Origin of the sequence: Rhodanobacter ginsengiterrae, from assembly GCF_050026815.1 — a bacterium.
GTDB classification, from domain to species: domain Bacteria; phylum Pseudomonadota; class Gammaproteobacteria; order Xanthomonadales; family Rhodanobacteraceae; genus Rhodanobacter; species Rhodanobacter ginsengiterrae.
Map to the genome: position 1 here is coordinate 1 of NZ_JALBWO010000047.1, position 54,319 is coordinate 54,319.

The following is a 54,319-nucleotide window of genomic DNA, read 5'->3' on the forward strand; positions in this document are numbered from 1 at the left end:
CGTGAGGCACTTGTGCGACGATGGTCGAGCACGCGCTTGAGCGAACTCATCGATCATCTACGACACCCCAGCGCACAACTGCTGGATCAACTGGGAGTGCCGGCATGAATTCGTGGGGAAACCTCAGGCTCTGACCCCTGTTTCCGGATCACCGGTTCCCGATCCCTGTTTCCGTTTATACGAAGCAGTGTCAAGTTCATTTAAAGTGTTGTCGGCCATCTTTCTTCAAGGGGAATGCGAATGTCTCTTTCGACTGAGCAGTTGCTCAGGCCAGAGCTTGCACGGGATGAACGTCTGCTATGGAGCGGTATGCCGCGGCAGGGCCTTTGTTTTCGCTCCAGTGACTGGCTGGCGGTGCCTTTCAGTCTGATGTGGGGAGGCTTCGCAATCTTCTGGGAGTACTCGGTGAGCACGACTCAGAAGGCGCCGGTCTTCATGACGCTGTGGGGTATTCCCTTCGTGCTGATCGGTCTATACATGATCGTGGGCCGATTTTTCGGGGACGCGTTCATGCGCAGCCGCACCTTCTACGGCGTGACTGATCAGCGTGTGATCATCATCGATGGACTGTTCAATCGACAGGTGAAGAGCCTGCTCTTGTCGTCGCTGAGCGACATCTCGCTGAGTGAACGATCCAACCGAAGCGGCGCGATCACCTTCGGCCCGAACATCTCGCCGTACGGTTCGTTCGGACGAGCCTGGCCCGGAATGGGGCGCAAGATGGCGCCGGCCTTTGACCCGATCGACGAGGTGCGGCGGGTCTACACCCTGATCCGTGAAGCGCAGCAGTCGGCTCGGCGGCCCATCGCCGTCTAGCGGAAAAATGGTGTCGGAGACAGTTCAAGGGCGCGAATCCGGTAAGGCCAGGAGCGATGGCATGACGATGGGATGGACTTTGCTCGGCACGTTCGGTCAGCTGGTGCTGGGGTATCTGCTGTTCATGCTGGTGGCCTTTTCCGCCGGCGGATTGGTGAGCGGCAATCGGTTTCGCCCGGCGCAGGTGAAGATGCTGGACTTGTCTATGTACGCGTTGCCGGGGACTTGTGCGCTGAGCGCCGTGATCGTGCTTTGCCTGCACTGGGTCGGCGGCACCGCTTCGTCGTACGGCTGGTACGTGCTGCCGCTGATTGCGACTACGTTGTACGTTGCCTATTTCAACGCACTGGTTCGTCAGGCACGTCGAGGTCAGTAGCCCGGAAAACGGGCACGGGTGCACCTTCGAAAAGGCCGGAAGAGTGGGCACGATCGCGGCATGAGCTTTCAGTGGTCCGGATGCGGCAGTGTCCTTGGCCCTCTTGGTATTAGTATGGACAGGTCTGTTTGGCAGGGTCTTGGAAAGATCGAGGAAGTCCATTCGCCGGCCGTGCCGGCCAGTGCCAGGAGGAGGTCGCAATGAACAGGAATTTTCTTTTTGCCATGGGGCTGACGTTGCTTGCGCCGGCGGCCGTGGCGCAGATGGCCGCAAAGCTGGATCCGGGTTCCGCGGGGCAAGTCGTGCAGAATCAGGAGGCGGTGGACAGGGCAATGCAGAACGCGGCACGTGAGATGGAAACGGCGCAGCGCCGCTCCTGGCTCAACGCGATGGCCAATCTTGCCAAGCTTCGCGTCAAGCTGGCCGAGGCCTGGCAAGCCATGGGCATGTCGCCGCAGGTGGCCAAGGTGGTCGCCGACGCGTACGACCCGAACCTGGCCGCGCGCATGCACCCTGAATCGCTTCGCGGGAAGAGCGACGCGCAGGTCGCGGAAATGCTCCAGTCCGCGATCAGGGAAAAGCACTACCTGAGCGCCAACCAGCTGCTGATCGATTACGAGCGGAACAGGCTCAGGATGGATCAAAGGGGACGGGGGTAATTAAAAGTTCCACCCCGCGCGCAACACACCACGCCCGCGACCTCGCGGCGACAGGCGTCACCGCCCCACGTGCCATGACTGGCAGCCTGAGCGCGAAGGTAGGGGAATGGCGCGCGAGGGTTTGCGCCTCGCCACCGACGCCGACGAGCTTGGCGATCCCATGCTTTGAACCTTGGGTTCCGGAATCTTTGCCGGCGTACAGGGCTGACGTCGTGGCGCGCGGAGGCCGCAGGCTTGGGTGCAAGGTACAAGCCTTTGTGCACGGATCGGGTTCATCCGGGCGCGGGGCGGGGTTGGCGTCGGCTTGCCGATGGTCGGACTGATCCGGCACCTGCGAAGGGGACTAGACTGACCCTGGTAAACGTCCCCGCCCTGCGGCGTGGAGGGTTTCGGCATGGTGACCTGGGCGTACGCAGCCATCCTGGCATGGTCAGTGGCCATGCCCGTGCCTCCTGCATCGGTCACGCCGGCGGTGTCGCCGATGCCGCGCCCGGAGCAGGTCATGGCGGTGCCGGCCGAGTTGCGTGCGCAACTGCAGCAACAGGTCATCGATGCCGGCGGTTCCGGAAGATCGCGACTGGAGCGGCTGGCGGCCTTCCTGTTCAAGAAGCCAGGCCTCGGCATGGAGTATTCAGCCGACGCCACCTTGACCGTCGAACAGGCCTACCGCACCCGCAAGGCCAACTGCCTGACCTTCACCCTGCTGACCGTGGCGCTGGCACGCGAGGCGGGCTTGCAGGCCTACGGGCAGGAGCTTGACAACATCGCGACCTGGCGCGTGGACGACGGCATCGTCTTCCGTTTCAACCACGTCAACGCGGGAATCGCTGTGGGTGGCTCGCGCTTCACGGTGGATGTGGCGCGGGATCAGGTGGTGGCGCGCAACCCACCCGAGCCGATTTCCGACCAGCGTCTGCTGGCGCTCTACTACAACAACCGTGCTGCCGAGTTGCTGGTCGGCGCCGCGCCCGCGGCGGCCACTCCGTACATGACCATGGCGTTGCAACTGGCCCCACGCTATGCCAACGCCTGGGCCAATGCCGGCGTGTTGCAGCTGCGCCAGGGCGACCCGCCCGCGGCCGAACGCGATTACCTGAGGGCGCTGGCGCTCGACCCGGCCAATGCGAGTGCGCTGGTCAACCTGGTGACGCTGTACCGAAACAACGGCGACGAGGCGCGCCACGCCATTTATGCGCGTCGTCTCGAGCAGGTCCAGGTGAAAGACCCCTACTTTCAATTCCTGCAGGCCGAGGACGATGAGAAGCAGGGCGATTACGCCGGTGCCGTGCAGCACTATCGGCAGGCCATCCGCCTTTATGACGGCGACTCGCGTTTCTACTTCGGACTGGCCCACGCCTATCAGCAACTGGGCAAGGATCGCTACGCGCGGCGAGCCATGAACCGTGCCGCCGAGCTCGATCGCAACGGCGTCAAGAACAGAAACTAGGGCCAAATCCGGGCCATCTCCATAGTGGGATAACTACCCCTGTCCCTTTTTCGGCCTGGGATCGGTCATGGTTGCGAGTCTCTGTGGCCGCTGGTGATACGCGCAGCGAGTTCACTTTCATAGGTGGAAAAGCTGAGCGGAGTTAACCGGCTTGGCGCGATGGCCGGGTTTGCCACGTGGCTCGTGGGCATGGGGTGCCAACTGGCTAACTGGGGCATAGCTACCTGAACAGATAATCGATGAAATACAAAATTAAATTGCCATAGAACCTATCCCAGTGTAATTTAAATTTATATGGCAAAGCGAACGCCCCCGACGCACCCTGCTGCCCGACGAGCCATTCAAGCGCTCGGCGGGCGCCTGCGCGCCGCGCGGCTGCGGCGGCGGATGACGCAGGCGATCATGGCTGAGCGCGTAGGTGTCAGCGTCCCCACCCTGTCGAAGCTTGAGGAAGGTGACCCTTCCACCAGCCTTGCCACGATGATCCGTGTTTTGACCGTCCTGGGATTGGTGGGCGACATCGACAAGATCGGGGCCGAGGACAAACTCGGAAGGGAGCTGCAGGACAGCGAGCTTGCGCCGCCGCGCCCCTCTCGCCGGCGCGCCGGCGCGTCAGCGACGCGTTCGTCCACAACCAAGGGAACGGACACGCCATGACCGAATTCGATGTGCGGCTCGACGACCAGAGCTTGGGCGGCAGCGCTCTTGTCGGTCACCTGCAGCGTTCAGGCAACCGCGGTCGCGAAGCGATCGGTTTTGAATACGCTGAGGACTGGGTTGCGGGAAGGACACCCATCGCGCCTTTCGAACTGGATCACCAACTGCTTCTCGGCCCGGGCCGTCAGTACGCGCGAGGCGGCGCCACCAGGCTCTCGCCGGCGTTCCAGGATGCCTCGCCCGATCGCTGGGGCTGCATGCTGATCGAGCGACGCGAGCGCATTCGGTCCAGGCAACGGGGCGAGGCGCCACGGCGCCTGACGGAGTGGGACTACCTGGCGGGTGTCAGCGATGAGACACGCATGGGCGCCTTGCGCTTGTTCAGTCCGAACACGCAGCACTTCGTGGACGGCGACCGTCTCCAGGCTCCGCCTCTGGCGGATCTCCGCGAGCTGGAGGCCATCACGGCCGAAGTGGAGCGCGACGACGCCGATGACACGCCCGAGCGCATCGAATGGCTTCTTCATCTGGCCGCACCGGGTTCCGCGCTCGGCGGAGCACGCCCCAAAGCCGCCATCCGCGACGTCGACCAGTCGCACTGGCTCGCGAAATTTCCGTCCAACGACGATCGGCACGACATCGGGCTATGGGAATACATCACCTACCAGCTCGCGCGGATGGCCGGCATCGAGATGCCAGAAGCAAGAATCCTGCGACTATCCGAGCGCGGCCATACTTACCTGGCGCGCCGCTTCGACCGCCAGGAAAACTCGCGCCGCGTCTATGCGTCGGCGCTCACGCTGACGGACCGCGACCATAGCGAGGGCGCTTCGTACCTGGATATCGTGCAGATCATCGAGAACGACGGTGTCGCGAAGCGTATTGGCGCCGACCTTGAGCAGATGTGTCGGCGCGTCCTGTTCACCCTCCTGGTGGGAAATCGCGACGATCATCTGCGCAACCACGGATTCCTGCGTGAGGGCAACGGCTGGCGCCTGTCGCCCGCCTTCGATATCAATCCCAATCCCGAAAAGGACGTTCACGTGTTGGCGATCGATGACGTCGAACCGACCCCGGATAGCAGCTTGTGGCGGAATACGGCCGAGTTCTATCGGGTCAAGGGGAAGGCGCGGGACCGGATCGAGTCGGAAGTGCGTCAGGCTGTTGCACAGTGGCGGGGGGTGGCCCGTGCCCAGGGGGCGTCACGTGGCGAAATCAATCGCATGGCAACGGTGATTGATCCGCAGCGCTGACCGAGGCGCTCGGCGAGCGCGAGGCGTGCCAGGGTTGAGCTTCTGTTCGCTGGATTCGCGCGGGCATGAAGAATTCTGGCAGGAGAGCGCCTTGTTCCGCTGCGGGATTCTCCCTGAATCGTCCCACGGGCAGACCGGCGATCCGGCCCGGTTGCCGAGCACGAGCCAGCCAACACGGAAAAACAGGTGGCATCGACGGGGTGGAGGGAAGGGACTTGGAGAACGGAATGCCGTCGGTCACCGGCCGATCCGCCTGGATTGCCCGATCCCAATTGACCACCTCACCTTCCTGGTCGATGCCATCCATCCCTGCACGGAAGACGCGGGACTGCTTCGCCCGCCGGTACGCCTGGCGGCGACGGGTCACCGGCCATGTGCGGCAATCGGCAGCGGTGAGATTTTGTTACAGCGGCCAGACACCTTACCTTTGCCAGCCGCGGATGCGTTGCTGATGCCACTGGCACGAGCAGGCATGCGGCGGTTGAGCGGTGCGGCGACGTATCGATGACTACGTATCTGGAGAGTAGATCGGCAATGGCACACGATCACGCGCATGCGCCGGGTCACGGCGATACGCCCAAGGACTTCGGCATGGCCTTTGCGGTTGGCATCGGCCTCAATCTGGCCTTTGTCGCCGCGGAGGCGGTCTACGGCATGCTGGCCAACTCGCTGGCCCTGCTTGCCGATGCCGGCCACAACCTGAGCGATGTACTGGGGCTGGCGCTGGCGTGGGGTGCAACGGTGCTGGTCAAGCGCCTGCCCACCAGGCGCCGCACGTACGGCCTGCGCCGGTCGTCGATCATGGCCTCCCTGATCAACGCGGTGCTGCTGCTGGTGGCGGTGGCGGTGATCGCCTGGGAGGCTATCGTTCGGTTCCAGCATCCGCAGCCGATCGCCAGCGGCATCGTGATGGCGGTCGCCGGCGTCGGCGTGGTGATCAACGGCATCACGGCGTGGCTGTTCGCTTCAGGCTCCCGCGCGGACGTCAACATCCGCGGTGCGTTCCTGCACATGGCAGCCGACGCCGCCGTCTCGGTCGGCGTGGTGCTCGCCGCACTGGCGATGCGCGCCACCGGTTGGCTGTGGCTCGATCCGACGGTCAGCCTGCTGATCGTGGTGGTGATCACGATCGGCACCTGGGGGCTGCTGCGCCAGTCGCTGGATCTGGTCATGGACGCGGTGCCTGGGCACATTCATCCGGATGAAGTGGAGCGTTACTTCGAAGGCCTGCCCGGCGTGGTCGCCGTCCATGATTTGCACATCTGGGGCATGAGCACGACCGAAGTCGCCCTGACCGTGCACCTGGTCAAACCGGATGCGCAGATCGAGGATGCGCTGCTGGCCAAGATCCAGCACGAGTTGCACGAGCGCTTCGGCATCGATCACACCACCGTGCAGTTTGAACTCGGCGACGCCGCCCACCCCTGCGGCCAGGCCCCGGTCACGGCGGTATAGCGGGGCAGGGAAACCGGGGTCAGGTTCACTCGATTCCACCAGGGAAGTGAACCGGCCAGGCGGGTCAAGATCACCGCCATGCGTGCCGAGGTTCTCGCGCGGAATTGACGGGGACGTCGCAGCGTTCCCCTGAATGTCGGTGTCGCGCCATCTGCGCCTTGCCTCGTTTCGCGCTGTTGCGCGGACATCTCGAATGATAGGCTGCGGCAGATCTGTCTACACCCGCGTCAGCCCTTATGAAGAATGCGCCACCGGGATACGCGTGTCCGTTCTGCGGTATCGCCGAGACGCTTCCGTCGCCGGCTCCCGAATCGGCTGTTGTCCTGGTGGATGCCAACGTGTTCGCCCTGGTTCCGACGCACCACTACGCTGGCATAAAGGGCAACTGCCTGGTGGTGCCTCGGTGCCACTACGAGAACGTGCTGGACATCCCCGACGACCTCGGCCGCGACGTCTTTCATGCCACGCGTCGCCTGGCGCACGCCATGCGAACTGCCTTCCAGTGCGAAGGCATCTCCACTCGCCAACACAACGGACCCGCCGGCGATCAAGACGTGTGGCACTACCATCTTCATGTGTTTCCCCGCTATCCAAACGACGGCCTGTATGCGGGGCAGAAGGTGCGCTACAGCGCCGAGGAGCGCATGGAGCTGGCAGCCAACCTGCGGGCTGCCTTGCGGTAAACGAAGAGACACCTTCGGACCCTCTCTCTCCCTTGTCCGCTACCAGAGCGGGCCGGGAAGGCGGTGGCTGGGCTCATTCGCGGCGCACGGAAAAATCGGCGGCGGCGGAGATAGTTGGGCTGGGCTGATGCCCTCGATCAGCTGCGGCATGCTTTGCGCTGCGTGCCTGGCCGGCGCTGTCGGCGGCAATAAACCCCACAAGGCGATGTCGAATGCCGACAGCTACCGTTTCTTCGTCGAGGCGGCGTTCGGGTAGGCGAACGGGAACGGGGCCAGGTTCGCTTGATTCAGCTGGCGAAGTGAACCCGATGCTGTCGGTCGACTGGTTGTTGGCCCTGACCTGCGTCGACGGGAACCCGGCGGCCCAGCGCCTGTCTCGACTGCGCCGAACAGCCGCCGTGGCTGTCCTTGTTGCTGCCAAGCACGCTCTCATTCCATCGATTTGCCGGCTAGATGTTCGCCTCGTAGGGCTTTCCGGCAACGCAATTCTCGACGGCTTGCGGGGTGATCTTCGCGTAGGGCTGCAGCGTCACCACCGAGTTCACCATGCGCTGCTGGCTCTGTTCCACCTTGCCCAGCAGGCGACAGAACTGCGGCGAATGGACCATGGCTTCGGCCTGCTTGCCGATCTTGTCGCCCGCCTGGTCTGCGCGGCCGATCATGGCGGCGAACAGCACGCGACTCATCGCGTGATCGGTGATGCGGGCGGTGTCTGACAAGGTGAGGTCGACCAGCTGGATCACCGCGGCACGATAGTCACGCGTGAGCAGCCGTTGCTCGCCGGTCAACGGCAGGCTGTCCTTGCCGATCTTCACCATGCCCGACGCGTCGATGTTTGCCTCAGGCAGCCCCTTGGCATTCATGCTGAGCGGTTCGTTGTGCAGCGAAACACGCTCGGCTTCGATCTCCCTCGTGGCAACACCGGAGCAGCCAGCGAGCAGCAAGCTGACAAGCACGGCGGGGGCAATGCCCATGCGGAATCGTTTCGATCGGTTCATCGGAGCATCCCTGTTCGGTGATTCAGTCGGTGTCGGCGCAGGCGTCGCACTGGCAACGACGCCAGGCCGAAGGCGGCGATCCGATGCACGCGCCCCCGACGGTCTTTACTCTACTGTCCGCGGCGGCACGTTCCCACCCGACTTCCGGCACACGAAGGGCTGAGCCGATCAGGGCCCTTGCTGACAGCCCCTCCGCTCATCTTGACTGAGCCGGTGCCAGTGCATCGGCGCCTGCGGGAAACCGCAGTTGTCCCGACGTATCGTGCGTGGTGCGCGACACCGCCTCGGCCACGTCAATCGAAGGGCGCGGAGATAATTGACTTTGGATAATCACCTCCGTCGTGGGTCCCCTATTCCGGGCCACTAACGGGCGCGCTCGAACACCATGTTCTCGAACTCGATGGCGGCGACCGCACCGTCCTTCACGGCGAAGCCGAGGAAGTTCCCCGTGCCGGGCGCGAACTCCACGCGGACCTGATCCGGCTTGACGCCCGCCGTCGCCGTCGATGCGACGCGGCCCCAGCGGATCAGCATCGACTGCCGGTCGCCGAGCGTTACGCTCATGTCACCCAGCAGGGGGGTGCTGTAGGTGCCGGCATAGGCCGTGCGCGGCAGGGACAGCTTCCAGGGTCTGGACGCGATCGCCGCCCGTTGCCTGGCCACCATCGCAGGCACCGTGCGTGCCTTGGCCTGCAGTTGCTCGAAGCGCCGTGTCACCTCGGCCGTGATGCCGGGTTGATGCAGCAGGGTGCCGTAGACGTAGTCGGCGATCAGGTTGCCGAGCTGCGCGCCAAGGAAATCTTCGTTGCTCAGCACAACCAGCCCGATGTGCGCATCGGGCATGAAGGAGAGCTGGGTATGGAAGCCGGCAAAGCTGCCGAAATGGTGCAGCAGGGTGTGGCCTTTGTAGATGCCGGTGTACCAACCCCAGGCGTAACCGCTGCGCGGAAAGTCCATGTAGCGCGCGTCCAGCTTCACCTGCGGTTGCTGTGAGCGTTCGATCACCGCGTGGGCGAAGGAGTCGTCGCGCACGGCCAGCTGCGCCAGCAGGAACCTGGCCAGATCGGGCGCGGTGGAGACCAGGCCGCCGGCGGCCTGCATGGTGTCGTCGAACTTGCGCAGGTACAGCGGCTCGCGCGGCTGCGTGCTGATGAATGAATACGGCTTGGCCAGCGGCCACCCCGCCGCCTCGGCCTGACTGATGAACGCCGAGGTGTGGCGCATGCCCAGTGGCTGGAAGATCGCGCGCTGCAATTGCGTCTGCCACGGCATCGCGAACCGGCGATCCAGCCAGACGCTGGCGATGTTGTAGCCGACGTTGGTGTATTTGAACTCGCCCCGCGCAGCCTCGGGGTCGGCGCGGGAAGTCGCGACCAGGCCGGTCAGCGACTGCTCGTCGTGAATGCCGCTGAACGCCGTGGCCCATGCCAGCGGCTGGTTGTCGATGCCGGAGTCATGCACCAGCAGGTCGCGCAGCGTCACCACCTGCGCATCGATGCCGCTGAAACGGGTGGCGGGGAACATCTGCTGCAGGGACATGTGGGTGTCCAACTGCCCGGCCGCTTCCTTCATCAGCACGTTCAACGCGAAGAAGGGCTTGGTGTCCGAGGCGATGTAGAACACGGTGTCACGCGTGACCGGCGTGCGCGCCTGCATGTCGGCGAATCCGAAGTAGCCCTGGTAGATGACTTCGCCGTCCTTCACCACGGCTACCGCGGTGCCTGAAGGGTATGCAGTGGCGTCCTTGGTCTGCTGGATGAGTTTCGTCAGCGCATGGAAATCAGGCGTGGAGGCGCCGCGGGCTGGCGAGGCAAGGGCGACGAGGAGTGCGGCACAGGCCGCTGCGACATGGTTCATGGAGATCCCTGGCGGAGGTGGAAGGCCGGACCCGGGCGGCGATCGTTGGCATGCGCAGGCGGCGACCTGGCGAGGGAGCCGGCGTGGACAGGGAGACCACGATGGCGTGGTCGGTTGCAAACCCCTGCGACAGACCTGGCTGGCCCCGATGGACGGCAATTGCCGGCGCGGCCGCAACCCTTTTCCGCGCCCTTGCATCCCAGAGGCTGATTCCTTGGTGGAGCAGTGCATGGACAGGCGGATATCGCGCGTGGTGGATCGGGATTGCCTGCGTTGGCGTTGGCTGCTGGCCTTCGTGCCGTTGATCGTGCTGGCGCATGAAGTCCATGAACTGGCGCATACGGTGAGCGGGCGCATCGTCTGTGGCCGCTGGGCGCTGCGCGATTTCAGTCGCTGGTCGATCGAGCACTGCACGAGCTGGCTGCCCACCGCGATGGGGCCGGCGTTCTCGTTCGCGTTGATGGCGGCGGGTGTGCTGCTGGCGCGTGGCTCGCGTGGCTCGCGGCGCTGGCTGGCGCTGGCGCTGATCTTCGCGGCCAATCCGTTGGCGCGGATCATTACCGTGGCTGCCGGACACGGCGACGAGCTGCTGGTGGCGCACATGCTCAGCGGTATCGATGGCCCTTCCCTGGCGCTCTACCTGCTCACCCTGGCATGCGTGCTGCTGCTGGCCGGCGGCGCCATCGTCGCGGGTTGGCATGCCACCGACGGGCTGCGGGCACGGGTGGTGACGTTCGCGTTGCTGCTGCTGGCCGCCATCGCGGTGACCGGCCCGGGCACCGTGGCGTTCAATCACCTGCTGCAGTCCGGCGTGCTCGACCAGCCGGTCGCCGGGGCGCCCGTGCTGGTGCATCTGGTCACGCTGGTGGCGCTGCTGTGCCTGCTTGCCAGCGCGCGCTGGCTGGGCAACCCTTCCGTGCGCAGCGGAAGGGCGACGAATCCAGATGGACGAATTCCAGGGGACGCAGGCAACTGAGTCGGACCCGTTCCCCCGCCCCGCAGCATGACCCTTTGGCTTTTCTCAGTCCCGTTCGGCGGGCGGCATCGACGCCGGATCCATCCACAACGCCGCCCACATGTGCCCGTCGGGATCGGCAAGGTCGCGGGTGTACATGAAGCCCAGATCGTCGACCGGGTTCACGTCGGCCTGGCCACCGTGGGCCGCCGCGGCAAGGTTCATCGCGTCGACGGCGTCGCGGCTGTCCAGCGCCAGCGAGAGCATCGAGCCGCAGCTGCCGGCCGGCGGGAACGGTCGCTGCGTGAAGGTGCGCCACTTGGGGTGGGTCACCACCATCACGTAAATCGCCTCGCTCCACACCATGCAGGCGGCGGTGTCGTCGCTGAACTGCGGGTTCTGCTCGAATCCCAGCGCCCTGTAGAAGGCGATCGAGGCGTTGAGGTCGGTGACCGGCAAGCTGACGAAAATCATCTTTGTCATGGAGTTTTCCCGTGGGTTGTCTGAAGGCCTGAAGTCTCTACGCGGGTGGAGCTTCACCCGTACGACGATCGGCCCGGGCCCGGATCGACAACGGCCAGGGCTGAGTGCGCGGCGATCCCTTGCCGATCCGGTCCTTGCCGGGAACGGGCGCCGAAGAAGCGGGCTCGGGCCTGTCTGGGGTTCACTGATCCTTGCGTGGCGCGCGATGGTCCTTGCCACCCTGGTGCAGCACCAGCGCGGTGATCCTGCCGCCGGCATCACGCAGGAAGGTGAGCTGCGCATCGACCACCTTGTAGAAGAACTGGTCCGGCGCACTGGCAAACACCGGAAAAGCGGGCTGGCCGGTCAGTTGCACCATCAACTGCCCTGCCTGCAGCGTCACCTCGAACATCGCGCCGGGCGCAAGCTGGTAATGGCCGACGTACTGCGCGAGTTTGGCGGGTGTCAATGTGACGGCGTGTTGGCCACTGGCGGCCTCGGCCTCGCTCATGCGTGGTGCCGGCCGATCGCCATTTTGATGAAGGATCATGCCGACAACCTTGCCCGACGCATCGCGCTGGAAACTGGCGCTGGCGTCGACGGCCTCGGCAAAGAATTCATCGCGCGCGCTGGGAAAAATCGGCAGGGCGGCCTGACCGGTGCCCTGTGCATGGAGTTGATCCGCCACCCGGAAAATCCTCAGCACAAACTGCGGCGTCAGTTGGTAGCTGCCGACGTAGGCATCGAGCTGCCCGGGCGACATGGCAATGCGCACGCGCGGCGGCGGCAGCCGGGCGTCCGCCAACAGGGTTGCAAAGCCGAGGTCGTCCACCGAGCGGGAGATATTGGTGAGGATCACCACGCCGTGCTTTCCGTCGGCGGTGAAGCCCAGAAAACTGGCATAGCCGCCGGTGGCGCCGTTGTGCCAGATCACCGCGCCCGCGGGGTCGGGGCGGGTCATCCAGGCCAGCCCGATGCGCTCGCCGGGGCCATCGGCGCGCGCTGCGTGCGCCAACTGCATGGCCGGATAAAGCGCGGATTTCAGCTGACCCATGTTGGCCTTCAGGTAACGCAGCATGTCGCCGGCGCTGCTCTTGATGGCGCCCGCGCCCGCCAGTGCCTGGAAGTTCCAGTTGCCGACCGGCGTGCCGGCGCCATCGTGCCCGCTGGCCAGATGGGCGCGCATCGCGCCGGTCAGCGCGGTGGCACTGGAGGTCATCTGCAGCGGGCCGAAGATGCGCTTCTGCAAAAGCGCGTCGTAGGGCAGGCCGGCGTGCTGCGCCAGCGCGTAGCCGAGCAAGCCGACGCCCAGGTTGGAGTATTCATAGGCGCTGCCGGGATCGCGCGTCAGCGTGTAGCCGGCCAGGAACGCCTTCAGCTTCGCGCCATCGTAGTTGGCGTACGGGTCCTTGATCTGGCTCAGGTCGAGGTTGTCGGGCAGGCGCGGCAAGCCGGAGCGCTGCGTGGCCAGGTGCTCCAGCGTGATCGCCTTGCCGTCGCGCGAGGGCATGCTGAAACCCGGCAGCAGCTTGGCCACCGGCGTATCCAGTGTCAGCTTGCCGTTCTGTACGTCCTGGGCCAGCACGGTGGTGGTGAAGGTCTTGCTCACCGAGCCGATCTCGAACACCGTGTCGGCATCGGGCCGCTTGCCATCAGCCAGCGTGCCGAAGGCGTACACCTCGGCGTGCCCGCCATCGACCACGGCCACCACCAGGGCCGGATAGCGGCCGCTGTCGATGCGTTCGTGGATGGCCTTGTCCACGCGCGGCGGCAACAGCGCGGGGGACGCAGCCATGGAGGCCAGCGGCAGTGCAGCGATCAGGCCAGCCAGGAATTTCATGCAACTTCTCCATCAGGGAAAGAAGACCGGCGTCAGCGTGCACTTTAACGGGACCAGGTCGGTCGAACGCCGGCTCTGGCACCGATTCCTGGCGATGGCTTCAGCCGGGCAGCGACCGGGTGCGTGCGGAGCGCGGGCAACCGGGCTATCGTGCCGTCCTGATCACGAAGAAACACCATGACCAAAAGCTACGACCCACCGCTGACCACCAACCCGCACGCTCCGCTCTACCGTGTCGACAAGGCCATCCGCGCCGCGCAGCAGCGGCTGGATGCCGCGATCGATGCGAAGCGCCATCACACCAGCCAGAATCTGGCCCATGAAGTGATCAGGGAAGCGCGCGAAGGGCTCAAGAAGTCGGAGCAGCTGCGGCTGCTCAAGCTCAGGGAAGTCGCGCAGAAGGCGGCCGAGGCCGCGGCCGATCGCGCCTGAGTCCGGATCGGCGGCCAGGGATCGGTCGTCCGCGCTCCGACCATGAAAGAACCGGTTGGAAGATGTCTTCCTTGCGCAAACGGATCGTGAGCATGCTGATGAATGGTTTTGGCCGGACAAGGTTCCTTCGCTTTCGCCCGGCGCTGACAATGGTCGTGCTGGCCATGTTCTGGACCACCGCATACGCCGATGAGGCGCGCGTGGTCTATTACGACGTTGTCGGCAACAGCGCCACGACGTTGCGTGACGCCATGGACCGGCAAGGCCCGCTGGACCGGGCCGGCAAGCGATTCGACGGGCACACCACATGGCAGCTGAAGTGGAGCTATCGCTACGCGCCTGTCGGCAGTGAGTGCAAGTTCACCAGCATGAGCACCTCGCTGGAGGCAACCATCGTGCTGCCTCGCTGGGTGCACGATGAGCGGGCGTCACGTTCCCTGATAAAAAAGTGGGACAGCTACGTGGTGGCGCTGCGTGGCCATGAGGATGGTCACTATGCTCACGGGCTTGCTGCGGAAAAGGAGCTGGACGCACTGGGTCAGTCGTTTCGCGTAGCCGGTGCCTGCTCGACCATCGCCAAGGCGTTCAATGACCAAGCCAGTGCGATAGTGGCCAGGTATCAGGCCCTGGACGTGACCTACGATCGCGACACCGATCACGGGAAAAATCAGGGGGCGACATTTCCCTAGGCAAAGCGGGTGTCGGCCTGCGACGGCCGGCGCACACTCCGGGCAAACCGATGAGGGCGACACCATGGCAACGCACGGTAGTGAGGATATCGATCCCGCGGTGGCGCCCTCGGGCGCCGGTTGCGTGGAATGTCTGCAGGCTGGCCTGTGGTGGCTGCATCTTCGCCGCTGCGCCTTGTGCGGACATATCGGCTGTTGCGACACCTCACCGCATCAGCATGCCACCGCGCATTTCCATGAGACAGGCCATCCGGTCATCACCAGCTTCGAGCCCGGCGAAGACTGGTTCTACGATTACCGCACTGACGCCGCCTTCGAGGGGCCGACCCTCCGCGGACCGCACATGCATCCACTCGATCAGCCGGTGCCCGGTCCGGCAGGACGGGTGCCGCACAACTGGCAGGATTTGCTCAACGACTGACGCCACTGACCGGTGGCAGCGCCGTTTTCGCTGCCGTAGCGGAACCGGCCCAGGTTCGCGCGTGGTCCGTGCGGAGGCGCCCCGCCGGGAACCCTGATCAGGATGGACGCCGAGCCGTTGTCGCGGCCCATCCGGGCACGCCGATCGAGGCCTTCCCGGCGATGCGCGCCAGGTCGTGAAGGCTTGAGTGCATCTGCGCGCGCGGCGTTATGATCAGCCGGATGTGATCCCCTCAAGAGCCGCCCGCCGGATGGCCAAACCGGGGGGAGCGCAACGCAAGGACCGGACCCCATGGAATCGATCGGCGCCAATTTGAGCGAGATGCAGCGCACGCCTCTGGCGTCCGCGCACGTTGTCGCGTTGCGCGAGGCAGGTACGCAGGTGAACTACACCGCTGGCACCTACCTGGCGCGGCCGGGCCAGTTGGCCGACCGCTTTGTCTATGTCCTCGATGGCGAGATCGAGGTTGTCAACGCCTATACCGAAGAGCGTCATGTGCCGTCGACACTGGGGCCGACCCAGTTCATGGGCGAGATATCGTTCCTCAACGGCGGCAACGTCTCGATGGCGATGCGCGCCGTGCGCGATACGTCGGTGATCGAGGTGCCGCGCGCCACGATGCTGACGCTGATGTCGCAGATTCCCGAGATGTCGGACATCATCATCACCGTTTTCTCCGCGCGCCGCCGCCGGCAGATCGAGCAGCGGGACAGTACGCTGGTGTTGATTGGCGAGGAGCTGGACCGCGATGTCCGCTGCATCGCTGAATTCGCCAATCGCAATCGCATTCCCTACAGCTCGCATGAGCTTGGCAGTGCCGAAGCGCAGGCGCTGGCCGCAACCTGTTCGCTTGCCCCCGGCAGTCCCGCCGTCATCTTCGGCCGGGACACGGTCATCAGCGATCCGACGCCGGACAAGGTGGCCCGTCTGCTCGGCCTTAACCTGGATCTGGTCGACGACGAGGACTTCGACGTATTGATCGTCGGCGGCGGTCCGGCGGGTGTGGCGGCCGGTGTCTATGCCGGCGCCGAGGGGCTTTGCGCGCTGGTCACCGAGGACATCGCCATCGGCGGCCAGGCCGGTGCGTCCAGCCGGATCGAGAACTACATGGGTTTTCCGACCGGCATTTCCGGTGCCGATCTGGTCTGGCGCGGCCAGGTGCAGGCAATGAAGTTCGGCACGCGTTTCGCCATGCCGCGCCGGGTCGCCCGGCTTGAGGCATTGGAGGGTGGCGGCTTCTGCGCGACCTTCGACAGCGGCAAGCGGATTCGGGCCAAGGCCGTCGTGGTGGCGACCGGCGTGCAGTATCGCCGCCTGCCGATCGAGCGACTGGCCGAGTTCGAGGGCGCCGGTGTCTATTACGCCGCGACCGACATCGAGGCCCGTTACAGCAAGGGGACCGAGGCGATCATCATTGGCGGCGGCAATTCAGCCGGTCAGGCAGCGATGTTCCTCAGCCGAACGGCGAGCCGCGTGCGCCTGCTGGTGCGTGGCCAGTCACTGGCGGCATCGATGTCCAGTTACCTGTCGAGCCGGCTCGAAGCGGAGCCGACGATCACCATCGAGTACGGCGTCGAAGTCAGCGCGCTGCACGGCAGCGGCCACCTCGAGGCGGTGACGGTGCGCGATGCCGCCAGCGGAAACGAGGAAACGGTAGCGAGCCGGGCGCTGTTCGTCATGGTCGGTGCCGCGCCCAATACCGACTGGCTGGCGGACCTGGTCAAGCTCGACCCGAAGGGTTTCGTGCTCACCGGTGCCGCGGTCGGCGCAAGCTCGCCGTTCGCCGCCTCGCTGTCGGGCATTTTCGCGGTGGGCGATGTGCGCAGCGGCTCGGTGAAGCGCGTGGCTTCGGCTGTCGGCGAAGGCTCGGTGGTGATTTCCAGGGTCTGGGAATTCCTCGATGGTGGCCGCTGAATCGGCCCGGGCGGCGGCAACCCGGGAGATGCGAAGCGGTACACGCCGGCCAGGATCTGACCCATGATGCGATCAGACGAAGCCGAGGGACCCGGGAAATCGGAACCGCTACGCTTGCTGAAGATGGGGGAAGCCGCGCAGAAGGTGGTGCAAGCCGAGGCTGCGAGGAAACAGGGGGAGGTTGGCAAACGCGAAGGGGACGAGGAAAGGGGTTGAGTGGTTGAACGAGGACCACTGCCTCCGTCGCCTCTTCTCGCAAGCCAGCCTGCATGTCTAGCCAGTTTGTATCCGGACGGACGAGGAATATCCATGGGAATGCTGACGCTGGGTGATGGCACGCTCAAGATTGAATGGTCTGTCAGGCGCAAGGGGCCCACTCCTGTTGAGAATGACGACAACAAGAGGCACTACGCGCGCTTGAATCAGCCCGGCTACGAGGCTTTCGTCCATTTCGAGCAGAACTCGTTTCTGGATGGCCAGCACGACGTCGTTCTCTCGGCGGTGCAGGCCGGGCATCTGAAATTCATTGCCGACATCCAGGTCGAAGCCGGCGACGGGTCATGGAAGTGCGGGTGGCTGCAGACCATCCGCAAGGCCAACCGCGATGCCCAATACCAGAACGGCCGAGCATTGCACCTGCGCATCCATCCGTTGCCGATTCGCGATGTGGAAGATCCGGGCGCCTGGCCGTTCTCCGACACGCCGTGCAAGCTGTTGCCCGGCACGCACAAGGTGAAATCGGAGGATTCACCCATCCACTATGTCCCCAAGGTGCACCCCCACGATGCGAAGTCCCTGTTGCAGTCAAGCTCGGGCGAGCTCGATTTCCTGACCCTGCTCGTCTGCTACAAGAAGGCCGACAAACGGTTGATCGTCCTCGACGGCTTTCAATGGACCCTGGATTTCAGTGGTGTCTACAAGTACGACGCCGGGAAAAACGTGAGCTGGACGCCCAACGGAAAAGGGTTGACGGTCCGCCAGATTGCGCACCCGACGGAGGGCATGGATTGCGACAGGGGCAATCCGCCGTTGTTCTCGCTGTGGGGTGCGGAGAAACTCTCCTTGAGCGAACTCTGTGCCGCCGATCAGATGCAGGAGAGCTTTGATGGCATTGGTTGGTCGGCTCATACCGATCACACCGACGATGAGGGCGACGTTGGCGTCAGTTGGCTGGCAGTGCAGCATTGACCGCCTGCCCCGGAGGGCAGCGAAACAGGGGCAGGGTGTACTTTTTCGTAGCTGGCGTTCCCGGATGTCGCGTCGGCTCCGTGAGTGCCTTGGCTCCCACAGGTCCGGGCGAACGTACCAGGTTCACTTCCCATCCGTCGATCAGTGAACCCGGGCCGGTTGGTTGCTATTGATCGACTTCGCGCAGTCCGCTCGCCGATGTCCTGCATCGGGCTTGCGGGTTGACCATCCCACCGACTGAGGCTTGACCATGTCCCGCACGAAAACCCGAATCCTGCTGACGATGGCCAGCCTGCTGGCCACCTCCATCGCCGCAGCCGGCAGTGTCGGCGCGCACGATGACGACGGCATGCTCGGCTTCAGTCCCGCCGCCGCCTCGGCCGAGCAGGCGCTGGAGCAGCGCTTCGATGCGCAGCTGGATCCGGCCGAGTTGCGCAGCTGGCTGCAGCAGATGTCGTCGCAGCCGAACCAGGTCGGTTCGCCGCACGACAAGGCCAATGCCGAGTTCATGCTGGCGAAGTTCCGCGCCTGGGGCTGGGATGCGCACATCGAGACCTTCAGCGTGCTGTATCCAACGCCGAAGAAGGTCGCGCTGGAGCTGCTCGGGCCGCATCCCTACACCGCCGTGCTGCACGAGCCGGTGGTGGCCGGTGATGCCACCTCCGGGCTGTCCGGCGCGCTGCCGCCATACAACGTGTATGGCGCCGACGGTGACGTCAGCGCGCCGCTGGTCTACGCCAACTACGGCATGCCGGACGATTACAAGGACCTGGCCCGACGTGGCATCGATGTGCGCGGCAAGATCGTGATCACCCGTTACGGCGGCGGCTGGCGTGGCCTCAAGCCGAAGCTGGCGCAGGAGCATGGCGCGGTCGGCTGCCTGATCTATTCCGATCCGCATGATGACGGCTACGCCAAGGGCGATGTCTGGCCGCAGGGCGGCTGGCGTCCGGCGCAAGGGGTGCAGCGTGGTTCGGTGGCCGACATGCAGGTCTATCCCGGCGATCCACTGACGCCGGGAGTGGGTTCCACCGCGGGCGCGAAGCGCCTGGCGCTGAAGGATGCGCAGACCCTGCTGAAGATTCCGGTGCTGCCGATCTCGTGGGCCGACGCCAGTCCGCTGCTGCAGGCGCTGAGCGGCCCGGTGGCACCGGCCAACTGGCGCGGCTCGTTGCCGCTGACCTACCACGTGGGACCGAGCACGGCATCGGTACACCTGACGGTGCAGTCGGACTGGGGCCGGAAACCGATCTATGACGTGATCGCGATGGTGAAGGGTTCGACCGCGCCGGAGCAATGGATCGTGCGCGGCAACCACCATGACGGCTGGGTGTTCGGCGCGTGGGATCCGCTGGCCGGCAATGTCGCCCTGATGGCGGAAGCCAAGGCCATCGGCGGCCTGCTCAAGCAGGGCTGGCGGCCGCAGCGCACGCTGGTCTACGCGAGCTGGGATGGCGAGGAGCCGGGCCTGCTGGGTTCCACCGAATGGGCCGAGACGCATGCCGCCGAGCTGCAGCAGAAAGCCGTGCTGTATATCAATTCCGACACCAACGGTCGCGGCTTTCTCGGCGCGGGCGGCAGCCACTCGCTGCAGCATATGGTCAACCAGGTGGCCGCCGGGGTGACCGACCCGGAAACCCGCGTCAGCGTGCGCGAGCGTCTGCGCGCGCGCCTGCTGGTGAATGGCAGTGCGGAAGGCGCCAAGCCCGAGGCGAAACTCGCGGCCGAGCTTGCCGCCAAGGGTGGCGATCTGCCGATCGAGGCGCTGGGTTCGGGCTCCGATTACAGCGGGTTCCTGGAGCATCTGGGTATTGCGTCGCTGGATCTGGGCTTCGGCGGCGAAGACGACAATGACGGCATCTACCACTCGCGCTACGACTCGTTCGATCACTACCTGCGCTTCGGCGATCCGGATTTCGCCTATGGCGTGGCGCTGGCGAAAGTCGCCGGCCACATCGTGTTGCGCAGCGCCGATGCGAACGTGCTGCCGCTGCGCTTCGGCGACTTCAGCGACACCTTGACCCGCTATGTCGGCCAGTTGCACCAGCTGGTCGACACCATGCGCAAGAACACCGCGCAGCAGCACCGGCTGCTCGATGCCCATGCCTATGCGCTCGCCGCCGATCCGACCCGGCCGGTTGCGCCCCCGGCGCGTGATTCCGACATGCCGGCGATCGATCTGGCGCCGCTGGACCGCGCCGCGCAGCAGCTTGCGCAAAGCACCGCGGCCTTGCAGGTGGCGTACGACCAGCAGGCGGCGGGTCTCGCGCTGAGCGGCGCGAAGCGCAAGCAGGTGAACCAGCTGATCGGCAGCATGGAACAGCGTCTCACCGATTCCGACGGCCTGCCCGGACGCCGCTGGTTCCGCCATTTCATCTATGCGCCGGGCATGCTCACCGGTTACGGCGTGAAGACCGTGCCCGGCGTGCGCGAGGCGCTGGAGGCGCGGCGCTGGGACGAGGCGAATCGCTACGCGATGGCGACCGCCAGAGTGCTTGACCGGTACCGCGCGCAGGTTGAACAGCTGACCCGGTTGCTCCGTCAGCACTGAAGCGGCAGGACCAGGAGCCCGCCACGGCCCCTTCATGGATCGGCATGTGGCGGGCGAATCGACCCGCTCCTTGGTCGGTCACCTGCGCGGGAGTGCGGCTGTGACCTTGGACATCCGCGCGTATTCGACCATCCGCTTCACGATGAGCGCGAACATCATCGCGATGAACACGGCATACGCATACTGGCCCCTCGCCACGCCGGTGCCGTAGGGAAACCAGATTCCCGGGACGCCCAGCGCGTTGAGCTCGGTCGCGAACAGGCCGATGCCGACCAGGACCGCGGCAAGCGCTGCCAGCCACGCGGATGGCTTGCGCGAGCGCGTCACGCCCAGCCCGATGATCCACAGATAAAGCGCGGCGAATGCCAGCCGCGCGCCCTGCACCACGATGTTGGCGGCCGGCTTGAGACCGTGGCTTGCGTCGGGCAAGAACCACGGGCGGCCGATCAGGGCGAACACGAGGCAGACCACGGCGAGCACGCTCACCGCGTGAAGCAGCCATGGCTTGCGCAGGCGGAACCAGTCCCGCCAGGCCAGCGTCCATGCCATCAAGGCGAGCGGCTTGAAGATCACGGCGGTCGCGATGTCATAGCAGCGGAGACTTTGCAGCGGCGTCCAGGAAAACGTCACCTGATTGATGCGCAGCAAGGCGAGCAAAAGCAGCGCCGCGCCCAGCCAGCGATGGGAGTCACTGGTGCCGGACGCGATCAGCCCCAGCACCATAATGGCCAGCAGCACAAAGGCAGCCGGTTCGAGCGCATCCACCACGTAACCCTTGAACGTCTGCAGCCACTGCACCTGATGCAGAAGCGCGATGCCGTCCGCATGGCCGATCGTCGGCGCGATGTGGATGCCGCCGTTGTCGTCACCCGCATCGAGCGGATCCATCCATACACGCAGCGCGATCAGGTAGCTTCGCGTGCCTGCCGACGATGACGGCGGCAACGGGAAGACGCTTGGCCGCACGCTGTACACCGCCGTGCCTTTTTCGCTGAACACGCCCGGCCCGCCGAGCCGCTTTCCGTCCACGTACAGTTGGTAGGTCGAATCGACCAGGGGCGGTCCCGCCAGCGCAAGATCGGCATCCGTGTCGCCGTCGATGGTGACTTTCAGGCGGTACCAGGCATAACCCGTGTATCCGGCATGACCTCGCCTGCTCCATCCGGAGACATAGCCCGGCAGTCCGACATCGCCGTCATGGGCGCCGGGTGCAGGCGTGAGGTCGACGGTTTCCCAGGTGCTGTCATCGAATTGCGGCAAAGCCCAGCGCAGATCGTCGCCGGTATGGAATCGCCATGGACCATTCAGCGCAACCGTCGAATGACCGAGCCGTGCGGTTTTGGTGCCGGCGGGCTCGGCGGATAGCGGACGGCTTCCGCTCATCAGGATGGAAACCACGCCGAGAAAAGCCAGGAGTTTCGCTACACGCATCTGTGCACTCCCTGCGAAGCAGGCATGAATACCGATCGGGACGACGAGGCGAACCTTGCTTGACGACGAGCGGCAACGACCGAAAACGACAACGGGCGACGGGCAGAACGGCGTGCGCATTCACGCCGTGCGCGCCGCGCCACCTTCCTGCTTCACCTTCAGCAGCGCCAACGCCTGCTGTCTCGCCGACGCGCGCAGCGACTTGCGCAGCACCGGATCATTGGTGGTGCGGGCAAGCACCATCCCGCCGACGCACAGCGCCACCATGGCTTCGGCGCGCCGGCGCGCATCGCGCACGCCCTTGAGTGCCGCCTGGTAGATGTGGCCCATGCCGCGGATCAGGTCGGTATACGCCTGTTGCGGCTCCAGTCCCGCCCGGGCGACATCCGACGGCAGCGCATAGAGCGGGCAGTGCAGATCGATGTTGTCCAGCGCTTCATCGCTGAGGTAGAGCTCCACCAGCATCCGGGCGAGCCCGCGCGGATCGCGGAGGTTCCGCGCCGCGCTGGCGGTCTTGATGGCGAACGGGTTGCAGGTGACGAAGCTGGCGACGGCGGCCGCGTACAGTTCGTCCTTGCTGCGAAAGTGATGGTAGAACGCGCCGCGGGTCAAGCCGGCGGCGGCCATGATCTGGTCGATGGTGACCTGTTCGAAACCGTGGCGGTTGAACAGGCGGCGCGCGGATTCGATGACGCGGGCGCGTGTCTGCAGGGCATGTTCGGGACTGTAGGACATGGGTGGCGACCTCCGTTTGCCAGATATAGCAGGCCTGCAAAATATGTTCTTTAACATAATTGGCGACTGCGTATGCTTGGCCGCCGAAGGTTCATCCAACGGAGGAAAGGCATGAAGATCTACTGGATCAAGGCGCAGGCGCCACGCCGTGTGCTGGCACTGGTGAAGCATCTTGGCATCGACGCGGACTGCATCGAGGTCGATCTGCTGGCGGGCGGGCTGAAGACGCCCGCGTACCTGGCGCTGAACCCGAATGGCAAGGCGCCGACCATGGTGGACGGCGATGTCACGCTGTGGGAATCGTCCGCGATCATGGCCTACCTCTGCATCAAGACCGGCTCGGACATGTGGCCGGCGCAGCACCCGGCCGAGCAGATCGAGATACTGCGCTGGCTGTCGTGGAACGACAACCACTGGTCGCGCGCGGTGGGAGCGTTCTACTTCGAGCTCATCATCAAGCCGGCCTTCCACCTGGGTGAACCGGACCGCTCGGAAATGGTCGCGATGATGCCGGAGCTGAGGCGACTGGCCGCGGTGCTGGACGGCCATCTGCAAGGGCGCGAATTCGTCGCCTGCGGTCGGCTCACCCTTGCCGATTTCCAGCTGGCATCGATGGCGTGCGACTGGCGCGATGCGGAGATGCCGTTCAACGATTACCCGCACGTCGCGCGCTGGCTCGATGGCCTGATGAGCCTTCCCGGCTGGGCCGATCCATGGCCGGCCAGATCGAACGCGCCGCAGGCTTCGGCGTTGGCGAATGGCTGAGTGTGCGACGGGTTCAACGCCGGCTGCAGAGCCGACATCATTTCGGAGAGTGGACCATGAAGAATTTTCTTGCCGTCTATACGGGCTCGGACGCGTCGCGCAAGGCCTGCGGTTGGGATGCACTGGGTGAGGCGGAGCAGCAGGCGCGCCGAAAGCAGGGCATGCAGGCCTGGCAGCATTGGGCAGAAACCAACAGGGAGGCCATCGTTGACATGGGTGCCCCGTTGGGCGAGACCACGCGGGTATCCAGGCAGGGCGTCGAAAACATCAGGAACGCGATGGCCGCGTTCACCATCGTCAGGGCCGATTCCCGCGAAGCGGCCGCGACGATGTTCGAAGGCCATCCGCATTTCACGATCTTTCCCGGCGACGCGGTCGAGATCATGGAATGCCTGCCCATGCCGGGGGAGAAGTGACGAGGAAGCTGCGCCGTGCCGGTGGTGCGGGGCGATGGTCGCCGCGACAGTCTTTGACGACCGCTCCGGCATCGGCATAGCATCGGCGCGCTCGCTGTTTTCTCGGGGAGGGGAAACCATGCCACGCGCTTCCGTTCGATCCGGCCCGACCCTGACCCGGCGGATGTATCCGTGGGTGCCGCTGGCCCTTGGCTTGGCCGTGTTCGCCGGCTTCGCGCCCACCTACTACCTGAAGTTCGCCTTCGCCCAGCCGGCACTGCCGTGGCTGGTACATCTGCACGGCTTGCTGATGAGTGCCTGGGTGCTGCTGTTCGCCAGCCAGACCTGGCTGGTGGCCAGGCAGCGGGTCGATCTGCACCGGCGCCTGGGTGTCGCCGGCGTCGCGCTGGTGGCATTGATCCCGATGGTCGGCTCGATGACCGCGATCGAGGGCGCGCGCCTGGGCCACTCGCCGGGGCCGCCGCCGCTGGTGTTTCTCACCGTGCCGCTATTCGATGTGCTGGTTTTCACGGCGCTTGCCGTCGCCGCGCTGGCGCTGCGGCGACGCACCGACTGGCATCGCCGGCTGATGCTGACCGCCACGCTGAACCTGCTGCCGCCGGCGCTGGGCCGCTTCGCGCCGCTGTACCTGCACCTGCCCGGTTTGCCGTTCGCCTTCGGCGTGACCGACCTGCTGCTGCTGGGCGCAGCAACCTGGGACACGTGGCAGCATCGCCGGCTGCATCCGGCGTTCGGCTGGGGCATCGGCGTGACCCTGGCGTGGGAGGTGGCGGCGGTTGCGCTGGGTTCGACGGCGGGGTGGCTGCACGTGGCGCAGTGGCTGACCGGGACCGGCTGACTGGCCGGCGCACGGCCGGTTCGCTGCAGTCGGCCAAACGTGTAAAAGGAGAGGTCAGGTCACGTGCCGGGCCCTGGTCGTCCTGCATGATTTCACCAAGGCTGTTTGATGCTCCGCGACGCCACGCCCGCCGATTTTCCCGCGATCCTCGCCCTCAACGAGGCGTTCGTCGCCGTGCTCAGTCCACTGGACCGCGAGCGTCTGGCGCAGCTGCATGCGCAGGCGGCGCTGCATCGGGTGATCGAACGGGACGGGCGGGTCGAGGCTTTCCTGCTGGCTTTCCGTGAGGGCGCCGACTACGACGGCGCCAACTATCGCTGGTTCGCCCAGCGCTACGCGCGTTTCCTCTACGTGGACCGCATCGTCGTCGCCGGTGGCGGACAGGCGCAGGGAGCGGGCAGTCGGCTCTATCGCGATGCCTGTGCGGTGGCGGCGGCCGATGCGGTGCCGTTGATCACCTGCGAGTTCGACATCGAGCCGCCCAATCCGGCCTCGGCACGGTTTCACGCCAGGCAGGGTTTCCGCGAAGTCGGCCGCAGGCAGCTCGACGGCGGCAAGACGGTTTCGATGCAGGTACTCGACGTGGCTGGCGTCGCCAGCGGAGCAGGTTGAGCCAGGCATGGCGCGCGGCCGGGCTTGCTTCGATCGCCGCAAGCGGCAGGCTCACTTCGACACCTGGGGCCCATCCCGCTCGCGGAGCTGCGCCCGCCACGGCGGGCGAACCTGGCACGCTTCAACGCTGCCGTACCGCCGGCCGGCGCGTAAAAGCCCAACGCAACCCTTGCCCGCCTGGCAAGGCATCAACAGCCAGTGCTTGGCGTGTGAAGCGACAGGTTCAGTCGTTCGCCTTGAGGATCTTCTCGATGTCTTCGACGGTGGAGTTGGTCAGCGTCTTGGCCAGCTCGCCGGTGAGGCGCCGGGTGGTTTCCCCGTGCAGCTGGGGGCGGATCTCGCCCATCGTCTTCGGATCGGCGATCAGGAACAGATGCTCGAACTCCTGCTTCAGCGCCGCGGCGTTCAGTCGCTGCACCAGCTGTTTGGCGAAGGTCGCTTCATCGGTCTGTTCCGGCGTGGCCTCGGGCGGGCGGTGGCCGGACGGTCCCTGATCCTCGGTGTCGTTCGTATCGGGTTTGATCAGCGCTTCCTGCTTCAGCCTCAACGCGTCGTGCTTGCCGATGTTGTGGAACAGGCGCGCATGCGTACCATCGGCCACCACCACCCATGTACCGGTAGGAATCTTGTGCATCTGCTTCTCCTGCATGGTGGCGCATCGGGGTGTTGCGCCATTCGGTGGATCCTAGCCGGGCAGATGTGAGCAAAATGGCGTGGCGGGGTGCGGGGTGGCGCCACTCGTGGCTGCGACGAAAGGCGGATCCGGGTGTTCAACGCCCGATGTTCCGCCAGGCGGGCGGGCGACTGCCCGCCGGGTCAGCCGGGGCGCCGCAGGCCACCCGGTATTCTTTTGTGCCCGGCCGAGGCATGCTCTGTCCGGGACCGTCGCAGCCTTGGGGCTGCGCCGAGGTCAACCTTGCCACGGGGGGCAGCACGATGACCGAAGCCACGCAGCGATCGGCTGCATCTTGCGCTCGCCGCGGATCGCCGATGGGTGATCTTCCGGCGTGCCTTCGGAGCGGGTACCGATGCTGCTGAGGCCAGACGCTCCGTTGCAGCCGCGCAAGGCCAGCCATGCGTTGGTGCCATACGCTGGCCGCGAGCGCAAGCGCATTGCGCTGCTGGCGATCTTCGTGCTCAGTTGGCTCAGCACGGCGATGGCCTGGGCAGTGATGGAATCGCGCGGCATTTCCTCGCCGACCTTGCGCGGCGTGTTTGCCGTGAACATGGTCTTCCACCCGCTGATGTTCGCGATGGTCTGCTGGCGCTGGCTGCCCGAGCGGATGGTCGACCTGGGCTGCCTGCTGTTTGCCGCCGGCATCTGCGCCGCGTGCATGGTGCTGCGGCTCTACTTCCCCGCGTATGGCGAGCACATCGACCTGGAACCGCTATACCTGTGGATTCCGGTGATCTACGTGTTCGCCTTCACCCTGGCCGGACACAAGTCCAGCCTGGCCATCTCGCTGGGCATCCTGGCGCTGTTCCTGGTGATCAGCCTGCCGTACCTGGTGCATGCGCCGATGCAGCGGTTCGCCAATTTCACCATCCAGCTGCACATGGTTTCGGCGGTGCTGATTGCGGCGCTGTACTTTTTCTCCAGCTACCAGCATCGCCTGCAGCTGGCGCAGCTCACGATGGACGAGTTGTCGGCGCTGTCGCACACCGATGAGCTGACCCGCTTGCCCAATCGCCGCCGGATCTCGCAGGTGGTCGGCTACGAGCTCATCCGGTTTGAGCGCTACGGCCCCGGCTTCGCGGTGATCATGATCGACATCGACCACTTCAAGTCCGTGAACGACGGCTTTGGCCATCAGGTGGGCGACCAGGCATTGCAGGCGCTGGCCGCGCGCGTGGGAGAAACATTGCGCGAAGGCGATACGCTGGGTCGCTGGGGCGGCGAGGAGTTCGTGATCGTGCTGCCCGGCGCGCGGCTCGACGACGCCCTGCGCAAGGCCCACGCGCTGTGCGTCCATGTGGCCGCCACGCCGTTGGTCAACGACCAGCTGATCAGCATCAGCTGCGGCGTGGCTAGCGTCACCCCCGCCGACACCGCCGAAAGCCTGTTCCATCGCGCCGACACGGCGCTGTACGCGGCCAAGCAGCGCGGGCGCAACCGCGCCGAGTGCGTGGCGCCGGTGTGCGCATGACGCCAGCGATGGGCGACCGCGATAGCTGATCGGCTATGGCAACGTTTGCCGCGGGCGTGACCGTTCCCGCCGACGTTGCGGCAACATTGTTCAGAACATGGCGCTGCGCGGGCCTGGCTCCACCGCGCAATGCCATGCATCACCCAGTCGCGCGCACAAGCAGTGCCGGCCATGCCGACGCCGATGACGGCGATGCGAGCCGTGGCAAAACGACGCAGTTGTGGGAGCGCCCGACCGCGTCAGTGCGTCACCGCGAAAGTAACCGGAATGCGGCCATCGCAACGAGCTGATGGTTGCTTCGCTGACCGTATGAAAGCGTCCCTCACAGGCATTTTCAAGTGGCCTTGACGCAAATGAACGGAATCCACGCACCTGGCGAAGCTGCGCCTGGCCGTCGAGATGTCGCTTTCCGACATGTCGCCGGTAGGTGCTCCTGAAACTTCCGGAGCGGTTCGCGTCCCGATGACTTCACGGCTCCCAGACGCCATGCAGTATATCTGTGAAGTGGATCTCCGCCGCGGCATGCAGTCCGGCATTCGGCGAAAGGGACCCTGACCCCAATCACAGCCAGCGCATTTTTCGCTCGACCCGCAGTTGCGGGGGTGCGGAAACCACGGCAGGAAGTCCCTCATGAAAACCAAGATGTATTTGCCGCTGGCGCTGCTGGCGCTGGCTCCTGCCGCGTGGGCGCAAGACGTGCCCGGAGCTGGCAGCCAGCTGCGACAGCTTCCACCGGCGCCGCTGCCGCAACAGGTCGCGCCGGATATCCGCATCGAGCAGGCAACGGCTCCACCCACTTCGGGCGAGAGTTCGGTGAGGGTGCTGGTGAATGCGCTGCACGTGTCCGGTGAGCAGGTCTTCTCCGAGGCGGAACTGGTGGGCGTCACCGGTTTCCGGCCTGGATCGCAGCTTTCGCTGGCGGATCTGCAGGCGATGGCATCGCGCATCACCGAGTTCTATCGCAGCCATGGCTACTTCGTGGCACAGGCGTTCTTGCCCGCGCAGAAGGTCATCGACCATCAGGTGACCATTGCGGTCAGCGAAGGCCGCTATGGCAAGGTGACCTTGAACAACAGCAGCAACCTGTCCAGCCGGCTTGCCCGGAGCAGGCTGGACGGATTGAACACCGGCGATCCGATCACCATCAGGCCGCTGGAAAACCGCCTGCTGCTGCTTTCCGACGTGCCCGGTGTGCACGTTTCTTCGACGCTGTCGCCGGGCGCCACGCCGGGAACTTCGGATCTGCTGGTCGATGTCACGCCCGGTCGGCGCGTGACGGGCAGTGTGGACGCGGACAATGCCGGCAACCCGTATACCGGCGAATACCGCATCGGCGCGACGGTGAACCTCAACAACCCGCTCGGGCTCGGTGATGTCGCCAGCCTGCGTGTGCTGACATCGGGTCGCGGGCTGCGTTACGGCCGCGCCTCGTATCAGTTGCAAGCCGGTCGTGCCACGGTGGGTGTGGCTTACAGCCGGCTGGAATACGTGCTGGGCAAGCAGTTCAGAAGTCTCCGCGCACATGGTTCGGCCGACGTGGCCAGCGTCTATGGCTATTACCCGCTGATGCGCTCGCGCAATACCAGTCTGACCGCCGGACTGGTCTACGAAGAGAAGAGCTTCCGCGACCATATCGACCTGTTCCAGTCGGTCAGCGATCGCCGCGCGCACGTGCTGACGGCCCAGCTTTACGGCAGCCAGCAGGATGGTTTTGGCGGCGGCGGCGTGACCTCGCTTTTCGTCGGCCTGTCTCTCGGATCGCTCGATATCCGGACCCCGGCAGCGCGGGCGGCCGATGCGGTGAGCGCGCAGACCGAGGGCTCCTATCGCAAGGCGTGGTTCAACGTGGCGCGACTGCAGCGAGTCACCGACCTGGTGTCGCTCTACGGCAGTTTCACCGGGCAGGTTGCCTCGAAGAATCTGGATCCGTCCGAGAAGCTGGTGCTGGGCGGCATGGATGGGGTTCGTGCCTATCCGCAGGGTGAGGGTTTTGGCGACGCAGGCTATCTCGCCAGTCTCGAAGCCCGCTTGCTGCTCGCCGGAGTGTCAGCCCACGTACCGGGGCAAGTGCATCTGCTCGCTTTTGTGGATACCGGGCACATCAACATCAACGAACGCCCGTGGTACGCGGGGCCCAACAGCCGCACGTTGAGCAGCGTCGGCGTGGGCGCCACCTGGGAGGATGCGGGCAACTTCTCGGTGAGGACGTATTACGCGCGGAAGCTCGGCAGCGAGCCTGCCATATCGGCGCCGGACAGGTCGGGTCGTTTCTGGATCCAGGCGATCAAGTACTTCTGAACCCGTGTGGCCCTTGCGCAGGGTCCTGAAAAAGCATTCGAGAATCCATCATGAACCGCACTGATTGTCCCTTCCAGAAACCGCAGGTCCATCCGATCGGCGTGGCGTCCGTCACCGGCCGCGCCGAAGCGAACCGCCGATCCGGTGCCGGTCCGCCCCGCCGCCTGACCGTCCGCGTCTTGTCGGCATCGCTGCTGCTGGCGCTGGCCATACCTGCCTATGCGACGGTTCCCACCGGCGGCGTGGTGACGGCCGGCCAGGCCAGCATCAGCAGCAATGGCAGCACCACCACGATCACCCAGTCCAGCGCCAACGTCATCATCAACTGGCAGAATTTCAGCATCGGCGCCGGCGATACCGTGCATTTCATCCAGCCGGGCAGTACGTCGATCGCGTTGAACCGGGTACTGGGCGCCGATCCATCGGTCATCCTCGGCAACCTCACCGCCAACGGCAAGGTCTTCCTGATCAATCCCAACGGCGTGCTGTTCGGCAGCGGCGCGTCAGTCAACGTTGCGGGCCTGGTGGCGTCCACCATGGCCATCACGGATGCCGATTTCATGGCCGGCCACTATGCGTTTTCCAACGCCGGCGCCGGCCAGATCGTCAACCAGGGCCGGATCGACGTCGCCGATGGCGGCTATGTCGCCCTGCTGGGTCGCAGCGTCAGCAACCAGGGCGTCATTTCAGCGCGACTTGGCAGCGTGGCGCTGGCCAGTGGCAAGGCGGTGACGCTGGACGTGGCCGGTGACGGCCTGTTGAACGTAACGGTCTCGCAAGGTGCGCTGAATGCGCTGGTCAGCAACGGCGGCATGATCCAGGCCGATGGTGGTCGCGTGCTGCTCACCGCGCAGGGGGCGGGCGATCTGCTCAATACCGTGGTCAACAACACGGGCGTCATCCAGGCGCAGACGATCCAGAATCACGACGGCTCGATCCTGCTGCTGGGCGACATGCAAAGCGGCACCGTGAATGTCGCCGGCAAGCTGGATGCGAGCGCGCCAGGCGGTGGTGACGGTGGCTTCATCGAGACGTCCGCGGCACACGTCAACGTGAGCGACGGTGCACGGGTCACCACGGCCGCGGCACAGGGAACCACCGGCCAATGGCGGATCGACCCGCTGGACTACACGGTGGGCAGCGCTCCCGGCGACAACATTTCCGGCGCGACGCTCTCCGCTCAGCTGGTCACCAGCAACATCACCATCGACACCACCACCACGACCGGCACCGGCAACGGCGATATCTTCATCAATGATGCGGTGAGCTGGACGGCCAGTGGCACACCCACCACGCTGGCGCTCAACGCCAATCGCGACGTGAACATCAACGCCGCCGTTACCGCCGCCAATGGCAATTTCTCGGTGTGCTGCGGGCGCGATGTCAACATCGGCGGGGCCATCACCACCACCAACGGCAGCATCAAGCTCAGTGCCGGCAACGACATCAACCAGCGTGCGGCCATCACGGTGACGGACGGCAACCTGCTGATGTGCGCGGGGAACAACGTCAACGTGTTTTCCGCGCTAACCCTGACCCGCGGCACCGCCGATCCCACCCGCAGCCTGGGCCTGCCGCTGGGCATGACCCTGAGCGCCGATACGGACGGCACCGGTCCCGGCATCGCCGGCGGCACGGTCGTGTTCGATTCACTGGCGCCCCTGGCAACAGTCACCAAGGCCCCGGTCAACATCTACTACAACCCGGTTTCCTACACTGCACCGACGGATTATGCCAACAAGTTCACGCTAACCCAGGGAGCCACGCTCAGCCCTTTCATGCTGGTATTCGCCGCGGGTGGCGACAAGACCTACGACGGCACCACGGCAACCACGCTGACCGGTTTGAAGGGCAGCCCGTCGGGGGTGACCCTGGTCAACGGCGCCGGTAGCAGCGCCAACTTCATCACCCCGGACGTCGGCGCAGACAAAGGCATCACCTATACCGGTTACACCTTGTCCGGACCGAATGCGGGTTCCTACGCGCTATCGCTGAATTGCTGCGGCCCGGTATTCGCACATACCACCGGGACGATCGCCACCGCACCGCCACCGCCACCGCCACCGCCACCGCCGCCACCACCACCGCCGCCACCACCACCGCCGCCACCGCCACCGCCACCGCCACCGCCGCCACCACCGGCACCACCGGCACCGGCACCACCGGCACCGGCACCGGCAGCGCCGGTGCTGCCGACGGGAGCACCGCTGCTGGGCGTGCTGCTGCCCTTGCCGGAGTGGACGCCACCGCCGACTACGCTCGTCGAAGTGACCCCCGAGTCGCCGTTGGTGATGATGATGGTGGAAGCACCGGTGCCGCCGCCGGTGCTGCCGGTCACTCCCTACGTGGCGCCGGTCTACAAGCCGAAGCCAGCGCGGAACTAGGGTGGCAGGCCATGCGCGCATGAGCGCAGCGGGTTGTGGCAGCTGCCACGGGAGCGCCGGCACGCGCAGGTACGGGCCAGCGCTGGTGGCCGCACTGACGCTGGCGGTGGCGTGCCACTCGACGACCGTGGCGGCGAGCGGCCGGAGCGATCCGGCGTCGGCCAGCCGCCACTCGCCGAGTGGGGTTGAAGCCGTCGCCGGTCGCCCCGCGGCGCCGGGCGTCGGTCTGAATCCTCCGTCAGCGGAAGTGACCGAGCTGGTGCAGTGGGTCATCAGCTCGCGCGACAACGGCGGCATGCCCTACCTGATCATCGACAAGGCCAATGCCGCGGTATTCGCGTTCGATGCGGCCGGTCACCTGCAGGCCGCCGCGCCCGTGCTGCTCGGGCTGGCACGGGGCGATCGCTCGGTCGCCGGGGTGGGCGACGAGAAGATGTCGGCGATTCGGCCACAGGATCGCGTCACCCCGGCCGGCCGCTTCGTCTCTTCGCTGGCTCGCGATACGCACGGCAAGGAGATCCTGTGGGTCGACTACAAGGATGCCATCGCGCTGCATCCGGTGGTCAAGGGAACCCCGCTGGAACGCCGTGCCGAGCGTCTGCAGAGTCCGTCCTCGGCAGACAACCGCATTTCGTACGGCTGCATCAACGTGCCACCGACGTTCTATCGCAGCTTCGTCAGCCCGGCATTCACGCACACCAGCGGCATCGTCTACATCCTGCCGGAAACCAGTTCGGGACGTCGATCGTTCTGGTCGGACAAGGTTGGCCACGGCGCAGGCTCGCCCATTCCGGCACAGCCGTAGTCAAGTCGTTGCGCCGCGCATCGATCGGCGCACCGGCAGCTTTAACAGCCGCAGCTGCGCGAAGGACTAGTCTGTGGGTTCGACTCAGCAGGAAACTCCGCCATGACTTCGCTTTCCGGCAAGACCGGCAACGGCTTCACCTATGAAGCCGAGTACGAGGTCGCAAGCGGCGGTCGCATTCTGTGGAACGCCACCTTCCGTCGTGACGGCGGCTATGCCGGGGTACGGCATGGCCAACTGCATGACATGCAGGATGTGCCGGACGCTTCGTTGACCGAGCTGGTGAAGGGCAGCATCGAGTCGACCTGGACCAACGCCACCTGAGGCGCCGCCCCGGCAGCTGGCATTCAACCTGAGGCGGCCAGCTCGGCCAGCTTGGCAATCGTGTTGATGTTGCGCGCGGTGCCGGCCTTCGCGGCGGGAATCGTCAGGCGCGAGTCGGCCATGCCATCGCCATAGTGCACGTAGATCTCGCGTCTGCCGCAGGCCAGCCGCTCCAGCTTCTGCTGCCTGACATCGGCCAGCGCATCGGCTGGTGGCGCAGCGTCGAGGAAGATCGCCACCACCCGGTTGCCCGGTGCTTCGGCAAACGGATTGTCGGCCAGCACCCGGGCCATTTCGGCGGCGGTGCGGATCAGCACGCCGACCGGTTTGCCGGCATAACCCAGCAGTTGCTGTTCCAGCTTCTTCTTCACTGCAGCCTCGCCGAGCTGGCTGGTGAACAGCACGTTGCCGCTGGCGATCCAGGTGCGCACATCGGCGAACCCGGCCGCTTCGCACATCGACTTGAGTTCGCTCATCGGCAGCTTGCCGGTGCCGCCGACATTGACGGCACGAAGCAGGGCTACGTACTGGGTCATCGTTGCATCGCTCCGGCGTCATGGATGCTGCAGTTTCAGATGCGCCGGCCATGGCAGCAAGCGGTCGTCCGACTGGAGCGGCTCGCGCCGCGGTTGGAGGACACCAGGCGCCTGGCTCGCAGGGCTGGCCCTGGCGCCCGCCGCTTGCTAATTTGTCGATGCTCGCGGCGGCGCAGGGGCGCCGGAGTTCATACAGGGAACAGGGGAAAAGCATGAAGCGAATTTTCTCGGTGCTGGCAGCACTGGCGCTGGCGTGTGCGAGCGCGCATGTCGGGGCGCAGGACAATGGGGCGGCGGACTTGCCCTGGCAGAAGGGGCCGATCACCGTGCAGCTGGGCCACGAGGCCACGCTGAACGTGCCGGAGGGCTATGCCTTCCTGGATGCCGACGGAACTCGGAAGTTCAACGAGGTGGCGCACAACCCGCCCCGCGACGGAGACGAATACACGCTGGCCGGCCGCAACTGGGTGGCCTATTTCTCGTATGGCGACGTCGGCTACGTCAAGGATGACGACAAGATCGACGCCGACGCCATTCTCGACAATATCCGCGAGGGTACCGCCGCAGCCAACAAGGAACGCCGCGCGCGTGGCTGGGGCGAGATGAGCATTCTGGGCTGGAGCGCTCCGCCGGAGTACGACACCCAGTTGAAGTCGCTGACCTGGTCGATCCTCGGCGAGGACCAGAGCAATCACCAGAAGATCGTCAACTACAACGCCCGCTTGCTCGGACGTCACGGCGTGATGAGTGTGGTGATGGTGACGGAGCCGGAAACCCTCACCGCAGCCATTGGTGACTTCAAGAGCCGGGTCAAGGGATTCGAGTTTGTCCAGGGTGAAACCTATGGCGAGTACCGGTCGGGCGACCACGTGGCGTCGTATGGCCTGGCGGCACTGATCACCGGCGGCGCGGCCGCGGTGGCGGCGAAAAAGGGCCTGTTCAGCGTGATCGGCGGCTTCCTCGTGGCGGCCTGGAAGTTCGTGCTGGCCGGGCTGGTCGCGATGAGTGCCTGGTTCAAGTCGATCTTCAAGAAGAAGCAGTAGCGGATGCTGCTGCACGACCAGGGCTGGTTGATGGTCGCGGTGGTCGGGTTGTATCTCTACGACTCGGCGCTGCTGCTGCTCCATGACGAGGTGGTGCTGGAGGCACGCCGTCGCGGCTATGGCGTTTCGGGCGGCTCGGCTATGGAGTTCGGCGGCAGGCATCTGTTCCTGCCCAACCCGTTGCTGCCGCATCGTGCGCTGGCGCGGTTGAGCTGGCCACAAGGTGGCTCGCCGGCCTGGCGCGCGACGCGCTGGAAGCGCGCCCGGCTGGCGTTGTCGATCATCGCTCCCTGGACGTGGTGGTTGCTGGGTCTTTTCTTCGTGGTGTTGCCGTGTGCCTTGTGGTTCGGCACCGACGTGATGCTGCTCGCCTGGCTGCTGCTGACCTATGGGTCAATCGCCGCCATGCTGGCGCAGGTGTTCCGTCATCGAAAGGCGCTGGGTCTTGCGCCGCGTGCCGTGCTGGCGCTGGCCCTCGACGCCTTGCTTTGTGCCCCCTTCGCGCTGAACATCGTCAGGAAGATCAGCCTGCGCCAGGCGTCTGCTGCCACCTTGCACGGTTTTGCCACGTCGACACTGTCGCCGGTTGAGCGCGCCACGCTGGCCAGCCTGCTGCGCGAGAGGATCCGCGTCAGCCTGGATCATCTCGAACCGGGCAGCGCAGCCGGCGAAGCGCTCCGTGCCTATCTCGACCCCTACAAGGACGACATCTCGTGACGCTGACGCAGATCATCATCATCCTGGCCGGCCTGTTCATCGGTTACCGCCTTGTCAGCTACATGCTCTCGCCGGGAACGGGCGACGATCGGCGTTCGCGCCCGTCGCCGCCGCACAAGGATGCGGGCGAGGAGCAGGAACGCCCGCGGGATTGGCGCTGGCACGATACGTCGGTGTCGCCGCCGGCGGCAGCGGCACCGACCTGGTACCAGACGCTTGGCGTGAACGAGTCGGCGGGCCGGGAGGAGATCGATCACGCGTACCGGCAGCAGATCAGCCAGTACCATCCGGACAAGGTGGCCACCATGGGCGAGGCCATCCGTCAGCTGGCCGAGGCGCGCACCAAGGAAATCAACGCGGCCTACGAGAGCGCGATGCGGCAGCGCCGCTAGTTCGCGAAAGCCGACAGGCGGCGGATCGGGCCCGCCTGGCGCGTCGGCGAAACGTTCTGTCGACAACAAGGGATTGCCCGGCAGACAACGACTGCCCCATTGACGAGTCAACGCCATGTATCGACCGGTTCTTGTGGGCATGCTGCTGATGGCGGGTGTGGCGGGCTGCAGTTTGACCCGCGTGGTTGGGCAGGAAAGGATCGGCTGAGGCGGTGCTGCGGAGGAACGCGGGCAGCGGTGGACGGCAGTCCGCCGCTGCCGTCTAATGCCGCATCCAGCGCAGGTTGATGGGGGCGTCATGTTCGGTCTGTTTCGCAAGGGAACGCTGCTGGGCGACGAACTGAGCGAGTGGCAGTTCGATGTATTCGCGTGGTTGCTGCGGCATACCGGTGGATTCGAGGCGCTCCGCCACCGCCGCCTGATCTTGCCGACACCGGCATTCTTTCCGCAGCGGGCCGAGCGAAGCGGGGCTTTTGCAGAGGCGATTTTCGAGCAGGTGCGGCAGCATGCCGGCATGCTCGACTGGCCTTGCACGTTGCAGGCGCAAGACGAGGACCCTGACCCACTGGTGGCGCCGACTCTGCTGGTCAAGGGCGCCCCGCAGTCCCCGGCAGGTACCTTCCTGCGTACGGGCGAGGGCGCGCTGATCACGTACAGTCCGGCCAAGACCGGCGATCCCGGGGCGCTGATCGCCACCTTTGCGCACGAGCTGGCGCACTATCGCACGGCGGACTTTCCGGAAGCGCCGCCGGGCGGCTGGGATGTGTGGGAGCCGGCCACTGATCTGGCCGCGGTGTTTCTCGGCTTCGGACTGTTCCTCGCCAATGCGTGCTTCCAGTTCTCGCAGCACCAGGACACGGGCAGCATGGGTTGGCGCGCGCAGTGGCAGGGCTATGTGTCCGAGCCCGAGCTGCTGCATATGCATGCCATCCTCGCCACCCTGATCGGGTTGCCAGCCTCGGACACGAAGCCCTGGCTCAAACCCTCATTGCATGGTGTCTGGAAACGCGTGTGCAGCGATGTCAGCCAAGCCACCGGCGAGCTGGAAAAGCTCCGCGCCATCTAGACGGCCAAACTCACCCGGCGACCTCGTTCGCGGCCACTGCCAGCCCCGACACCACGCCCAACGACGGGTCGCCTTGCACCAGCGGGATTTCGGGGAAGCAGGCCTGCACGCGCGCCTTGATCTGCGGTGAGCGCGAGGTGCCGCCGGTGAGGAAGACGCTGGCCGGCAGGTCGGCGAGGTCGCCGCGCACCGCGACCAGGGTGCGTTCGAGCTGGCCGAGGAAGCCTTCGATCGCCGTATCGAAGTCGTAGCTGGTGGTCTCGACAGTCAGGCCGTGTTCGACGAAGTCCAGTTCGACGCGATGCCGCGCAGCGGCGCTCAGGCTGATCTTGGTGCGTTCGGCGAGCTGGTTGAGCCGGGTGGTGGCGCCGAGTTCCTGCAGCGCGCGCAGGCGCGAGCCGTAGGGTTCGTCCACCAGCCGATAGTCCTGCTTGCGGAACTCGCGCTGCTTGGGCAGGTTGTGCACGCTGGCCGCTTCGACGAACTGATGCTGCGGCATGCGGATGCTGTCCTTGCCCAGCAGCGGCATGAAGCGGTGCAGGCTGATGCTCACATCGAGGTCGGTGCCACCCTTGGGCAGGCCCCAGCTGCGTGCGATGTGCGGCGCCGCGCCACCGCCCAGTTCGGCATGCGCCACGTCGGTGGTGCCGCCGCCGATGTCGACGATCAGCGCGTGCTGCCGCGCTTCGAGGCTCTGGTGATAGTGCATCGCGGCCGCGGCCGGTTCTTCGAGAAAGCTCACCTCGTCGAAGCCGGCCGCGGCGGCCGCCTCGCGCAGGATTTCGATGGCCTGTTCCGACCCCTGCGCGCCCATCGAGCTGCGGAATTCCACCGGCCGCCCGATCACCGCGCCGCGCACCGGCACGCCGAACTGGCGGCTGGCGCACAGGCGGATGTGCTCGAGGATGTGCGTGGCGATGTGCACGATCACCTTGCGCACCTGCGGGTCCAGCCGGTAGCCGAACATCGACTTCGGCGACTCGATCAGGTTGCCGCCGCCGCTGTCCAGATAGCCTTCCACCGCCTCTTCGCCAAACAGCGCGTGCTGGAAGCTGGCGACCGACGCGGTGGCTTCACGGGTCTGCTGTTCCATCCATTGCCGGCGCACCACGCGCAGCGCGTCGCGCTGCAGCTCCTGTTCGCTGCGCGTTACTGGTGATTGCCCGCGCGCCGCGGCGGCTGCGGCCATCTCGCGCTGACGGGTACGGGCCAGGCGCAGCTCGACTTCCAGCTGTGCCTGCAGTTCGGCCGTCAGCTGGAAGTCTGCCGGGTCGGGCACCAGTTCGGGAAAGTACACCGCGGTGCGGAACTGCTCGGTGGCGCCGAAACGCACCAGTTGCAGTTCACCGTCGATGATGGCGGCGGCCGCCGAATAGCTGGTGCCGAAGTCGATGCCGATATGCATGGAAGGTGCGGGCTGCGTGATCAGGACCGCACAGTATGACGGTTGGCTGTGCGCTGCCCCACCGTTGGCTGACCTCCTCGTTCAGCTGGTACGGTTCGACCATCCGGGGCTTTGCGCCCATGGGAGATCAACGATGGACCCTGATTTCTGGCACCAGCGCTGGCGCGAGGGCCGCACCGGCTTCCACCAGCAGCGGCCGACGCCGTGGTTGCTGCAGTACTGGCCGGCGTTGGGGCTTGCGCCCGGCAGCCAGGTGCTGGTGCCGCTGGCGGGCAAGTCGCTGGATCTGGTCTGGCTGGCCGCGCAAGGCCATCGCGTGCTGGGGGTGGAGTTGTCGCCGCTGGCGGTGGCGCAGTTCTTCGCCGAGCATGCGTTGACGCCGCAGGTGTCCGAGTCCCCTTACGGTCGTCACCATCGTGCCGGCAATATCGAGCTGATCTGTGGCGACGTGTTTGGTCTGGACGCCGAAGCGCTGGCTGGCTGCGCGGCCGTGTACGATCGCGCCGCCCTGATCGCCTTGCCGCCGGAGCTGCGCCGTCGCTACGTGGACGAGCTGTATGCGCGCCTTCCCGGCGGCTGCCACGGCCTGCTGATCACGCTGGACTATCCGCAGCACGAGAAGGCAGGACCGCCCTTCGCGGTGCCCGATGCCGAAGTGCGCGAGCGCTATGGACGCGACTGGGAGGTGGCGATGCTGGAGCGTCGCGACATCCTCGCCGAGCAAGCGGGTTTCGCCGACGAAGGGGTGAGCGCGCTGGAAACGGCGGTGTACCGGTTGTCGCGCAAAGCGCAGGCGTCATGACAGGCCGCGCCGCTTGCGAACCGCCGGCATCCTGCCGATCGCTGCACTCCGCGAACTGTCGCCGGATGCAAATGATTCGTCAGGGCATGCTGGGCGCGCTGCTCGTCCTGTTGCTGTTCGCCGCCGCGGGCGGCCGGGCGACCGCGCACCCGCTCGACTACGGCAAGCCGCGCACCGCACGCTGGTCGACGATGCTGGATGACCTGCTGGTACTGCGGGAAGAACGTCCGCCCACTTTCGTGCGCAAGGCGACGCCGCAACAAGTGGAGCGCCAGCCGCCTGTCCACCTTCCGCATCGACGCGATGGTGAGCCGCGTGCGGTATCTACAATCCCGGTGACTGGCTGACCTTCATCTGCGCCCGCGCCTCGCCCTTCGGCTGCGCCTTGGTGTGCAGGTTGACGTAGGTCAGGCCGTTGAGCATCGCCGACTGGGTCGCCGCGTCGAGAGTCACGCTGTTGCTCATGCCGGTTTGATACGGACCGGGAATCAGCTTCATCACGCCAGCAGCCACACCCGGCTCGGCCGGGCCGTGGAAATGCGCGATGGTGACCGGGCCGCTGAGGTCCCGGTAGTCGATGGTGTACTTCAGCTGGTGGGTCACCGTGTCGAGGGTGGCATCGACGTGGCCGGATGGCTGGTTGGTGGCGCCATTCTCACCAGCGAAATCGCCGCTGAGCGAAACGCTCCTGGCGGCAGCAGCGGTGGAAAAGACGAGCAGGGCGGCGACGAGCGGCAGAAGCTTGCGCGGTGAGGTGGGCATGCCTGGATCCTCAATGGTCGATGGCGGGGCTTGGCCGCGAGGCGAGTCCGGAGCAGCTCGAATGGCGGCAAAGGTCGATCGTCACGCTAGCGGGTCGACTGTGCACGGCGTGGCAAGGCGTGCCGGCAGCCAGCGCCGCCGGCCGGCCGGGCGGGTGGGGCTGCCGCGGAACTCAGTCACGGCCTGTTGAGGTGTCCTGCGGAATACTCTTCCCTGTGCTTGAGCGAGGTCTGTGCATGTCTGTTCCGGTTCCCGCCGATGAAGTTGAACGACTGTCCCGGCTCCGCGCCCTGGGGGTGCTGGATACCGATGCCGAACCGCTGTTCGATGCCCTGACGCGGGCGGCGGCGCTGGTGGTCGGTGCCCCGATTGCGCTGCTCACCCTGGTCGATGCGGAGCGGCAGTGGTTCAAATCCAATGTCGGCCTGGACGGCGTCAGCGAAACGCCGCGGGCCAGTGCGTTTTGTGCGCACACGATTCTTGGCCACGACCTGCTGGAGATCGCCGACGCCCAAAACGACCCCCGCTTTGCCGACAACCCGCTGGTTACCGGTTCGCCGCACATCCGCTTCTACGCCGGTGCGCCGCTGGACCTGGGCGACGGGGTGCGCGTGGGTTCGCTGTGCGTGATCGATCGCGAGCCGCGCACCCTCAGCGACGCGCAGCGCAACGTGCTGATGGCGCTGGCGCAGGCCGCGACGCAGGCGCTGGAACTGCGCGTGCTCGCGCTGGGCCGGCAGTCGGTGCTGGAACGCGACATGGAACTGGCGCAACAACGCGAAAACGAGGCCCTGCAGCTGGGGCGGAAGCTGCGTGCCAGCGAGGCGTTTCTCGATCGCACTGGTCACCTGGCCGGTGTCGGCGGCTGGCAGATCGATCTGGAAAAGAACGAGATCCTGTGGACCGACGAGACCTGCCGCATCCACGACTTGCCACCGGGCTACCGCCCCACCTTGCAGGAGGCGCTGGATTTCTACGCGCCCGAATCGCGCCAGTTGATCACCGCCGCGGTAAGCAAGGCGTTGCAGGACGGCACCGGCTGGGACCTGGAATTGCAACTGGTGAGCGCCACCGGGCGCAAGCTCTGGGCGCACGTGATCGGCAACGTCGAGCGCGCCGATGACGGGCAGCCGCAACGTCTGGTTGGCGCGATCCAGGACGTGAGCATTCGCAAGCGCGTGGTTTCCGCCCTGGAAGCCAGCGACCGGCGCTTCCGCAAGCTGTTCGAGTACAGCCTGGGGCTGATCTGTACCCACGACTACGAAGGCGTGCTGCTGTCGGTCAACCCGGCGGCTGCCCGCTCGCTCGGCCACTCCGTTGGCGAGCTGTTGGGCCGGCCGCTGACCGACTTCATGCGGCCCGAACGTCATGCGGCGTTCCGTGCGTACCTGCTGCGCATGTACGCCGCCGATCGTGACGAAGGCACGCTGGAGCTGGTGGCGAAGGACGGTACCTTGCGCATCTGGCGATACCAGAACGTGCTGGACGACGGCGACGAAGATCCCTACGTGCTCGGCCACGCCCAGGACATCACCGAAAGTCATCACTACGCGCTCGACCTGCAGGAAATGTCGGTGCGCGATCCGCTCACCGGTTGCTACAACCGCCGCTTTCTCAACGAGGCATCGGCACGCAGCGGACAGGGGCTGCATGCCTGCATTACCTTCGACCTCGATCATTTCAAGCAGGTCAACGACACCTTCGGCCACCAGCGCGGTGACGAAGTGCTGGTGGCGATGGCGCATTTCCTGTCGCGCCACGTGCGCCCGGGCGACGCCGTCATCCGGCTGGGCGGCGACGAGTTCATGGTGCTGCTGCAAGATGCCGAGGCGGGGCTGGCCGAAAGCGTCGTGGCGCGCCTCGAACAGGATCGGCGGGACGCGCCGATCGGCTTCACCATGGGCTGGTCCACCTTTGGCCAGGAAGTGACCCTGGAGCAGGGCCTCGCCGAAGCGGATCGCCAGTTGTACGAGAAGCGCGCCTTGCGCGGAAAGGCGCAGCGGCGCTGAGCGGATTTGCGCGGCGACGTTCGCGCTCACGGCCATATACTGTTCCTGCCCTGGTCGCCGCCGCGCTGCGCGCCAGTGGCGGCCATCGTTTCATTCGCGTCCGGAGACCGGCCATGAAGCATCCCTCGTTGTCGCGCCTGTTGTGCCTGGCCAGCCTGGCGCTTGCCGCGTTCGGCGTGCAGGCGCAGGTGCCTGCACCGCATCGGGTCAGCGTGCACTATCGCGACCCTGGCCATTTCACCGAAACCCTCAGCAGCGTCGGCTTCCACGCGAACGACGATGCCTGGCTGGAACCGCTCAAGGCCTACTTCATCCAGCGCGCCGAACGCATCCTGGCGCCCGGCCAGCGGCTGGACATCACGGTGACCGACGTCGACCGTGCCGGCGAATACGAGCCCTGGCTGGGACCGAACCTGAGCGACGTGCGCATCATCAAGGACATCTACCCACCGCGCATCGACGTGGACTTCACCCTCCACGATGCGGCGGGCAAGGTGCTGCGGCAGGGCAGCCGCAAACTGCGCGATCCGGCTTTCCCCCGCAACAGCGTGGCCAACGACCAGGACCCGCTGCGTTACGAAAAGGCGGTGATCGATCGCTGGCTGCGCAAGGGTACGGCGGAGCTCTGAATCCGGGTGGCTGGACAAGGGCGTGTTGGAACAGCGGGCGTGCTCCGCGTTGACGGCGGACGTGCGGGCGAGGCTTGCGCTCAGCCGGCTCGGCGTGCCCTCTCTCGCAATAACTTTCGCGCAGTGAGGGGTCGTCATGATCCGCTCGACGTGCGAATATTTTTGGGTCGTCCATTGACCGGATGACACGAGCCTCCCTTGCCGGATCGGTGTTGCAGCGGCGAATGCAACCAGCTTGCATGCCGTCGATGACAACCTGCGATGACATCAGGGCGGAGTTCATCAAACAGGGGGAATTCATGTTCAAGAAACTGTTGTCGGCATTCGTGCTGACGGGCGTGTTGGTCGTGTCTGGTTGTGCCAGTGTGCCCATGGCGGGTCAGGCTGCGGACATGCAAGCCAAATCGTTCACGCCATCCGCCGACAAGGCGACGGTCTACATTTACCGCAACGAGAATTTCGGCGCGGCGATCAAGATGCCGGTACTGATCGACAACATGTCGGTGGGCGACACCGCTGCCAAGACCTATATCGAGAAGCAGCTGCCACCGGGCAGGCATACGATCACCTCGAAGACCGAGAAGGACTCTTCGGTCACCATCGACATGCTGGCCGGGCAGATCTACTACGTGTGGCAGGAAGTGAAGATGGGCATGTGGGCGGCCGGCTCGGCCCTGCATGTGGTCGATGCAAGCAAGGGACAGGCCGGTGTGCGCGAGTCCAAGCTGATCAATTGATCGTTCGCATCGCTGCGTGACGGCGCCCGAGCTTCGGGTGCGTGATACGAAACGGTGCCAGGCCGCCTTCCATGAAGACTTGGGATGAGCCTGGCGCCGCGGGTTGCCCGTCATGCAGCCAATGACCATGGCAGGGGAGGAGCGTCGTGACGAGACCGTTTTTGATCTGGGTAACCGTGGTGATTTCGGCATTGCTTTGCGTGGTCGCCGCTTTCGGCTTCCTGAAAATCCTTGTGCAGGTTCCGCTCTGGCTCGGCGCGAACAGCGGCATTGGTGGCGTCCGCGTGCTGGCCATTGTGGTCATCCAGACCGCCGAGATCCTGTTCCTGCTTGCCGTCGTCTACGCGGCGTTTGCCCGCCCGCGGTGGGGGCGTGTCGTGTGCTCCGTGTTCGCCGTGCTGATTGCGCTGGGTGTGCTCTACGCCGGCATCCGCCCCGACCCGCATCCCGTGTTCGCCATCAAGCCCGGTGCCGAAGCCGCTGGCGCGGTAGTCGGACGGTTGGCGATGTGCGTGTTGTTCGCCGTGTATGCCTTCAAGATGGTTGTCGGAAGCCGGGTGCGCGCATATTTCAATGTGGACGGAAGCAGACGCTAGCCGGCCGTGCGACGGAAGTCGCGGGCATGCCCGGCTGTGTCCTCCCGGTGGAGTGCGAACCCGTCATTGAACAAGCCGGGAAGACGACATGGGCATCGTGTGGTTGATTGCCGCGATGGCGGTGGTGATGTTGGGCCTGCCGGCGTTTCCGCTGCTGCTGGCGCGCCTGGGTGGCGGCAGCGACGCGCTCGAGTCGTCCTTTGCGCAACAGCAGGTGCCGTGCGCCAGCGGGCCGATCCCCGCCAGCGCCTTGCTGGTGCTGCATCGGACCCCGGGCATGACGATGTATTCGAACCAAGGCGACTTGATGAACGTCGACGCCAGCTGGCTTTGCCGCGCGCCCGATGGCAGCTATCTGCTGGCATTGGGGGCAGGGACAACGCATGCCGAACGAGATGGCATGGCTGCCGTGGAATCGGCAGCCCCTGGAAATCCACTGGAGCTGGCGACCCATGAATGAAGCCCAGGTGCGCCAGATGCTGGCCCACGATCGCGCTGCCCTGCGCGCGATCTTTCCCGCGCCGCCGGCGCATCAGGACGGCACCCACGCGACATCGTGACGAGCCGTCACGTCGGGCCGGCACACGGGGCGTGCGTGCGATGCTTGCGGCCCTCCGGTTTCATTCCCGCATGGGCTGTGGTGGATGCTCGCGTTTTCGATCGTCGCGCTGCGCTCGCGGTGCCGCGGGCGGCGATGCTTGTCCGGCCGGTGGTAAGGTGCCCGTGTTTTGAACAACCCGCGGAGCGCAAGACCCCATGACCAGCCAGACTTCCCCTCCCATCGGCACCCCCGGCGTTCGCTGGGGCGAGGCCGAGGTGGCGCAGTGGCGCGAGAGCCAGACCGTGCGGCGCAGCTACCAGAGCGAAGTCGTCAGCGTGATCGATCAGCTGCGCGCACGCTTCGACGTCACCGAGTACGGCCGGCTGGACTATCCACCGGCCAGTTATCCGCTGTTCGTCGTGCGCAGCCGCGAGTGGAATGACGCCCTGCCCACGATGCTGGTGACCGGCGGCGTGCATGGCTACGAAACCAGTGGCGTGCACGGCGCGCTGCGGTTCCTCGATCGGCACGCGGCGGACTACGCCGGTCGCGCCAACCTGGTGGTTGCGCCTTGCGTCAGCCCGTGGGCGTACGAGCGCATCCATCGCTGGAACCCCGCTGCGCTGGATCCGAACCGTTCGTTCCGTGCCGACAGTCCGGCGCCGGAATCGGCGGCGCTGATGCGCATGGTGGCGCCGTTGCGCGAGCAGGTGCTGATGCACATCGACCTGCACGAAACCACCGACAGCGACGAATCCGAATTCCGTCCCGCGCTGGCCGCGCGCGACGGCATGCCGCACGAGCCGGGCGAGATTCCCGACGGCTTCTACCTGGTCGATGATTCGGCCCATCCGCAGCCGGCGTTCCAGCGCGCGATCATCGAGGCGGTGGCCAGGGTCACGCATATCGCGCCGGCCGATGCGCAGGGCGAAATCATCGGCTCGCCGGTGGTTGCCGAAGGTGTGATCCAGTATGCCCTGCGCGAGCTGGGCCTGTGCGCCGGCCTCACCGAGGCGCGCTACAAGACCACCACCGAGGTTTATCCGGACAGTCCGCGGGCCAGCGCCGAGCAATGCAATGCCGCGCAGGCGGCGGCGGTTTGCGCCGCGATCGACTTCGCGCTGGGCCACGCGCCGTAATTCACGCGCGCCGCTCACCATGGTGCGTGGCGCCGGTTTCGCGCGTCAGTTTTCGTCGTCCAGTTCGTGCACCGGTTCCCGCAGCCGCTTGTCGCCGCGGCAGACGGCCAGCGGTTTGGCGGTGGCCCTGGCGATCGACAGCACGGTGTGCGTCTGTCGATCGCTGTGCACGGACAGGCAGGCGCAGCCGTAGCCGTGGTGGCCATTGGTCTCCACCCACTGCGCATCGCTGAATTCGGGCCAGTCGCCGTTAGCCTGATGCCCGCCCTGCACGCCGATTTCCCATTCGCCTTCGCGATCGGTCAGCGTGGCATTGCCCGGCGTGGGATTCTCGAACCAGCCGCAGCGTTGCTCCAGTGGCGCGGTATCTGCAGCCAGCGCGGGCGTCAGCGGCACGGCCAGCAGCATCGCCGCCACCAGTAGCTGGAACCGCGGGGTCGAACGCATGGGCAGGTTGCCGGCACGGGAGGTGTCCGCAGCATAGCCTGCATGGCCTGGCTGGATCAGCGATGCAGTCGCCATTCCGTACAGTGCGGCTGTCCGCCATCGGTGCGCGAGTTGTCCGCGGACAGCCATGCGCATCGTCGATGAGCGTGTGGGGTGGCTTGAAACAAGGGGTTTTCGCGCATCCATGGGGTTGGCACGGCGATTGCTATGAGTACATCACCAACACCTGACCGATTACCGGAGCCAACTCATGAAATTCGAATCGATGATCCTCGCCAGCCTGTTCGTCGCCTGCTTCGCGCTGTGCACCCTGGTGCTGGGCGCCATGTTGACGGCAACGCCGAACGCCGTGCCATTGGCCGGCACCACGACCTCGGCGGCGACCGCCCACTGCGCGCAGGCGGTCGATGCAGCGAGCTGCCCGCGTGCCTGATGCGGGCGCGGCAATCGCCTGCAGGCCGGTTGCCGCGAGTCCATAACTTTAGTCATGGGTGATGGTGGCGACCTTCGACTAGGATCGAGGGTCCACCATCGACGAGACAGCACCCATGAAGCATCCCATCGCGCTGGCCTTCGCCATTGCCCTGTCAGGCTCCATGGCCGGTTGCAGCGACGCCGGCAGCGACCAGAGCGAAACCGCCACCACCCAGGCGCACACCGATGCGGTAGCCACTGACGCCGGCAATCCGTTCTTCAGCGAAAGCCCGCTGCCGCTGCACTATCCGCCGTTCGACAAGATCAGGGACAGCGACTTCGCTCCGGCCTTCGACCGCGGCATGGCCGAGCAGCTCAAGGAAATCGATGCGATCGCCGGCAATGCCGAAGCGCCGACGTTCGACAACACCATTCTCGCGCTGGAGAAATCCGGCCAGCTGCTGAGCCGCACCTCGATCGTGTTCTTCAGCCTGGTCGGCGCGGACACCAATGACGCGCGCAAGGCGATCCAGGCCGACTACGCACCGAAGCTCGCCGCGCACCGCGATGCGGTGGCGCTGAACCCGATACTGTTCGCCCGCATCCGGAAACTTTACGACACCCGCGACCAACTGGGCCTGGACGCCGAGGGCGCACGACTGGTCGAGCGCTACCACACCGATTTCGTGCGGGCCGGCGCCAGGCTGTCCGACGCCGACAAGGCGCACCTGAAACAGATCAATGGCCAGCTGGCCAAGTTGGGCACGAAGTTCAGCCAGAACGTGCTGGCCGAGGTCAACGACTCGGCGGTGGTGGTCGATTCGAAGGAACAGCTGGCCGGACTCACCGACGAACAGATCGGCGTCGCCGCTGCCGCCGCCAAAGCCAAGGGGCAGGACGGCAAGTACCTGATCGCGCTGCTCAACACCACCGGCCAGCCACCGCTGGCGCAATTGCAGAACCGCGCATTGCGCCAGCGCATCTACCAGGCTTCGGCGGCACGCGGCAGTCGCGGCAATGCGTATGACAACACCGCAATCGTGTCGCAGGTGCTGAAGCTGCGCGCGGAGAAGGCGCGGATGCTTGGCTATCCGACCTATGCGGCCTACGTGCTGGCGGATGAAACGGCGAAGACCCCTGAGGCCGTCAATGCGATGCTGACCAGGCTGGCGCCGCCGGCGGTGGCCAACGCGAAGCGCGAAGGCGCGGCGCTGCAGGCAATGATCGACAGGGAGCAGGCGGCGAAGCATCAGCCGAGCTTCCAGCTGGCGCCGTGGGATTGGGCGTATTACACCGGGAAGGTGCGCGCCGAGAAGTACAACTTCGACGAGAGCCAGTTGAAGCCCTATCTGGAAATGAAGAACGTACTGGAGAACGGCGTGTTCTACGCCGCCGGCCAGCTGTATGGGCTCAGCTTCAGGCAGCGCACCGACCTGCCGGTGTACCAGCCGGACGTGCTGGTGTACGACGTGTTCGATGCGGACGGCAAGCAGCTGGCGATCTTCCTGGCCGACATGTATGCGCGCCCGTCCAAGCGCGGTGGTGCGTGGATGAACTCCTACGTGCAGCAGTCCGGCCTGACCGGCAACCTGCCGATCGTCGCCAACCACCTCAACATCACCAAGCCGGCCAGCGGTCCGACCTTGCTGACCTGGGATGAGGTCACCACGATGTTCCACGAGTTCGGCCATGCGCTGCATGGCATGTTCTCCAACGTGCAGTACCCGTACTTCAGCGGCACCAGCGTGCCGCGCGACTTCGTCGAGTTCCCGTCGCAGGTGAACGAGATGTGGTCCGACTGGCCGAGCGTGCTGGCCAACTACGCCAGGCACTACCAGACCGGCGCGCCGATGCCCAAGGAACTGCTGGACAAGGTGCTGGCCACCGCGAAGTTCAACCAGGGCTTCGCCACCACCGAGTATCTGGGTTCGGCGATGCTCGACCAGAGCTGGCACCAGGTCGGCGCGGACAGGATCCCCGAGGCGAACGGCGTGATGGCGTTCGAAGCCGCCGCGCTGAAGGCCAACGGCACCGACTACACGCCAGTGCCGCCGCGCTACCGCACGCCGTACTTCAGCCACATCATGGGCGGCTACGCGGCAGGCTCCTACGCGTACATCTGGTCCGAGGTGCTGGACGCGAACACGGTGGAGTGGATCAAGGCCAATGGCGGACTGACCCGCGCCAACGGCGACCGCTTCCGCGCCACCCTGCTGTCGCGCGGCGGCAGCAAGGATGCGCTGCAGCTGTTCCGCGACTTCGCCGGCCACGAGCCGCAGATCGAACCGCTGCTGAAGCGGCGCGGACTGGATGCGTCGGCTGACTGAGCGGCGCGCGGATCACTGAGCGGAAGATGGTCGCCCTGACCACCCGGGCGGCCTGTTCCATCTCCGCGCGAATCGCCTGCTGCCGGCCGGCCGCGCGCTCGGGCATACTGCCGTGCGAGCGGGGGACGAATCCACAGGGGAGTACGAATGACCATGCAGAATCCGTATCAGGCACCGCAGGCGGATGTGGCCGAACCGATGGCCCGCGCCAGTGGCATCGAGCAGGTGGCCAGTGCGCAGAAGCTGATCATCTACGCGATCCTCGGCTATTTCGCGGCCGTCGCCCTGCAGGCGGTTCTTGGCCCGATTGCCGCGCTGCTGCTGGTACTGGTGGTGTGCGCCGCGCTGGTCGGCACGTTCAAGCTGTGCACCGGCATGGGCTTCTCGATGCCGAGCCGGGTGATCCTGCTGGTGCTGATGTTCGTGCCGTTGGTGAGCCTGATCGTGCTGCTGGTATTGAACGCGAAAGCCACCGGCAAGCTGCGTGCGGCGGGTTATCACGTGGGCCTGCTGGGAGCCACGCGCTGAGGCGAGCGAGGCATGCCCAAGCGGCCGTGTCTCAGTGGGCGTTGATGCTCGCCGTCATGGCGCGTGCGCTGGTGCACTTGAGGTAGGGCGAGGTTTTCAGCCAGTGGGCATCGGGGAAGTACGAGAACACGTACTGGCCACCCTTGAGTGCGTCGATCAACGGCCGTGCGATCGCGGTACGCACCGCCGGACAGCCGTAGCTGCGACCGATGCGCCCCTGCATCTTGGCCAGTGCGGGGTTGACGTAGGACGCGCCGTGGATCACTAGTGCCCGCTCCAGCGCGTTGTCGTTGGTGCCGGGCTCCAGTCCCTGCATGCGCAGCGAATAGCCATTGTGGCCGGCATAGGTGCCCAGCGTGCGGAACAGGCCGAGGCTGGATTGCAGGCTTTCCAGCGTGTTGGAGAATTTCGTTGCCAGGTTGTCGCCGGTGTTGCGGCCATGCGCCACCAGCTCCCGGTAAAGCAGCTTGCGTGTGCTCAGGTCGAACACCCACAGGCGCGGCTCGGTGGAAGGCTTCGAATAGTCGATGATCGCCAGCCGGTCGGACGGCGGCTGGCCTTGCGCGGTGGCGCATTCGGTGGCGGCCAGTGCCAGCCCGATCACCTTGGGATTCGCGTTCGGCGCGAGCTTGCTCAACGCCGCCTGCAGCGAGGTTTCCGCGGCATGCGCGACGCCGCAGCCACTGGCGAGCGGCAGCATGAGGAAAACGATGTGACGCAGGATTCGGCTCATCGGAACGGCGCGGGTCTCGGTCGGAGCAGGCACGAATCGCCGATCCTAGCAGCCCGCTGTTAAGAACCCGTCCGCTGCGACCGGGCGCCGCACACATACGCGCTGGCAGGAGGCTGTGATATGACTGGGGGAATCTTTGTGCAGGATGGCATCGTGTCTTCCAGCTTTCTCCGTGTGGTTCATTGCATCGCTGCGTTGGGTTTGCTGCTGGGCACTGCCGCGCAAGCGCAATCACCTGGCGTGGCGCCGGTCGCGCAACCGGCGGCGGAGCAACCACTGAATCCGGTGGCCGAGCAGATCCGCGAGCAGGTCGAACAGTGGCGCGCGACGCATGCCGAGCGCGATGCCGTGGCTGCTCCCGGCGCCGCGGTGGCGGCGTTCTACGAACAGAACCGCTTCGCGCCGGCGTGGAGCCGCTCCAGCGACGTCGACCAGTTGCTGGCTGCGTTGCGCGATCTCACCAACGATGGCCTCGATCCGCAGGACTATGCCCTGGACGAACTGCAGCGCCGACGCGGCCTGGCGGATGATCCACGGGCGCCAGCGCTGCAACGGGCACAATTCGACCTGCTGGCCACCGATGCCTGCCTGGCGGCGCTGATGCACCTGTATCGCGGCAAGGTCGACCCGGCCACGCTGGACACGCACTGGAACTTCGATCCGCGCCAGCTCGATCAGGTGCGTGGACTGCAGGCCGTCCGCGACGCGCTGGCGCAAGGCGCGATCACCGACCTGTTCGCGCGTGCGCGGCCGCAGCACCCGTTGTATGGCCAGCTGCGCGCGGCGCTGGCAAAACTGCGCGCGGTGGCGGCGCAGGGCGGCTGGCCCACGCTGGCCGACGGCCCCACGCTGAAGCCGGGCAGTCGCGATCCACGGGTGGCGAGCTTGCGCCAGCGCTTGCTGCTGGTCGGCTATCCGCTGGGCGAAAGCGTGGACGACCTGTACGACCCGGCGCTGGAGGCTGCGCTGAAGCAGTTCCAGCGCGAGCAATACCTGACCCCGGACGGTCACCTGGGCAAGGCGACCCTGGCCGCGCTGAACGTGCCGGTCGCTGCGCGGGTGGAACAGCTGCGGGCGAACCTGGAGCGCGCGCGCTGGTTGCTGCATCAGTTGCAGGGCGAGTTCGTGGTGGTCGACATCGCCGGTTACCAGGTCATCTACTACAAGGACGGCAAGCCGGTGTGGCGCTCGCGCGTGCAGGTGGGCAAGCCGTATCGCAGCACGCCGGTATTCAAGTCGAAGATCACCTACCTCACGCTCAACCCGACGTGGACGGTGCCGCCGACCATTTTCAAGAACGACATGCTGCCGAAGATCCGCAAGAACGCCGGCTACCTTGCCGCCAACCGCATCCGCGTGCTGGACAGCCAGGGCCGCGAGCTGTCGCCGGCCAGCGTGAACTGGGCCAACCCGCGCGGCATCACCCTGCGCCAGGATGCCGGGCCGGGCAATTCGCTGGGCCGCCTGGTGATCCGCTTTCCGAACGAGTACGCCGTCTACCTGCACGACACGCCGCATCAGGAACTGTTCGCCAGCGAACAACGCTCGACCAGTTCGGGCTGCATCCGCGTGGAGAAGCCGCGCGAGTTGGCCGAACTGCTGCTGGCCGACCCGCAACGCTGGAATCGCGACGGCATCGATCGCGCGATCGACACGCTGAAGACGCAGACGGTGATGTTGCGTGAGCCAGTGCCGCTGCTGCTCGCCTACTGGACGGTGGACTTGCGCGAGGACGGCCGCATCGGCTTTCGCCCCGACATCTACCAGCGCGATCCGCCGCTGCTTGCGGCGCTGGAGCGGCCGCGGGTGTCGCCGTGGCTGTCGTCGATCGGCGTGGCTCCCGCAACCGCGCAGCCATGAGCAAAAAAAGCCGCGCCAGGGGTCACCTGGCGCGGCAAAGGTTTGAACCGACCACTGCCAAGTGCATCGGGCGCCGCGGACGAAGGACTTCGCTACGACCCGCGCAGGTTGCCGGCTTGCTGTCTCAGGACCCGCGACGGAACGACAGGCCAGGGCCACGATTCGGTCTGCGCGCCCTGATCCGGATCAGGGCGGTGTCCCGGACAAGCCGTCATCATCCGGGCCAGCGGATGTCCCGCCCTTGTCCTGGAGACCGTACCAATGTTGTTCGAAGTGAAGGATCTTGCCGGCGACACCGCCGCGATCGCCGCCATCCTGCGTGGCCTTGACGCCAACGCGAAAGTCAGCGGCGATGCCGCCGCGGGCCAGATCGATGTGGCCGCGCAACTGACGTCCGGCCAGGTCATCGCCGCGCTGCAGGCAGCGGGCTACCGCGCCAGCCGCGTGTCCGAGCCGCAGCAGATCCACGTCAGCGGCGGCAGCACCTGCTGCGGCAGTTGCTCATGATTCGGTGAGGTCGTCGGTGTCGCCACGCACCAGCGGCTTGCGTGGCTTGCGCGGGCCGGGCGCGGAGTGCCGGCCCTGGCTGGCGTCGATGGCGTCGATCCAGCCGGCGCGCGAGTCGGGGAAAGCGTCGGCGTAGGGCACATACGGCTTGATGTCGAGGATCGGCGTGCCATCGAGCAGGTCGACCCCGCGCACCTGCAGCACGCCGTCGCCCACTGCGATCAGCTCCACTGCCGACAGGCCGATCGCGTTCGGCCGATGCGGCGAGCGCGTGGCCAGCACGCTGCGCTTGCCGCCGCCGCGCGGTGGACGCACTTCGGCCTTCCAGCCCTCGCTGCGATGGAAGGCGAAAATCAGCCAGATCCGTTCGAACCCGGCCAGGTCCCGATAGGCCGAAGCGGGAAAGCCGGCCACGAATTCGATGCTCGCCGCGGCGGCCGCCTGTGCCTCGGTGCCGGCCACCACGGTGGACTGATGCGGCGCGTCTATCCGCCGCGCATACGGCGAGCGCACGAAGGCGATCGGCGGGCAGGACAGGGCGCTGGAGGTATCGGGGAGGGTGCTCATTGCGGCATTATCCATCCTCGCCCTGCCTCCCATGGTTCCGCCGAACCTTCCCCGCCGAGGACGCCATGAAATATCTCGTGATGATCTACTGCGACGACAGCTTGCTCGAAGCCTTGCCCGAGGGGGAGTTCGACACGCTGATGCACGGCTGCTTCGTCAAGGCCGATGCGCTGCGTGCGCAAGGCCAGTTGCACGATTCGCAGCAACTGGAAGCGCCAGCCACCGCGCGCACCGTGCGCGTGCGCGACGGCCGCACCAGCGTGGTCGACGGTCCGTACGCCGAAACCAAGGAATACCTGGGCGGCTTCAACCTGATCGAGGCGGCCGACATGGACGAGGCGGTGCGCATCGCCGCGAACTTCCCGTGGTCGCGCACCGGTGCGATCGAGGTCCGCCCGATCCGCGACATGGACCAGGTGCGCCAGCGGGTAGGCGCCTGAGCATGCGCGACGAAGACGATGATTTCGACGGTGGCCACGAGTTCGACGACGAGGACGACTCGGTCGAGGCGAAGGTGTGGCAGCTGTTGCTGCTGATCAATCCCGGCGACGAGGAGACGGCGCTGCTGCAGTTCGGCGACTATCGCGAAGCCGTCGCCGAACTCGACCCCGACGAAGTCGAGCCGATCGACGTGATCGGGCGGGTGATCGACTGGCGCTCCGGCTTCATCATCGGTGAACAGGACCTGCGCTCGCTGGTGCAGGCGGTGAACGAATTGTCGTCGCGCTGGAACCTGTCGATCGACTGGAATGGCGATCCCGACGACGACGAGTTCTACGACGACATGGACGCGGCCGAATTGTTCTCGATCGCCTACGACCGCCTGGCCGAGTTCGGCTACACGCTGTGGTCGTGGGAGACCGATGGCGACACCGTCGCCGGCTGCATCACGCTGACCCGCGACAACGAGCCGATGCGCGAACTGGCCACCATGCTGGGCATCAACCTGCGGCTGGGCCGGGACGTCGGCTGAGCGATAGACGGGGACACGGCATGCTGCAACTGATCGGTTTCGACGGCGACGACACGCTGTGGCACAGCGAAGGCTATTACCGCGCGGCCAGCGATGCGTTCGCCCGGATCATCGGGGTTTACGTCGATCTCGGCGACCAGCGCGTGCACGCCAGCATGCTGGCCACCGAGCAGCGCAACCT

57 protein-coding genes (1 of these 57 cut by a window edge) are annotated in these 54,319 nt (G+C 65.9%); 44 read left to right on the forward strand and 13 right to left on the reverse strand.

Going from position 1 to position 54,319, the window contains the following annotated elements; translation table 11 throughout:
• The first annotated feature begins 240 nt into the window (after window positions 1-240).
• From ACQGNJ_RS05050 to ACQGNJ_RS05085, 8 genes are all read left to right on the forward strand, one after another.
• Window positions 241-816 carry a hypothetical protein gene (locus ACQGNJ_RS05050; RefSeq protein WP_426688144.1) on the forward strand — a complete coding sequence of 192 codons (576 nt, stop codon included), beginning with the start codon at window positions 241-243 and terminating at the stop codon, window positions 814-816.
• Between the two features lie 61 nt (window positions 817-877).
• Window positions 878-1,192, forward strand: a complete 315-nt coding sequence (locus ACQGNJ_RS05055) for a hypothetical protein (protein WP_426688145.1) — start codon at window positions 878-880, stop codon at window positions 1,190-1,192.
• A gap of 200 nt (window positions 1,193-1,392) precedes the next feature.
• Complete coding sequence (locus ACQGNJ_RS05060) at window positions 1,393-1,851, forward strand: hypothetical protein (RefSeq protein WP_426688146.1); 459 nt, start codon at window positions 1,393-1,395, stop codon at window positions 1,849-1,851.
• 439 nt (window positions 1,852-2,290) lie between these two features.
• Entirely contained in the window at window positions 2,291-3,298 is a 1,008-nt protein-coding gene (locus tag ACQGNJ_RS05065; protein WP_426688147.1) for a tetratricopeptide repeat protein, read from the forward strand.
• Between the two features lie 294 nt (window positions 3,299-3,592).
• On the forward strand, window positions 3,593-3,955 hold the full coding sequence (locus ACQGNJ_RS05070) for a helix-turn-helix domain-containing protein (RefSeq protein ID WP_426688148.1): 363 nt from the start codon (window positions 3,593-3,595) through the stop codon (window positions 3,953-3,955).
• On the forward strand, window positions 3,952-5,208 hold the full coding sequence (locus ACQGNJ_RS05075; RefSeq protein ID WP_426688149.1) for a type II toxin-antitoxin system HipA family toxin: 1,257 nt from the start codon (window positions 3,952-3,954) through the stop codon (window positions 5,206-5,208). The genes ACQGNJ_RS05070 and ACQGNJ_RS05075 overlap by 4 nt, the downstream gene beginning before the upstream one ends.
• Window positions 5,209-5,742: 534 nt before the next feature.
• Window positions 5,743-6,663 (forward strand): cation diffusion facilitator family transporter, encoded by a 921-nt coding sequence (locus ACQGNJ_RS05080; protein WP_426688150.1) that lies wholly within the window; start codon window positions 5,743-5,745, stop codon window positions 6,661-6,663.
• A 236-nt stretch (window positions 6,664-6,899) separates the two neighbouring features.
• The gene (locus ACQGNJ_RS05085) at window positions 6,900-7,346 is read left to right on the forward strand and encodes an HIT family protein (RefSeq protein WP_426688151.1); all 447 of its coding nucleotides are present in this window, start codon (window positions 6,900-6,902) and stop codon (window positions 7,344-7,346) included.
• 449 nt (window positions 7,347-7,795) lie between these two features.
• Here the strand turns inward: ACQGNJ_RS05085 and ACQGNJ_RS05090 are convergent, their stop codons facing one another.
• Both ACQGNJ_RS05090 and ACQGNJ_RS05095 read right to left on the reverse strand, forming a co-directional pair.
• Complete coding sequence (locus ACQGNJ_RS05090; RefSeq protein WP_426688152.1) at window positions 7,796-8,344, reverse strand: hypothetical protein; 549 nt, start codon at window positions 8,342-8,344, stop codon at window positions 7,796-7,798.
• A gap of 363 nt (window positions 8,345-8,707) precedes the next feature.
• Complete coding sequence (locus tag ACQGNJ_RS05095; protein WP_426688153.1) at window positions 8,708-10,201, reverse strand: serine hydrolase domain-containing protein; 1,494 nt, start codon at window positions 10,199-10,201, stop codon at window positions 8,708-8,710.
• A 229-nt stretch (window positions 10,202-10,430) separates the two neighbouring features.
• Here ACQGNJ_RS05095 and ACQGNJ_RS05100 point away from each other — a divergent pair, with 229 nt between their 5' ends.
• Entirely contained in the window at window positions 10,431-11,177 is a 747-nt protein-coding gene (locus tag ACQGNJ_RS05100; protein WP_426688154.1) for a hypothetical protein, read from the forward strand.
• Between the two features lie 45 nt (window positions 11,178-11,222).
• Here the strand turns inward: ACQGNJ_RS05100 and ACQGNJ_RS05105 are convergent, their stop codons facing one another.
• A complete protein-coding gene (locus ACQGNJ_RS05105) occupies window positions 11,223-11,639 on the reverse strand; it encodes a VOC family protein (RefSeq protein WP_426688155.1) in 417 nt (138 codons plus the stop codon).
• A gap of 181 nt (window positions 11,640-11,820) precedes the next feature.
• Window positions 11,821-13,458 carry a serine hydrolase gene (locus ACQGNJ_RS05110; protein WP_426688156.1) on the reverse strand — a complete coding sequence of 546 codons (1,638 nt, stop codon included), beginning with the start codon at window positions 13,456-13,458 and terminating at the stop codon, window positions 11,821-11,823.
• A gap of 177 nt (window positions 13,459-13,635) precedes the next feature.
• Here ACQGNJ_RS05110 and ACQGNJ_RS05115 point away from each other — a divergent pair, with 177 nt between their 5' ends.
• The 6 genes from ACQGNJ_RS05115 to ACQGNJ_RS05140 all read left to right on the forward strand — a co-directional run bounded on the left by ACQGNJ_RS05115 (window position 13,636) and on the right by ACQGNJ_RS05140 (window position 20,653).
• Window positions 13,636-13,890: a hypothetical protein gene (locus tag ACQGNJ_RS05115; protein ID WP_426688157.1), complete on the forward strand. Its 255-nt coding sequence runs from the start codon at window positions 13,636-13,638 to the stop codon at window positions 13,888-13,890.
• Window positions 13,891-13,982: 92 nt separating this feature from the next.
• Complete coding sequence (locus ACQGNJ_RS05120; RefSeq protein WP_426688158.1) at window positions 13,983-14,579, forward strand: DUF922 domain-containing protein; 597 nt, start codon at window positions 13,983-13,985, stop codon at window positions 14,577-14,579.
• Window positions 14,580-14,643: 64 nt separating this feature from the next.
• A complete protein-coding gene (locus ACQGNJ_RS05125; RefSeq protein WP_426688159.1) occupies window positions 14,644-15,000 on the forward strand; it encodes a UBP-type zinc finger domain-containing protein in 357 nt (118 codons plus the stop codon).
• Window positions 15,001-15,291: 291 nt separating this feature from the next.
• Window positions 15,292-16,914, forward strand: coding sequence for an FAD-dependent oxidoreductase (locus tag ACQGNJ_RS05130; protein ID WP_426688160.1), 1,623 nt, complete (start codon window positions 15,292-15,294; stop codon window positions 16,912-16,914).
• Between the two features lie 309 nt (window positions 16,915-17,223).
• The gene (locus ACQGNJ_RS05135; protein WP_426688161.1) at window positions 17,224-18,102 is read left to right on the forward strand and encodes a hypothetical protein; all 879 of its coding nucleotides are present in this window, start codon (window positions 17,224-17,226) and stop codon (window positions 18,100-18,102) included.
• A 250-nt stretch (window positions 18,103-18,352) separates the two neighbouring features.
• Window positions 18,353-20,653, forward strand: a complete 2,301-nt coding sequence (locus ACQGNJ_RS05140; protein WP_426688162.1) for a transferrin receptor-like dimerization domain-containing protein — start codon at window positions 18,353-18,355, stop codon at window positions 20,651-20,653.
• Window positions 20,654-20,731: 78 nt separating this feature from the next.
• Here the strand turns inward: ACQGNJ_RS05140 and ACQGNJ_RS05145 are convergent, their stop codons facing one another.
• Together ACQGNJ_RS05145 and ACQGNJ_RS05150 are read right to left on the reverse strand one after the other, a co-directional pair.
• Window positions 20,732-22,204: a glycoside hydrolase family 2 gene (locus tag ACQGNJ_RS05145; protein WP_426688163.1), complete on the reverse strand. Its 1,473-nt coding sequence runs from the start codon at window positions 22,202-22,204 to the stop codon at window positions 20,732-20,734.
• Window positions 22,205-22,819 carry a TetR/AcrR family transcriptional regulator gene (locus ACQGNJ_RS05150; protein ID WP_426688164.1) on the reverse strand — a complete coding sequence of 205 codons (615 nt, stop codon included), beginning with the start codon at window positions 22,817-22,819 and terminating at the stop codon, window positions 22,205-22,207.
• A 111-nt stretch (window positions 22,820-22,930) separates the two neighbouring features.
• Between ACQGNJ_RS05150 and ACQGNJ_RS05155 the strand changes: the two genes are divergently transcribed.
• The 4 genes from ACQGNJ_RS05155 (at window position 22,931) to ACQGNJ_RS05170 (ending at window position 25,450) form a co-directional block, all read left to right on the forward strand.
• The gene (locus tag ACQGNJ_RS05155; protein WP_426688165.1) at window positions 22,931-23,584 is read left to right on the forward strand and encodes a glutathione S-transferase family protein; all 654 of its coding nucleotides are present in this window, start codon (window positions 22,931-22,933) and stop codon (window positions 23,582-23,584) included.
• Entirely contained in the window at window positions 23,533-24,000 is a 468-nt protein-coding gene (locus tag ACQGNJ_RS05160) for a hypothetical protein (protein WP_426688166.1), read from the forward strand. The genes ACQGNJ_RS05155 and ACQGNJ_RS05160 overlap by 52 nt, the downstream gene beginning before the upstream one ends.
• 118 nt (window positions 24,001-24,118) lie before the next feature.
• Entirely contained in the window at window positions 24,119-24,838 is a 720-nt protein-coding gene (locus ACQGNJ_RS05165) for a hypothetical protein (protein WP_426688167.1), read from the forward strand.
• A gap of 108 nt (window positions 24,839-24,946) precedes the next feature.
• A complete protein-coding gene (locus tag ACQGNJ_RS05170) occupies window positions 24,947-25,450 on the forward strand; it encodes a GNAT family N-acetyltransferase (protein WP_426688168.1) in 504 nt (167 codons plus the stop codon).
• A gap of 223 nt (window positions 25,451-25,673) precedes the next feature.
• Here ACQGNJ_RS05170 and ACQGNJ_RS05175 read toward each other — a convergent pair whose 3' ends face one another.
• A complete protein-coding gene (locus ACQGNJ_RS05175; protein WP_426688169.1) occupies window positions 25,674-26,084 on the reverse strand; it encodes a host attachment family protein in 411 nt (136 codons plus the stop codon).
• Window positions 26,085-26,478: 394 nt separating this feature from the next.
• Here ACQGNJ_RS05175 and ACQGNJ_RS05180 point away from each other — a divergent pair, with 394 nt between their 5' ends.
• From ACQGNJ_RS05180 to ACQGNJ_RS05200, 5 genes are all read left to right on the forward strand, one after another.
• Complete coding sequence (locus ACQGNJ_RS05180; protein WP_426688170.1) at window positions 26,479-27,597, forward strand: GGDEF domain-containing protein; 1,119 nt, start codon at window positions 26,479-26,481, stop codon at window positions 27,595-27,597.
• A 630-nt stretch (window positions 27,598-28,227) separates the two neighbouring features.
• Window positions 28,228-29,895 carry a ShlB/FhaC/HecB family hemolysin secretion/activation protein gene (locus ACQGNJ_RS05185; protein ID WP_426688171.1) on the forward strand — a complete coding sequence of 556 codons (1,668 nt, stop codon included), beginning with the start codon at window positions 28,228-28,230 and terminating at the stop codon, window positions 29,893-29,895.
• A gap of 50 nt (window positions 29,896-29,945) precedes the next feature.
• A complete protein-coding gene (locus tag ACQGNJ_RS05190; protein ID WP_426688172.1) occupies window positions 29,946-32,279 on the forward strand; it encodes a filamentous hemagglutinin N-terminal domain-containing protein in 2,334 nt (777 codons plus the stop codon).
• Between the two features lie 85 nt (window positions 32,280-32,364).
• On the forward strand, window positions 32,365-33,084 hold the full coding sequence (locus ACQGNJ_RS05195) for a L,D-transpeptidase (RefSeq protein ID WP_426688173.1): 720 nt from the start codon (window positions 32,365-32,367) through the stop codon (window positions 33,082-33,084).
• Window positions 33,085-33,186: 102 nt separating this feature from the next.
• On the forward strand, window positions 33,187-33,408 hold the full coding sequence (locus ACQGNJ_RS05200) for a TonB-dependent receptor (protein WP_426688174.1): 222 nt from the start codon (window positions 33,187-33,189) through the stop codon (window positions 33,406-33,408).
• A 23-nt stretch (window positions 33,409-33,431) separates the two neighbouring features.
• Here ACQGNJ_RS05200 and ACQGNJ_RS05205 read toward each other — a convergent pair whose 3' ends face one another.
• A complete protein-coding gene (locus ACQGNJ_RS05205) occupies window positions 33,432-33,944 on the reverse strand; it encodes a DUF1697 domain-containing protein (RefSeq protein ID WP_426688175.1) in 513 nt (170 codons plus the stop codon).
• A 212-nt stretch (window positions 33,945-34,156) separates the two neighbouring features.
• Here ACQGNJ_RS05205 and ACQGNJ_RS05210 point away from each other — a divergent pair, with 212 nt between their 5' ends.
• From ACQGNJ_RS05210 to ACQGNJ_RS05225, 4 genes are all read left to right on the forward strand, one after another.
• A complete protein-coding gene (locus ACQGNJ_RS05210; protein WP_426688176.1) occupies window positions 34,157-34,987 on the forward strand; it encodes a DUF2167 domain-containing protein in 831 nt (276 codons plus the stop codon).
• A 3-nt stretch (window positions 34,988-34,990) separates the two neighbouring features.
• Window positions 34,991-35,704, forward strand: a complete 714-nt coding sequence (locus ACQGNJ_RS05215) for a hypothetical protein (RefSeq protein ID WP_426688177.1) — start codon at window positions 34,991-34,993, stop codon at window positions 35,702-35,704.
• Window positions 35,701-36,096, forward strand: coding sequence for a J domain-containing protein (locus ACQGNJ_RS05220; RefSeq protein WP_426688178.1), 396 nt, complete (start codon window positions 35,701-35,703; stop codon window positions 36,094-36,096). Before ACQGNJ_RS05215 ends, ACQGNJ_RS05220 begins: the two co-directional genes overlap by 4 nt.
• Before the next feature lie 298 nt (window positions 36,097-36,394).
• Entirely contained in the window at window positions 36,395-37,162 is a 768-nt protein-coding gene (locus ACQGNJ_RS05225) for a hypothetical protein (protein ID WP_426688179.1), read from the forward strand.
• Window positions 37,163-37,172: 10 nt separating this feature from the next.
• On the opposite strand, the gene ACQGNJ_RS05230 is transcribed toward ACQGNJ_RS05225, so the two are convergent.
• The gene (locus tag ACQGNJ_RS05230) at window positions 37,173-38,567 is read right to left on the reverse strand and encodes an Hsp70 family protein (protein ID WP_426688180.1); all 1,395 of its coding nucleotides are present in this window, start codon (window positions 38,565-38,567) and stop codon (window positions 37,173-37,175) included.
• 133 nt (window positions 38,568-38,700) lie between these two features.
• Between ACQGNJ_RS05230 and ACQGNJ_RS05235 the strand changes: the two genes are divergently transcribed.
• Together ACQGNJ_RS05235 and ACQGNJ_RS05240 are read left to right on the forward strand one after the other, a co-directional pair.
• Window positions 38,701-39,369: a thiopurine S-methyltransferase gene (locus ACQGNJ_RS05235; RefSeq protein ID WP_426688181.1), complete on the forward strand. Its 669-nt coding sequence runs from the start codon at window positions 38,701-38,703 to the stop codon at window positions 39,367-39,369.
• A 71-nt stretch (window positions 39,370-39,440) separates the two neighbouring features.
• Window positions 39,441-39,716, forward strand: a complete 276-nt coding sequence (locus ACQGNJ_RS05240) for a hypothetical protein (RefSeq protein ID WP_426688182.1) — start codon at window positions 39,441-39,443, stop codon at window positions 39,714-39,716.
• Here the strand turns inward: ACQGNJ_RS05240 and ACQGNJ_RS05245 are convergent.
• A complete protein-coding gene (locus ACQGNJ_RS05245; protein WP_426688183.1) occupies window positions 39,694-40,131 on the reverse strand; it encodes a CHRD domain-containing protein in 438 nt (145 codons plus the stop codon). The genes ACQGNJ_RS05240 and ACQGNJ_RS05245 overlap by 23 nt on opposite strands.
• A 236-nt stretch (window positions 40,132-40,367) precedes the next feature.
• Here ACQGNJ_RS05245 and ACQGNJ_RS05250 point away from each other — a divergent pair, with 236 nt between their 5' ends.
• From ACQGNJ_RS05250 to ACQGNJ_RS05275, 6 genes are all read left to right on the forward strand, one after another.
• The gene (locus ACQGNJ_RS05250; RefSeq protein ID WP_426688184.1) at window positions 40,368-42,140 is read left to right on the forward strand and encodes a sensor domain-containing diguanylate cyclase; all 1,773 of its coding nucleotides are present in this window, start codon (window positions 40,368-40,370) and stop codon (window positions 42,138-42,140) included.
• Window positions 42,141-42,253: 113 nt separating this feature from the next.
• Window positions 42,254-42,769 carry a DUF3016 domain-containing protein gene (locus ACQGNJ_RS05255; protein WP_426688185.1) on the forward strand — a complete coding sequence of 172 codons (516 nt, stop codon included), beginning with the start codon at window positions 42,254-42,256 and terminating at the stop codon, window positions 42,767-42,769.
• Between the two features lie 392 nt (window positions 42,770-43,161).
• The gene (locus ACQGNJ_RS05260) at window positions 43,162-43,506 is read left to right on the forward strand and encodes a DUF2846 domain-containing protein (RefSeq protein ID WP_426688186.1); all 345 of its coding nucleotides are present in this window, start codon (window positions 43,162-43,164) and stop codon (window positions 43,504-43,506) included.
• A gap of 161 nt (window positions 43,507-43,667) precedes the next feature.
• Window positions 43,668-44,102, forward strand: coding sequence for a hypothetical protein (locus ACQGNJ_RS05265; protein WP_426688187.1), 435 nt, complete (start codon window positions 43,668-43,670; stop codon window positions 44,100-44,102).
• A gap of 88 nt (window positions 44,103-44,190) precedes the next feature.
• A complete protein-coding gene (locus tag ACQGNJ_RS05270) occupies window positions 44,191-44,562 on the forward strand; it encodes a hypothetical protein (protein ID WP_426688188.1) in 372 nt (123 codons plus the stop codon).
• Between the two features lie 296 nt (window positions 44,563-44,858).
• A complete protein-coding gene (locus tag ACQGNJ_RS05275) occupies window positions 44,859-45,782 on the forward strand; it encodes a M14 family metallopeptidase (RefSeq protein WP_426688189.1) in 924 nt (307 codons plus the stop codon).
• 45 nt (window positions 45,783-45,827) lie between these two features.
• On the opposite strand, the gene ACQGNJ_RS05280 is transcribed toward ACQGNJ_RS05275, so the two are convergent.
• Window positions 45,828-46,229, reverse strand: a complete 402-nt coding sequence (locus ACQGNJ_RS05280) for a DUF4087 domain-containing protein (protein WP_426688190.1) — start codon at window positions 46,227-46,229, stop codon at window positions 45,828-45,830.
• Window positions 46,230-46,479: 250 nt separating this feature from the next.
• Between ACQGNJ_RS05280 and ACQGNJ_RS05285 the strand changes: the two genes are divergently transcribed.
• The 3 genes from ACQGNJ_RS05285 (at window position 46,480) to ACQGNJ_RS05295 (ending at window position 49,498) form a co-directional block, all read left to right on the forward strand.
• Complete coding sequence (locus tag ACQGNJ_RS05285; RefSeq protein WP_426688191.1) at window positions 46,480-46,662, forward strand: hypothetical protein; 183 nt, start codon at window positions 46,480-46,482, stop codon at window positions 46,660-46,662.
• A 115-nt stretch (window positions 46,663-46,777) separates the two neighbouring features.
• Window positions 46,778-48,970 carry a M3 family metallopeptidase gene (locus ACQGNJ_RS05290; protein WP_426688192.1) on the forward strand — a complete coding sequence of 731 codons (2,193 nt, stop codon included), beginning with the start codon at window positions 46,778-46,780 and terminating at the stop codon, window positions 48,968-48,970.
• A 147-nt stretch (window positions 48,971-49,117) separates the two neighbouring features.
• Window positions 49,118-49,498, forward strand: coding sequence for a hypothetical protein (locus ACQGNJ_RS05295; RefSeq protein WP_426688193.1), 381 nt, complete (start codon window positions 49,118-49,120; stop codon window positions 49,496-49,498).
• Between the two features lie 31 nt (window positions 49,499-49,529).
• Here ACQGNJ_RS05295 and ACQGNJ_RS05300 read toward each other — a convergent pair whose 3' ends face one another.
• A complete protein-coding gene (locus tag ACQGNJ_RS05300) occupies window positions 49,530-50,231 on the reverse strand; it encodes a murein L,D-transpeptidase catalytic domain family protein (protein ID WP_426688194.1) in 702 nt (233 codons plus the stop codon).
• 153 nt (window positions 50,232-50,384) lie between these two features.
• Between ACQGNJ_RS05300 and ACQGNJ_RS05305 the strand changes: the two genes are divergently transcribed.
• Window positions 50,385-52,091, forward strand: a complete 1,707-nt coding sequence (locus ACQGNJ_RS05305) for a L,D-transpeptidase family protein (protein WP_483432880.1) — start codon at window positions 50,385-50,387, stop codon at window positions 52,089-52,091.
• Between the two features lie 261 nt (window positions 52,092-52,352).
• Window positions 52,353-52,598 carry a hypothetical protein gene (locus ACQGNJ_RS05310; RefSeq protein ID WP_426688196.1) on the forward strand — a complete coding sequence of 82 codons (246 nt, stop codon included), beginning with the start codon at window positions 52,353-52,355 and terminating at the stop codon, window positions 52,596-52,598.
• On the opposite strand, the gene tsaA is transcribed toward ACQGNJ_RS05310, so the two are convergent.
• The gene (tsaA, locus tag ACQGNJ_RS05315; protein WP_426688197.1) at window positions 52,593-53,165 is read right to left on the reverse strand and encodes a tRNA (N6-threonylcarbamoyladenosine(37)-N6)-methyltransferase TrmO; all 573 of its coding nucleotides are present in this window, start codon (window positions 53,163-53,165) and stop codon (window positions 52,593-52,595) included. The genes ACQGNJ_RS05310 and tsaA overlap by 6 nt on opposite strands.
• Before the next feature lie 65 nt (window positions 53,166-53,230).
• Between tsaA and ACQGNJ_RS05320 the strand changes: the two genes are divergently transcribed.
• The 3 genes in view from ACQGNJ_RS05320 to ACQGNJ_RS05330 are tightly spaced (at most 20 nt apart) and all read left to right on the forward strand, a layout consistent with a single transcriptional unit that may run on beyond the window.
• Window positions 53,231-53,605, forward strand: coding sequence for a YciI family protein (locus ACQGNJ_RS05320; protein WP_426688198.1), 375 nt, complete (start codon window positions 53,231-53,233; stop codon window positions 53,603-53,605).
• Between the two features lie 2 nt (window positions 53,606-53,607).
• A complete protein-coding gene (locus ACQGNJ_RS05325) occupies window positions 53,608-54,138 on the forward strand; it encodes a DUF6630 family protein (protein ID WP_426688199.1) in 531 nt (176 codons plus the stop codon).
• Between the two features lie 20 nt (window positions 54,139-54,158).
• Window positions 54,159-54,319: the beginning of an HAD family hydrolase gene (locus ACQGNJ_RS05330; RefSeq protein WP_426688200.1), read on the forward strand. It continues 556 nt past the right edge of the window; 161 of the gene's 717 nt are visible here — the first part of the coding sequence; it begins with the start codon at window positions 54,159-54,161; its stop codon lies beyond the right edge, outside the window.

Bases quoted from the DNA above. Each gene is read 5' to 3' on its own strand.
- ACQGNJ_RS05225 (WP_426688179.1), top strand. From the start codon at position 36,395: ATGTTCGGTCTGTTTCGCAAGGGAACGCTGCTGGGCGACGAACTGAGC.
- ACQGNJ_RS05130 (WP_426688160.1), top strand. From the start codon at position 15,292: ATGGAATCGATCGGCGCCAATTTGAGCGAGATGCAGCGCACGCCTCTG.
- ACQGNJ_RS05100 (WP_426688154.1), top strand. From the start codon at position 10,431: ATGGACAGGCGGATATCGCGCGTGGTGGATCGGGATTGCCTGCGTTGG.
- ACQGNJ_RS05295 (WP_426688193.1), top strand. From the start codon at position 49,118: ATGACCATGCAGAATCCGTATCAGGCACCGCAGGCGGATGTGGCCGAA.
- ACQGNJ_RS05215 (WP_426688177.1), top strand. From the start codon at position 34,991: ATGCTGCTGCACGACCAGGGCTGGTTGATGGTCGCGGTGGTCGGGTTG.
- ACQGNJ_RS05085 (WP_426688151.1), top strand. From the start codon at position 6,900: ATGAAGAATGCGCCACCGGGATACGCGTGTCCGTTCTGCGGTATCGCC.
- tsaA (WP_426688197.1), bottom strand. From the start codon at position 53,165: ATGAGCACCCTCCCCGATACCTCCAGCGCCCTGTCCTGCCCGCCGATC.
- ACQGNJ_RS05060 (WP_426688146.1), top strand. From the start codon at position 1,393: ATGAACAGGAATTTTCTTTTTGCCATGGGGCTGACGTTGCTTGCGCCG.
- ACQGNJ_RS05245 (WP_426688183.1), bottom strand. From the start codon at position 40,131: ATGCCCACCTCACCGCGCAAGCTTCTGCCGCTCGTCGCCGCCCTGCTC.
- ACQGNJ_RS05070 (WP_426688148.1), top strand. From the start codon at position 3,593: ATGGCAAAGCGAACGCCCCCGACGCACCCTGCTGCCCGACGAGCCATT.
- ACQGNJ_RS05230 (WP_426688180.1), bottom strand. From the start codon at position 38,567: ATGCATATCGGCATCGACTTCGGCACCAGCTATTCGGCGGCCGCCGCC.
- ACQGNJ_RS05110 (WP_426688156.1), bottom strand. From the start codon at position 13,458: ATGAAATTCCTGGCTGGCCTGATCGCTGCACTGCCGCTGGCCTCCATG.
- ACQGNJ_RS05240 (WP_426688182.1), top strand. From the start codon at position 39,441: ATGATTCGTCAGGGCATGCTGGGCGCGCTGCTCGTCCTGTTGCTGTTC.
- ACQGNJ_RS05185 (WP_426688171.1), top strand. From the start codon at position 28,228: ATGAAAACCAAGATGTATTTGCCGCTGGCGCTGCTGGCGCTGGCTCCT.
- ACQGNJ_RS05170 (WP_426688168.1), top strand. From the start codon at position 24,947: ATGCTCCGCGACGCCACGCCCGCCGATTTTCCCGCGATCCTCGCCCTC.
- ACQGNJ_RS05115 (WP_426688157.1), top strand. From the start codon at position 13,636: ATGACCAAAAGCTACGACCCACCGCTGACCACCAACCCGCACGCTCCG.
- ACQGNJ_RS05190 (WP_426688172.1), top strand. From the start codon at position 29,946: ATGAACCGCACTGATTGTCCCTTCCAGAAACCGCAGGTCCATCCGATC.
- ACQGNJ_RS05300 (WP_426688194.1), bottom strand. From the start codon at position 50,231: ATGAGCCGAATCCTGCGTCACATCGTTTTCCTCATGCTGCCGCTCGCC.
- ACQGNJ_RS05250 (WP_426688184.1), top strand. From the start codon at position 40,368: ATGTCTGTTCCGGTTCCCGCCGATGAAGTTGAACGACTGTCCCGGCTC.
- ACQGNJ_RS05290 (WP_426688192.1), top strand. From the start codon at position 46,778: ATGAAGCATCCCATCGCGCTGGCCTTCGCCATTGCCCTGTCAGGCTCC.
- ACQGNJ_RS05180 (WP_426688170.1), top strand. From the start codon at position 26,479: ATGCTGCTGAGGCCAGACGCTCCGTTGCAGCCGCGCAAGGCCAGCCAT.
- ACQGNJ_RS05125 (WP_426688159.1), top strand. From the start codon at position 14,644: ATGGCAACGCACGGTAGTGAGGATATCGATCCCGCGGTGGCGCCCTCG.
- ACQGNJ_RS05135 (WP_426688161.1), top strand. From the start codon at position 17,224: ATGGGAATGCTGACGCTGGGTGATGGCACGCTCAAGATTGAATGGTCT.
- ACQGNJ_RS05155 (WP_426688165.1), top strand. From the start codon at position 22,931: ATGAAGATCTACTGGATCAAGGCGCAGGCGCCACGCCGTGTGCTGGCA.
- ACQGNJ_RS05175 (WP_426688169.1), bottom strand. From the start codon at position 26,084: ATGCACAAGATTCCTACCGGTACATGGGTGGTGGTGGCCGATGGTACG.
- ACQGNJ_RS05080 (WP_426688150.1), top strand. From the start codon at position 5,743: ATGGCACACGATCACGCGCATGCGCCGGGTCACGGCGATACGCCCAAG.
- ACQGNJ_RS05320 (WP_426688198.1), top strand. From the start codon at position 53,231: ATGAAATATCTCGTGATGATCTACTGCGACGACAGCTTGCTCGAAGCC.
- ACQGNJ_RS05055 (WP_426688145.1), top strand. From the start codon at position 878: ATGACGATGGGATGGACTTTGCTCGGCACGTTCGGTCAGCTGGTGCTG.
- ACQGNJ_RS05095 (WP_426688153.1), bottom strand. From the start codon at position 10,201: ATGAACCATGTCGCAGCGGCCTGTGCCGCACTCCTCGTCGCCCTTGCC.
- ACQGNJ_RS05270 (WP_426688188.1), top strand. From the start codon at position 44,191: ATGGGCATCGTGTGGTTGATTGCCGCGATGGCGGTGGTGATGTTGGGC.
- ACQGNJ_RS05235 (WP_426688181.1), top strand. From the start codon at position 38,701: ATGGACCCTGATTTCTGGCACCAGCGCTGGCGCGAGGGCCGCACCGGC.
- ACQGNJ_RS05275 (WP_426688189.1), top strand. From the start codon at position 44,859: ATGACCAGCCAGACTTCCCCTCCCATCGGCACCCCCGGCGTTCGCTGG.
- ACQGNJ_RS05310 (WP_426688196.1), top strand. From the start codon at position 52,353: ATGTTGTTCGAAGTGAAGGATCTTGCCGGCGACACCGCCGCGATCGCC.
- ACQGNJ_RS05120 (WP_426688158.1), top strand. From the start codon at position 13,983: ATGCTGATGAATGGTTTTGGCCGGACAAGGTTCCTTCGCTTTCGCCCG.
- ACQGNJ_RS05325 (WP_426688199.1), top strand. From the start codon at position 53,608: ATGCGCGACGAAGACGATGATTTCGACGGTGGCCACGAGTTCGACGAC.
- ACQGNJ_RS05165 (WP_426688167.1), top strand. From the start codon at position 24,119: ATGCCACGCGCTTCCGTTCGATCCGGCCCGACCCTGACCCGGCGGATG.
- ACQGNJ_RS05200 (WP_426688174.1), top strand. From the start codon at position 33,187: ATGACTTCGCTTTCCGGCAAGACCGGCAACGGCTTCACCTATGAAGCC.
- ACQGNJ_RS05105 (WP_426688155.1), bottom strand. From the start codon at position 11,639: ATGACAAAGATGATTTTCGTCAGCTTGCCGGTCACCGACCTCAACGCC.
- ACQGNJ_RS05260 (WP_426688186.1), top strand. From the start codon at position 43,162: ATGCAAGCCAAATCGTTCACGCCATCCGCCGACAAGGCGACGGTCTAC.
- ACQGNJ_RS05075 (WP_426688149.1), top strand. From the start codon at position 3,952: ATGACCGAATTCGATGTGCGGCTCGACGACCAGAGCTTGGGCGGCAGC.
- ACQGNJ_RS05140 (WP_426688162.1), top strand. From the start codon at position 18,353: ATGTCCCGCACGAAAACCCGAATCCTGCTGACGATGGCCAGCCTGCTG.
- ACQGNJ_RS05210 (WP_426688176.1), top strand. From the start codon at position 34,157: ATGAAGCGAATTTTCTCGGTGCTGGCAGCACTGGCGCTGGCGTGTGCG.
- ACQGNJ_RS05280 (WP_426688190.1), bottom strand. From the start codon at position 46,229: ATGCGTTCGACCCCGCGGTTCCAGCTACTGGTGGCGGCGATGCTGCTG.
- ACQGNJ_RS05150 (WP_426688164.1), bottom strand. From the start codon at position 22,819: ATGTCCTACAGTCCCGAACATGCCCTGCAGACACGCGCCCGCGTCATC.
- ACQGNJ_RS05145 (WP_426688163.1), bottom strand. From the start codon at position 22,204: ATGCGCACGCCGTTCTGCCCGTCGCCCGTTGTCGTTTTCGGTCGTTGC.
- ACQGNJ_RS05255 (WP_426688185.1), top strand. From the start codon at position 42,254: ATGAAGCATCCCTCGTTGTCGCGCCTGTTGTGCCTGGCCAGCCTGGCG.
- ACQGNJ_RS05285 (WP_426688191.1), top strand. From the start codon at position 46,480: ATGAAATTCGAATCGATGATCCTCGCCAGCCTGTTCGTCGCCTGCTTC.
- ACQGNJ_RS05090 (WP_426688152.1), bottom strand. From the start codon at position 8,344: ATGAACCGATCGAAACGATTCCGCATGGGCATTGCCCCCGCCGTGCTT.
- ACQGNJ_RS05205 (WP_426688175.1), bottom strand. From the start codon at position 33,944: ATGACCCAGTACGTAGCCCTGCTTCGTGCCGTCAATGTCGGCGGCACC.
- ACQGNJ_RS05050 (WP_426688144.1), top strand. From the start codon at position 241: ATGTCTCTTTCGACTGAGCAGTTGCTCAGGCCAGAGCTTGCACGGGAT.
- ACQGNJ_RS05160 (WP_426688166.1), top strand. From the start codon at position 23,533: ATGGCCGGCCAGATCGAACGCGCCGCAGGCTTCGGCGTTGGCGAATGG.
- ACQGNJ_RS05065 (WP_426688147.1), top strand. From the start codon at position 2,291: ATGCCCGTGCCTCCTGCATCGGTCACGCCGGCGGTGTCGCCGATGCCG.